The organism is Marinobacter algicola DG893 (genome assembly GCF_000170835.1).
GTDB lineage: Bacteria > Pseudomonadota > Gammaproteobacteria > Pseudomonadales > Oleiphilaceae > Marinobacter > Marinobacter algicola.
The window spans coordinates 1-42,855 of the sequence record NZ_ABCP01000031.1 but is presented as its reverse complement, the minus strand read 5'-3'; the positions used below and the strand labels follow the sequence as shown (position 1 = coordinate 42,855).

33 protein-coding genes, 2 tRNA genes and 3 rRNA genes are annotated in these 42,855 nt (G+C 56.6%); 25 read left to right on the top strand and 13 right to left on the bottom strand.

The window, feature by feature from the left end; translation table 11 throughout:
• The first annotated feature begins 80 nt into the window (after positions 1-80).
• From MDG893_RS15715 to rrf, 11 genes are all read left to right on the top strand, one after another.
• Positions 81-1,409 carry a cobyrinic acid a,c-diamide synthase CobB gene (locus tag MDG893_RS15715; protein ID WP_040474676.1) on the top strand — a complete coding sequence of 443 codons (1,329 nt, stop codon included), beginning with the start codon at positions 81-83 and terminating at the stop codon, positions 1,407-1,409.
• On the top strand, positions 1,402-2,013 hold the full coding sequence (cobO, locus tag MDG893_RS15710; protein ID WP_007154796.1) for a cob(I)yrinic acid a,c-diamide adenosyltransferase: 612 nt from the start codon (positions 1,402-1,404) through the stop codon (positions 2,011-2,013). The genes MDG893_RS15715 and cobO overlap by 8 nt, the downstream gene beginning before the upstream one ends.
• A 15-nt stretch (positions 2,014-2,028) precedes the next feature.
• Positions 2,029-3,534: a cobyric acid synthase gene (locus MDG893_RS15705; RefSeq protein WP_007154795.1), complete on the top strand. Its 1,506-nt coding sequence runs from the start codon at positions 2,029-2,031 to the stop codon at positions 3,532-3,534.
• Complete coding sequence (gene bluB / locus MDG893_RS15700) at positions 3,506-4,228, top strand: 5,6-dimethylbenzimidazole synthase (RefSeq protein ID WP_007154794.1); 723 nt, start codon at positions 3,506-3,508, stop codon at positions 4,226-4,228. The genes MDG893_RS15705 and bluB overlap by 29 nt, the downstream gene beginning before the upstream one ends.
• A gap of 33 nt (positions 4,229-4,261) precedes the next feature.
• On the top strand, positions 4,262-4,444 hold the full coding sequence (locus MDG893_RS15695; protein ID WP_007154793.1) for a DUF1289 domain-containing protein: 183 nt from the start codon (positions 4,262-4,264) through the stop codon (positions 4,442-4,444).
• A gap of 37 nt (positions 4,445-4,481) precedes the next feature.
• Complete coding sequence (gene purT / locus MDG893_RS15690) at positions 4,482-5,672, top strand: formate-dependent phosphoribosylglycinamide formyltransferase (protein WP_007154792.1); 1,191 nt, start codon at positions 4,482-4,484, stop codon at positions 5,670-5,672.
• 369 nt (positions 5,673-6,041) lie between these two features.
• A 16S ribosomal RNA gene (locus MDG893_RS15685) occupies positions 6,042-7,581 on the top strand.
• Positions 7,582-7,692: 111 nt separating this feature from the next.
• Positions 7,693-7,769 (top strand) — tRNA-Ile (locus MDG893_RS15680).
• 96 nt (positions 7,770-7,865) lie between these two features.
• Positions 7,866-7,941 (top strand) — tRNA-Ala (locus tag MDG893_RS15675).
• Positions 7,942-8,302: 361 nt separating this feature from the next.
• Positions 8,303-11,198 (top strand): 23S ribosomal RNA (locus MDG893_RS15670).
• Positions 11,199-11,306: 108 nt separating this feature from the next.
• Positions 11,307-11,422: ribosomal RNA gene (gene rrf, locus MDG893_RS15665) — 5S ribosomal RNA — on the top strand.
• Together the 16S, 23S and 5S rRNA genes with 2 tRNA genes alongside form the textbook arrangement of a ribosomal RNA operon.
• Before the next feature lie 42 nt (positions 11,423-11,464).
• On the opposite strand, the gene MDG893_RS15660 is transcribed toward rrf, so the two are convergent.
• The 9 genes from MDG893_RS15660 to MDG893_RS15620 form a co-directional block, all read right to left on the bottom strand.
• Positions 11,465-12,208: a response regulator gene (locus MDG893_RS15660; RefSeq protein ID WP_007154791.1), complete on the bottom strand. Its 744-nt coding sequence runs from the start codon at positions 12,206-12,208 to the stop codon at positions 11,465-11,467.
• Positions 12,209-12,241: 33 nt separating this feature from the next.
• Complete coding sequence (locus MDG893_RS15655; protein WP_007154790.1) at positions 12,242-12,958, bottom strand: sensor histidine kinase; 717 nt, start codon at positions 12,956-12,958, stop codon at positions 12,242-12,244.
• Positions 12,955-14,595: a tetratricopeptide repeat-containing response regulator gene (locus tag MDG893_RS15650; RefSeq protein ID WP_007154789.1), complete on the bottom strand. Its 1,641-nt coding sequence runs from the start codon at positions 14,593-14,595 to the stop codon at positions 12,955-12,957. The genes MDG893_RS15655 and MDG893_RS15650 overlap by 4 nt, the downstream gene beginning before the upstream one ends.
• Positions 14,592-18,110, bottom strand: a complete 3,519-nt coding sequence (locus MDG893_RS15645) for a hybrid sensor histidine kinase/response regulator (protein WP_007154788.1) — start codon at positions 18,108-18,110, stop codon at positions 14,592-14,594. Before MDG893_RS15645 ends, MDG893_RS15650 begins: the two co-directional genes overlap by 4 nt.
• A gap of 52 nt (positions 18,111-18,162) precedes the next feature.
• Positions 18,163-18,669, bottom strand: coding sequence for a hypothetical protein (locus MDG893_RS15640; RefSeq protein WP_007154787.1), 507 nt, complete (start codon positions 18,667-18,669; stop codon positions 18,163-18,165).
• Positions 18,670-18,767: 98 nt separating this feature from the next.
• Positions 18,768-20,534 carry a sodium:solute symporter family protein gene (locus MDG893_RS15635; RefSeq protein ID WP_007154786.1) on the bottom strand — a complete coding sequence of 589 codons (1,767 nt, stop codon included), beginning with the start codon at positions 20,532-20,534 and terminating at the stop codon, positions 18,768-18,770.
• Between the two features lie 6 nt (positions 20,535-20,540).
• On the bottom strand, positions 20,541-20,804 hold the full coding sequence (locus tag MDG893_RS15630; protein ID WP_007154785.1) for a DUF4212 domain-containing protein: 264 nt from the start codon (positions 20,802-20,804) through the stop codon (positions 20,541-20,543).
• Positions 20,805-21,013: 209 nt separating this feature from the next.
• A complete protein-coding gene (locus tag MDG893_RS15625) occupies positions 21,014-21,724 on the bottom strand; it encodes a 3'-5' exonuclease (protein ID WP_007154784.1) in 711 nt (236 codons plus the stop codon).
• 17 nt (positions 21,725-21,741) lie between these two features.
• Positions 21,742-23,658 carry a putative nucleotidyltransferase substrate binding domain-containing protein gene (locus MDG893_RS15620; RefSeq protein WP_007154783.1) on the bottom strand — a complete coding sequence of 639 codons (1,917 nt, stop codon included), beginning with the start codon at positions 23,656-23,658 and terminating at the stop codon, positions 21,742-21,744.
• A gap of 185 nt (positions 23,659-23,843) precedes the next feature.
• Between MDG893_RS15620 and smrA the strand changes: the two genes are divergently transcribed.
• The 8 genes from smrA to MDG893_RS15580 all read left to right on the top strand — a co-directional run bounded on the left by smrA (position 23,844) and on the right by MDG893_RS15580 (position 30,460).
• Positions 23,844-24,422 (top strand): DNA endonuclease SmrA, encoded by a 579-nt coding sequence (gene smrA / locus MDG893_RS15615; protein ID WP_040474678.1) that lies wholly within the window; start codon positions 23,844-23,846, stop codon positions 24,420-24,422.
• Positions 24,423-24,461: 39 nt separating this feature from the next.
• Positions 24,462-24,653, top strand: a complete 192-nt coding sequence (locus MDG893_RS15610; RefSeq protein ID WP_040474675.1) for a hypothetical protein — start codon at positions 24,462-24,464, stop codon at positions 24,651-24,653.
• Positions 24,654-24,724: 71 nt separating this feature from the next.
• Complete coding sequence (locus tag MDG893_RS15605) at positions 24,725-25,210, top strand: (2Fe-2S)-binding protein (RefSeq protein ID WP_007154780.1); 486 nt, start codon at positions 24,725-24,727, stop codon at positions 25,208-25,210.
• A gap of 1 nt (position 25,211) precedes the next feature.
• Complete coding sequence (locus MDG893_RS15600) at positions 25,212-27,416, top strand: xanthine dehydrogenase family protein molybdopterin-binding subunit (RefSeq protein WP_007154779.1); 2,205 nt, start codon at positions 25,212-25,214, stop codon at positions 27,414-27,416.
• Between the two features lie 115 nt (positions 27,417-27,531).
• Positions 27,532-28,158 carry a methylthioribulose 1-phosphate dehydratase gene (locus MDG893_RS15595; protein WP_007154778.1) on the top strand — a complete coding sequence of 209 codons (627 nt, stop codon included), beginning with the start codon at positions 27,532-27,534 and terminating at the stop codon, positions 28,156-28,158.
• Entirely contained in the window at positions 28,155-28,715 is a 561-nt protein-coding gene (locus MDG893_RS15590; RefSeq protein ID WP_007154777.1) for a 1,2-dihydroxy-3-keto-5-methylthiopentene dioxygenase, read from the top strand. Before MDG893_RS15595 ends, MDG893_RS15590 begins: the two co-directional genes overlap by 4 nt.
• The gene (mtnC, locus tag MDG893_RS15585) at positions 28,712-29,404 is read left to right on the top strand and encodes an acireductone synthase (protein WP_007154776.1); all 693 of its coding nucleotides are present in this window, start codon (positions 28,712-28,714) and stop codon (positions 29,402-29,404) included. The genes MDG893_RS15590 and mtnC overlap by 4 nt, the downstream gene beginning before the upstream one ends.
• A 6-nt stretch (positions 29,405-29,410) precedes the next feature.
• Positions 29,411-30,460 (top strand): DUF3080 family protein, encoded by a 1,050-nt coding sequence (locus MDG893_RS15580; RefSeq protein ID WP_040474674.1) that lies wholly within the window; start codon positions 29,411-29,413, stop codon positions 30,458-30,460.
• A 36-nt stretch (positions 30,461-30,496) separates the two neighbouring features.
• Here MDG893_RS15580 and tfpB read toward each other — a convergent pair whose 3' ends face one another.
• Genes tfpB through arsC form a run of 4 tightly spaced genes read right to left on the bottom strand, consistent with a single transcriptional unit; the run spans position 30,497 to position 33,684 of the window.
• Positions 30,497-32,299, bottom strand: a complete 1,803-nt coding sequence (gene tfpB, locus MDG893_RS15575) for a type IV pilus assembly ATPase TfpB (protein ID WP_007154774.1) — start codon at positions 32,297-32,299, stop codon at positions 30,497-30,499.
• 13 nt (positions 32,300-32,312) lie between these two features.
• Complete coding sequence (locus MDG893_RS15570; protein ID WP_007154773.1) at positions 32,313-32,681, bottom strand: DUF2069 domain-containing protein; 369 nt, start codon at positions 32,679-32,681, stop codon at positions 32,313-32,315.
• Between the two features lie 33 nt (positions 32,682-32,714).
• Positions 32,715-33,317: an NAD(P)H:quinone oxidoreductase gene (gene wrbA / locus MDG893_RS15565; protein WP_007154772.1), complete on the bottom strand. Its 603-nt coding sequence runs from the start codon at positions 33,315-33,317 to the stop codon at positions 32,715-32,717.
• A gap of 13 nt (positions 33,318-33,330) precedes the next feature.
• The gene (gene arsC, locus MDG893_RS15560) at positions 33,331-33,684 is read right to left on the bottom strand and encodes an arsenate reductase (glutaredoxin) (RefSeq protein WP_007154771.1); all 354 of its coding nucleotides are present in this window, start codon (positions 33,682-33,684) and stop codon (positions 33,331-33,333) included.
• Between the two features lie 153 nt (positions 33,685-33,837).
• Here arsC and MDG893_RS15555 point away from each other — a divergent pair, with 153 nt between their 5' ends.
• From MDG893_RS15555 to kdsA, 6 genes are all read left to right on the top strand, one after another.
• Positions 33,838-34,248, top strand: a complete 411-nt coding sequence (locus tag MDG893_RS15555) for a TlpA family protein disulfide reductase (RefSeq protein ID WP_007154770.1) — start codon at positions 33,838-33,840, stop codon at positions 34,246-34,248.
• Positions 34,249-34,291: 43 nt separating this feature from the next.
• A complete protein-coding gene (gene dnaE / locus MDG893_RS15550) occupies positions 34,292-37,774 on the top strand; it encodes a DNA polymerase III subunit alpha (protein ID WP_007154769.1) in 3,483 nt (1,160 codons plus the stop codon).
• Positions 37,775-37,950: 176 nt separating this feature from the next.
• Positions 37,951-38,904, top strand: coding sequence for an acetyl-CoA carboxylase carboxyl transferase subunit alpha (accA, locus tag MDG893_RS15545; protein ID WP_007154768.1), 954 nt, complete (start codon positions 37,951-37,953; stop codon positions 38,902-38,904).
• Positions 38,888-40,249: a tRNA lysidine(34) synthetase TilS gene (gene tilS, locus MDG893_RS15540; RefSeq protein ID WP_040474673.1), complete on the top strand. Its 1,362-nt coding sequence runs from the start codon at positions 38,888-38,890 to the stop codon at positions 40,247-40,249. Before accA ends, tilS begins: the two co-directional genes overlap by 17 nt.
• Before the next feature lie 88 nt (positions 40,250-40,337).
• Complete coding sequence (locus MDG893_RS15535) at positions 40,338-41,966, top strand: CTP synthase (RefSeq protein ID WP_007154765.1); 1,629 nt, start codon at positions 40,338-40,340, stop codon at positions 41,964-41,966.
• A gap of 2 nt (positions 41,967-41,968) precedes the next feature.
• Positions 41,969-42,814, top strand: a complete 846-nt coding sequence (kdsA, locus tag MDG893_RS15530; protein WP_007154764.1) for a 3-deoxy-8-phosphooctulonate synthase — start codon at positions 41,969-41,971, stop codon at positions 42,812-42,814.
• Positions 42,815-42,855 lie beyond the last annotated feature (41 nt).

Below are 42,855 nucleotides of genomic sequence, written 5' to 3'. Positions count from 1 at the left end.
CAGGGATGTATTTACAGCGTGTCCCGGACGGGATGGCCCCACCACTGCGTACTCCCATATTTCCCGACAAGGTGGCATTGATGAAAGCAACCGTACCAGCCGCAATGATTACCGCACCAGGTTCTGGCCAGGGGAAATCCATGGTGACTGCAGCACTGGCGAGATTGCATAGAAATGCCGGACGAAAGGTACGGGTGTTCAAGCACGGCCCGGATTACCTGGATCCGATGGTGCTGGAAGTCGCATCCGGACAGCCGGTGTACCAGTTACATCCGTGGATGACGGGCGAGGACGAGTGTCGCTGGCGTCTGGTGGAAGCCGCGCAGGATGCCGACCTTATTCTGGTGGAAGGATCAATGGGATTGTTTGATGGTGACCCTTCCAGTGCGGACCTCGCCAAGCTGATGGGTATTCCCGCTCTGCCGGTCATTGATGCCCGCGGAATGGCTCAGACCTTTGGAGCGGTGGCTCTGGGGTTATCGAAATTCGACTCCGCGCTTCCGATTTATCAGGTGATTGCCAACCGCATCGGCAGCCCCCGCCATGGGGCTATGCTGCGGGAGAGCCTGCCTGAAGGCATCAGTCTGCTAGGGGCAATTCCCCGAAACGAGGCCATGAGTCTCCCAAACCGGCATCTTGGGTTGGTTCAGGCCGGCGAGTTGGGCGATCTGGAGCAGCGCCTGGACTCCGCTGCTGGCGTCCTTGCCGAAGCTGGGCTGGACGGCCTGCCGCTTCCCGTGACGCTGGAGGCTGCCCCCCCGGAGTCCCCGCCACCGTTGCTTGAGGGCGTTCGCATCGCCATTGCCCGGGACGCAGCGCTGAGTTTTATTTACCGCGCCAATCTGGACCTGTTGCAGGCGATGGGGGCAAAACTGTCTTTTTTCTCCCCGCTGACAGATTCAGCATTGCCAGACGCCGACGCCCTCTGGTTACCAGGCGGGTACCCGGAACTTCATGGTGCCACTCTGGCCGGTAACCGTCCGATGCTGGAGGCTATTCGCAACCACTACAGCGCCGGTAAACCCATGCTGGCCGAGTGTGGCGGGTTAATGACCTGTGTGGATGAACTGGCGGACCACGACGGAGAGATCCACAACCTGCTCGGAATTATCCCGGGTCGAGCCAGTATGGCCGGCCGCCTGCAGGCGCTGGGTCTGCAGAGCCTTAATGCCGAGCAAGGGCAGTTGCGGGGCCATACCTATCATCACTCGCGACTGGAAACTGACTGGCACCCGCTGGCCCGAACCCGCAAGGTTGCGGGTGCAGAGGCCGAGCCGGTGTATTGCCGGAACGGTCTGGTGGCCAGCTATTTCCACGGTTATTTTCCCTCCGCCCCGGAACTGGTGGCCGAAATTTTTCGCGGGCAAGCCATTCGCCCGCTTACTGACAAGGAGCCTGATCATGCGTGAACGCGCCAAAGACCCAGAACGCCATGCTCGCCGCATGGACGCAAAGCAGAAAATTATGCAGGAGCGCATCGCCCGAGCCCAGAAGGAGCAGGGTGTGTTGCTGGTGCTGACCGGCCCCGGCAAGGGCAAGAGCAGTTCCGGGTTTGGCATGGTGGCCCGGGCACTCGGCCATGGCATGAAGGTTGGCATTGTGCAATTCATCAAAGGCGCATTCAGCACCGGTGAAGAAGCGTTCTTCCGCGAATTGCCCAACGTGAGTTATCACGTGATGGGCCAGGGCTATACCTGGGATACCAAGAACCGGGAGCAGGACGTGGAGGCAGCCAATGCCGCCTGGGATGTGGCCGCCAACATGTTGAAAGACGACAGCTACGACCTGGTCCTGCTGGACGAACTCAACATCGCCCTGAAGTACGACTATATTGATCTCGACCGTGTTCTGGACGACCTCCAGGGCCGCCCGGAGATGCAGCATGTGGTAGTGACCGGTCGGTCGGCACCACAGGAACTGGTGGACCTGGCGGACACTGTCACGGAAATGGGCGTGGTGAAGCATGCCTTCAAGGACCAGGGTGTGAAAGCCCAGAAAGGTGTCGAGCTGTAACAGAGGCGGCTACCCATGACCACGTTGATGATACAGGGAACGACTTCCGATGCCGGCAAAACGACGGTCGTCGCCGCCCTGTGTCGGTGGCTGGCGCGGCAGGGTGTTTCCGTAGCGCCTTTCAAACCCCAGAACATGGCCCTGAACAGTGCGGTTACCGTCGACGGCGGTGAAATAGGCCGTTCCACGGCACTTCAGGCACTGGCCTGCGGGCTCGCCCCGCATAGCGATATGAATCCGGTGTTGCTCAAGCCCCAGAGTGACTGCGGTGCCCAGGTAATCCTGCGAGGCAAGGTTCACGGCAATATGGACGCTCTGGATTACCATGCCTACAAGGCCGAGGCGATGGCCTCTGTGATGGAGGCATGGCGTGACCTGAGTGCCCGCTATGACGTAATCATTGCCGAAGGGGCTGGTAGCCCCGCCGAGATCAACTTGCGTGCGAATGATATTGCCAACATGGGCTTCGCCGAAGCGGCCGATTGCCCAGTGCTCCTCGTCGGCGATATTGACAAGGGTGGTGTATTTGCCCAACTGGTGGGCACGCTTGAACTCATCACCGAGAGCGAACGAGCGCGCACGAAAGGCTTCGTTATCAACCGTTTTCGGGGCGATATTGCCTTGTTGAAGCCAGGCCTTGATTGGTTGGTCGAACGCACTGATAAAACCGTAGCTGGCGTATTGCCGTATTTGCACGGTCTGGTGATTGATGCAGAAGACAGCGTCGGCACCAGTGGCACCAGCGAGCCTGGTGCATTGAATGTGATCGTCCCGGTGTTGCCCCGCATCAGCAACCACAATGATTTCGACCCACTGCGTCTTCATCCTGGTGTCAATCTCCAGTTTATCGGTCCTGACCAGCCGATTCCGCCGGCGGATCTGATCCTGTTGCCGGGCAGCAAGAGCACCCGGCATGATCTTCAATGGCTGAGATCCCAGGGTTGGCCGGAGGCCATCCGGAAACACCTCCGTTACGGCGGCAAAGTGTTTGGCATCTGCGGCGGCTTCCAGATGATGGGCCGGGAGGTATCGGACCCGGACGGCCTGGAAGGAGATGCCGGCACCACGCTGGGCCTTGAATTGCTGAATATGACGACACGGATGGTTTCCGGAAAAACGCTGAAGGATGTTTCCGGAGAGTTAATACTTGGAATTGGAAGGGCGAGGTTCACGGGCTATGAGATGCACAACGGTGTTTCCCGCGGCCCCGCACTTGAGCGCCCAATGGCGACGCTGAATGGACAGCCTGAAGGCGCAGTGAGTGAAGACGATCAGATAATAGGTACCTATGTCCACGGTATTTTCGATCAGCCAGAAGCGGCCAGCGAAATACTGGAATGGGCGGGCTTGGGAACCCAACATCAGGCCGTAGACTACAAGGCACACCGTCTGGAGCAGCTGGATCGTCTGGCGGATCTCGTTGAAGAGTGTCTGGACACAGAGTTCCTGAAGCATCTGCTGGGACTCAATGGGCGGCATTTAGAGGCAAAGAATGACAGACAACAAAACTCACCAACCTGACCAGAATCGCCCCTTCAGTGATGAAGAAACGAGTGGGCTTTATCGTGCTATCCACGAGCGCCGTGACGTACGCTCGCAGTTTCTTCCTGATCCGATTCCCCCGGAGGTCCTTGCCCGACTGCTTGACGCAGCCCACCATGCGCCGTCCGTCGGTTTTATGCAGCCGTGGGATTTTCTCGTGATTGATAGCAAGGCTGTGCGCCGCGCGGTACTTGGCATTTTTGAGGAAGAGAACAAGAAAGCTGCGGAAAATTATGAAGGCGAGCGGAATGCGCAGTATAAAAACCTGAAGCTTCAGGGCATTCTGGAAAGCCCTGTCAATCTATGCATCACCTGCGACCGAAGCCGTGGAGGAACTCATGTGCTGGGGCGTAACTCAATTGTCGAAACGGACCTGTTCAGTACCTGCCTGGCTGTGCAGAACTTCTGGCTGGCAGCCAGGGCAGAGGGAATTGGTGTGGGCTGGGTCAGTATCCTGGATCAGGAAAAACTGGCGAAGACACTGAAACTTCCCGAACACGTGTATCCGTTGGCCTATCTGTGCCTGGGCTTCGTTAGTGAGTTTCTCGCCCAGCCTGAGCTTGAGAAGAAAGGGTGGCGCTCGCGTTTGCCCCTGTCCGACCTGGTGCATGGGAGCACCTGGGGAGCTCCCCTGACAGAGCAGGCGTTAGAAGCTGAGATCAGGAAAGGTTAAAGTAATGGTCAAGACGTCAGGTGAGGTTGTGTGATGAAAGTGGCTGATAAGGTGCGCTCGCCCTGTGTGAGTATTTGCGCCCTTGATGACAACGACATGTGTGTTGGGTGCCATCGCAGTGGTGATGAAATCACGCGGTGGTCCCAGATGAGCAATGAAGAGCGCCAGGAAGTGCTGCGCAAAGTGGCCGAGCGTGAAAGCAAATTTTTGATCTAGGTCGTTGACCTCCGATACCAGCAAGGCAGAAGCTTCCATGACTGACACAGTTCGTATTGGTACTCCGCTGAAAGACAATGCTTTCAGGGTTCTCTTTTGTGGCTCGGGAGAGCTGGGTAAGGAAGTTGTGATTGAACTCCAGCGCTTTGGTGTGGAGGTTATCGCAGTTGACCGTTACGCCAACGCTCCGGCCATGCAGGTTGCCCACCGGAGTCACGTTGTCGATATGCTCGATGGTGCTGCCTTACGCAGCATTATTGAAGCGGAAAAGCCGAACCTCATCGTGCCCGAGATTGAGGCGATTGCTACCCCGGAGTTGGTGAAGCTCGAGCAGGAAGGCTATCGGGTGATTCCCACCGCAAGAGCCGTCAATCTAACCATGAACCGGGAAGGTATCCGTCGCCTGGCCGCCGAAGAGCTCGGGCTTGCAACGTCGCCCTATCGATTTGCCGAGTCGAAAGAAGAGTATCTTGCGGCCGTCGAAGCCATCGGAATGCCTCTGGTGGTGAAGCCCGTTATGAGTTCCTCAGGAAAAGGGCAGAGCACGGTCAAGTCCGCCGATGATATTGAGGCCGCCTGGGATTATGCCCAGACCGGTGGTCGAGCCGGCAAGGGCAGGGTGATTGTCGAAGGGTTTGTGGATTTTGACTACGAAATTACCTTGCTAACCGTGAAACACCGCGACGGTATTTCATTCTGTGATCCTATTGGGCACCATCAGGAAGACGGTGATTACCGTGAGTCCTGGCAGCCGCAACCAATGAGTGACAAGGCGCTGGCCCGTTCAAAGGAAATTGCGGAAGCGGTTGCCAGTAACCTGGGTGGCTATGGAGTGTATGGTGTGGAGCTGTTCGTGAAAGGCGACGACGTATGGTTTTCCGAAGTGTCGCCACGTCCTCACGACACGGGGTTGGTGACCCTGGTTTCCCAGGATCTGTCGGAGTTTGCCTTGCACGCGCGCGCCATCCTCGGGTTGCCGATACCAGCGATCCGTCAACAGGGCCCGTCAGCCTCCGCAGTGATATTGCCAGAGGGCGATTCGGATGCGGTCGCCTATTCAGGGCTTGAAAAAGCGTTGGCTCAACCTGACATATTTCTTAGGCTCTTTGGGAAACCTGAATTGAAGGGGCGGCGGAGAATGGGTGTCGCCCTTGCGTCCGGCAGCTCAATAGCCGAGGCCAGGGAGAAAGCAGCCCAGGCAGCGGCCGCCGTGAAAACCGAGCTTTGACGATAAATCGTCAGGTTTCCTGAAAAAGTTATAACGAACCGTTGACAGTCCGAGTGAGCTCTGTAGAATACGCATCTCTTTCGAGGGGCACGCCGCTAAGGCGGGCCAGAAATTGAAAGACAACCGTTTGAATTAATTGAAGATTTCGAGTTTTAAAATTCTTCAGAAAGCGGTTGACAAGGCAGCGATTCGATGTAGAATACGCCACCTTGATCGGGCAAGCCCCGAACGCTCTTTAAAAAGTTAACCAAGTAATTCGTGTGGGCGCTGGCCGAGGTATTTCGGACACGAAATATCAGGACAGTGACTCGTCGAAATTGAGTTTTGTCTTGAGCAAGAATAGAGGATCTTCGGATTCTTGTATGATTTAAACTGAAGAGTTTGATCATGGCTCAGATTGAACGCTGGCGGCAGGCTTAACACATGCAAGTCGAGCGGTAACAGGGGGAGCTTGCTCCCCGCTGACGAGCGGCGGACGGGTGAGTAATGCATAGGAAACTGCCCAGTAGTGGGGGATAGCCCGGGGAAACCCGGATTAATACCGCATACGCCCTTTGGGGGAAAGCAGGGGATCTTCGGACCTTGCGCTATTGGATGTGCCTATGTCGGATTAGCTAGTTGGTGGGGTAAGAGCCTACCAAGGCGACGATCCGTAGCTGGTCTGAGAGGATGATCAGCCACATCGGGACTGAGACACGGCCCGAACTCCTACGGGAGGCAGCAGTGGGGAATATTGGACAATGGGGGCAACCCTGATCCAGCCATGCCGCGTGTGTGAAGAAGGCTTTCGGGTTGTAAAGCACTTTCAGTGAGGAGGAAAACCTTACGACTAATACTCGTGAGGCTTGACGTTACTCACAGAAGAAGCACCGGCTAACTCCGTGCCAGCAGCCGCGGTAATACGGAGGGTGCAAGCGTTAATCGGAATTACTGGGCGTAAAGCGCGCGTAGGTGGTTTGATAAGCGAGATGTGAAAGCCCCGGGCTCAACCTGGGAACGGCATTTCGAACTGTCAGGCTAGAGTATGGTAGAGGAGTGTGGAATTTCCTGTGTAGCGGTGAAATGCGTAGATATAGGAAGGAACACCAGTGGCGAAGGCGGCACTCTGGACCAATACTGACACTGAGGTGCGAAAGCGTGGGGAGCAAACAGGATTAGATACCCTGGTAGTCCACGCTGTAAACGATGTCTACTAGCCGTTGGGACTCTTGAAGTCTTAGTGGCGCAGCTAACGCACTAAGTAGACCGCCTGGGGAGTACGGCCGCAAGGTTAAAACTCAAATGAATTGACGGGGGCCCGCACAAGCGGTGGAGCATGTGGTTTAATTCGACGCAACGCGAAGAACCTTACCTGGCCTTGACATGCAGAGAACTTTCCAGAGATGGATTGGTGCCTTCGGGAACTCTGACACAGGTGCTGCATGGCCGTCGTCAGCTCGTGTCGTGAGATGTTGGGTTAAGTCCCGTAACGAGCGCAACCCCTATCCCTAGTTGCTAGCAGTTCGGCTGAGAACTCTAGGGAGACTGCCGGTGACAAACCGGAGGAAGGTGGGGATGACGTCAGGTCATCATGGCCCTTACGGCCAGGGCTACACACGTGCTACAATGGTGCGTACAGAGGGCTGCAAACCCGCGAGGGGGAGCTAATCTCACAAAACGCATCGTAGTCCGGATCGGAGTCTGCAACTCGACTCCGTGAAGTCGGAATCGCTAGTAATCGCGAATCAGAATGTCGCGGTGAATACGTTCCCGGGCCTTGTACACACCGCCCGTCACACCATGGGAGTGGATTGCACCAGAAGTGGTTAGTCTAACCTTCGGGAGGACGATCACCACGGTGTGGTTCATGACTGGGGTGAAGTCGTAACAAGGTAGCCGTAGGGGAACCTGCGGCTGGATCACCTCCTTAAACGAAGCCGAATGCTTCGGTCAGAGTCCACACGAATTACTTGGTTGGCTTAAGAAGAGAGCAAAGGGTCTATGCAGGCCCGACTTGGCTTGTTTGAGGACAAGCAAAACCGGGTCTGTAGCTCAGGTGGTTAGAGCGCACCCCTGATAAGGGTGAGGTCGGTGGTTCAAGTCCACCCAGACCCACCAGAATTTCGCTGCTCGTCGTTGTGTCCGGACTTGCATAGCAGGCTATGCGGCGCCCGAACACGCCTAGATCAGCAAAATTCTTGTAGATGGCTTTTAGGGGCTGTAGCTCAGTTGGGAGAGCGCCTGCCTTGCACGCAGGAGGTCAGCGGTTCGATCCCGCTCAGCTCCACCAATACCTGGACCGATCGATGAATGCCTGGCTTCGGTCAGTGTACAGAAACAAGTTTTTCAGTGTTATGACTCGAATAAGGGTTGTGGCTGAAGGCCTTCTTTCTGATCACTGGGTCAGATTTGCTCTTTAACAAATTGGACGAGATAGAACACGAGTGTATTTCTCTCATTATCTCCGAGAGGAATAGATTCAATGTGATAGCGATTTCAAGCGTTATCCGGTGTTGTCGTTGAAGTGGTTGTATATGACTTCGAGCGACTGTCTCTGAATCTCATCTCTGAATGAGAGGGTTGTGTTCACTTCGGTGGGGACGATGTTCTTGTTGAGTGTGAGGCACAGATCAGTTGTCTTGGGGTTATATAGTCAAGCAACTAAGCGCATACGGTGGATGCCTTGGCAGTCAGAGGCGATGAAAGACGTGGAAGCCTGCGATAAGGCTCGGGGAGCTGGCAAACAAGCTGTGATCCGGGCATCTCTGAATGGGGAAACCCACCGGTCTTCGGACCGGTACCGTACAGTGAATACATAGCTGTGCGGGGCGAACTCGGGGAACTGAAACATCTAAGTACCCGAAGGAAAAGAAATCAACCGAGATTCCCTCAGTAGCGGCGAGCGAACGGGGACCAGCCCTTAAGCTGGACAACTGGTAGGAGAAGGCCCTGGAAAGAGCCGCCATAGTGGGTGATAGCCCCGTATCCGAAACCTGAGTCCAGTGAAATCGAGTAGGACGGGACACGAGACATCCTGTCTGAACATGGGGGGACCATCCTCCAAGGCTAAATACTCCTGACTGACCGATAGTGAACCAGTACCGTGAGGGAAAGGCGAAAAGAACCCCTGTGAGGGGAGTGAAATAGATCCTGAAACCGTATGCGTACAAGCAGTCGGAGCGGACTTGTTCCGTGACGGCGTACCTTTTGTATAATGGGTCAGCGACTTATGTTCAGTGGCGAGGTTAACCGTTTAGGGGAGCCGTAGGGAAACCGAGTCTGAATAGGGCGATTTAGTCGCTGGGCATAGACCCGAAACCGGGCGATCTATCCATGAGCAGGTTGAAGGTTGAGTAACATCAACTGGAGGACCGAACCCACTGTCGTTGAAAAGCCAGGGGATGACTTGTGGATCGGAGTGAAAGGCTAATCAAGCCCGGAGATAGCTGGTTCTCCCCGAAAGCTATTTAGGTAGCGCCTCGGACGAATACCACAGGGGGTAGAGCACTGTTTCGGCTAGGGGGTCATCCCGACTTACCAACCCGATGCAAACTCCGAATACCTGTGAGTACTATCCGGGAGACACACGGTGGGTGCTAACGTCCATCGTGAAGAGGGAAACAACCCAGACCGCCAGCTAAGGTCCCCAAATACCAGTTAAGTGGGAAACGATGTGGGAAGGCTCAGACAGCTAGGAGGTTGGCTTAGAAGCAGCCATCCTTTAAAGAAAGCGTAATAGCTCACTAGTCGAGTCGGCCTGCGCGGAAGATGTAACGGGGCTCAAACTGGTTACCGAAGCTGCGGCTGTGCACGCAAGTGCACGGGGTAGGGGAGCGTTCTGTAAGCCTGCGAAGGTGTGTCGAGAGGCATGCTGGAGGTATCAGAAGTGCGAATGCTGACATGAGTAACGACAATGGGGGTGAAAAACCCCCACGCCGGAAGACCAAGGGTTCCTGCGCAACGCTAATCGGCGCAGGGTGAGTCGGCCCCTAAGGCGAGACCGAAAGGTGTAGTCGATGGGAAACGGATTAATATTTCCGTACCTTGGATAGCTGCGATGGAGAGACGGAGAAGGCTAGGTGAGCCGGGCGACGGTTGTCCCGGTTTAAGCATGTAGGCAGTGGGATTAGGCAAATCCGGTCCCACAATGCCGAGACGCGACGACGACTGCCCTTTAAGGGCGGGAAGTCATTGATGCCCTGCTTCCAGGAAAATCTTCTAAGCTTCAGGCTATTCGAGACCGTACCCCAAACCGACACAGGTGGTCAGGTAGAGAATACCAAGGCGCTTGAGAGAACTCGGGTAAAGGAACTAGGCAAAATGGTGCCGTAACTTCGGGAGAAGGCACGCCGGTGGTATGTGACGCCCTTCGCGGGTTGAGCAGAAGCCGGTCGAAGATACCAGGCCCCTGCGACTGTTTATTAAAAACACAGCACTGTGCAAACACGAAAGTGGACGTATACGGTGTGACGCCTGCCCGGTGCCGGAAGGTTAATTGATGGGGTTAGCGCTTGCGCGAAGCTCTTGATCGAAGCCCCGGTAAACGGCGGCCGTAACTATAACGGTCCTAAGGTAGCGAAATTCCTTGTCGGGTAAGTTCCGACCTGCACGAATGGCGTAACGATGGGGGCGCTGTCTCTACCCGAGACTCAGTGAAATTGAAATCGCCGTGAAGATGCGGTGTATCCGCGGCTAGACGGAAAGACCCCGTGAACCTTTACTATAGCTTCACAGTGAACTTTGAGCATGTTTGTGTAGGATAGCTGGGAGGCTTTGAAACCATCACGCCAGTGATGGTGGAGCCAACCTTGAAATACCAGCCTGACCTGTTTGAGGTTCTAACTTCGTCCCCTTATCGGGGATAAGGACACTGTGTGGTGGGTAGTTTGACTGGGGCGGTCTCCTCCCAAAGCGTAACGGAGGAGCACAAAGGTGGGCTAAGCATGGTCGGACATCATGCGGTTAGTGTAATGGCACAAGCCCGCTTAACTGCGAGACAGACACGTCGAGCAGGTACGAAAGTAGGTCATAGTGATCCGGTGGTTCTGTATGGAAGGGCCATCGCTCAACGGATAAAAGGTACTCCGGGGATAACAGGCTGATACCGCCCAAGAGTTCACATCGACGGCGGTGTTTGGCACCTCGATGTCGGCTCATCACATCCTGGGGCTGAAGCCGGTCCCAAGGGTATGGCTGTTCGCCATTTAAAGTGGTACGCGAGCTGGGTTTAGAACGTCGTGAGACAGTTCGGTCCCTATCTGCCGTGGACGTTGGAGATTTGAGGAAAGCTGCTCCTAGTACGAGAGGACCGGAGTGGACGAACCGCTGGTGTTCGGGTTGTGTCGCCAGACGCATTGCCCGGTAGCTATGTTCGGACAGGATAACCGCTGAAAGCATCTAAGCGGGAAGCCCCTTCCAAGATGAGATCTCCCTGGACCCTTGAGGTCCCTGAAGAGCCGTTCAAGACCAGGACGTTGATAGGTCGGGTGTGTAAGCGCTGCGAGGCGTTGAGCTAACCGATACTAATTGCTCGTGCGGCTTGACTATATAACACCCAAGACAATTGCGGATGACGCAAGAGCAGGCGAGAGCCACGCTCAAACGAAATCACCATCACACCGTTCTACCTCGTCCACCCAGTGATCAACCGTTTTGCCTGACGACCATAGCGGTCTGGAACCACCTGATCCCATCCCGAACTCAGCCGTGAAACAGACCAGCGCCGATGGTAGTGTGGCTTCTGCCCATGTGAGAGTAGGTCATCGTCAGGCTCTTAATACCAAAACCCCCGCGGCTTCGCCGACGGGGGTTTTTTATTGCCTGCTCACTTCCTCGAGTTCGACCAGACTACCCACGATTTCCTGCATAACGGCCAGTTGTCCGTTCAGGCTTTCAAGCAAGATCGACAGGTCTCTCAATTCCAGACTAAAGAAGAGAACGATACCTGCAAGGCCTGCGATACTGCCAATCGCCAGCCACTTCAGTCGGTTGCGCTGCCTATCAAGGCCTTCCTGATGCATGGCTTCCAATAGGGCAACACTTTTGCGCAGCTGCCTAAGTTCGTCGTGGGTTTCTTCATAGGCGATCTCCAGGGTGGCGAGCCGTCCTGTCAGTCGTCTTGTGTAGCTTTGTTCGAGAAGTTCGCCGGTGTTGTTTTCGATTGGTGACAGACTAGGGAAGGTGGAGGCATCAGTCAGGATAGCCTCGATAGTGGTAAGGAGTTGCTCCCGATCAACTTGTTTTCCAATCACACCGGCGGCACCACGGGCTTTGGCATCCTGACGATAACGCTCCGCGCTTTGCGATGTGTACATGAAAACCGGGATATGCCGTAGCTCAGAGTCTGCCTTGATCACGTCCAAGGCTTCCAAGCCGTTCATTCCGGGCAAGAGGTGGTCCAGGAAAACCAGATCGAAGGCCTCTTCACGTAACTGTGTGAGGCCTTCCTCGGCGCTGGCGACGCCTCTTGTGGTCAGGTCGGCGCGTTCCAGCAGGCGGGCCAGGATGATACGTGCCGTCGACGAATCATCGACAATTAATGCGTGACCTCGAGCCATTGTTTCCCTTCCTGAAGTATTGGCTGTGTTCCATCATGGCAGCCAGATCTCGAATACGCCACCGCTCAGCCGGCCATCATTGTGGAGCTTGATATATCCGTGGCGGTCACCGTTGCTATGAAGCTGGGCAACCGATGATGCGAAGAACAACCCAAGACCGGTGCTTCCATTGTTGAAGTTCAGGGATTTGAAGCTGGGAGTTCCATTGTGCTGCATGTTTTCCGGGTATCCGTTGCCGTCATCTTCCACGCCAATCACCAGAAACTCATCGTGCATCGCTGCTGTCAGTTTGATCATACTCTTGGTGTACCGGATGGCGTTGTTGATGGTGTTATTGAGTACGCCGGTCAGCAGGTCCTCATCGAAGAAGCCATTGATTTCATCGGATTCGATTGCCAGCTTGATCCCCATCCCCTCAAGAAGCGGTGTATGGCGAGCCATTTGCTGAGCCAGGAAGTCCGGAACGAAGTGTTCCTCAACATGGGCGGACAGGTTGTTTTCGCCAAGCCTGTAGATGCCCAGTAACTGCACCAGATCGTTGTGCATGCGTTCGGCTTCATATTGCAAGGTGTTGAAACGTGCAGAGTCGCCGACGGTCTCTGCCTGCTCCTGACGAAGTTCATCCAGGGAGTTCAGCAACATGCCCAGCGAATTTTTCATGTCGTGGACGGCAGACGCCAACACCATTGAAAAGTCGATGCTCTGTGTACTTTGGGGGTGGCTCAACTGCTCATGATCATTGGTGGTCATGACATCATTCCCTCCAGTTTCTTGCGCAAAGAGATCAGGCGTCGGTGTTGGCGATGCTGCTCTGGCAGATCAACGAGTTTTTCCAGGCATCTTTCACAGCGTTTCAAGAGCTCACGATCACCCGTCGTATCCTGATGTTGCTTCATCAATACCTGTACCAGGTTCAAGTTGAGAGCCGCGTGGGAGGGCACGATATCCAGTGCCCGGTTGAATGTGGTCACGGCCTCTTCCAGATTGCCTGCTTCGAACGCCTTGATGCCATCACGGTTCAGCGACCGGGCTTGAAGCTTTTGTCGGAAGCCCACCGGTTCATCGAGCAAACTCTCGATTTTCTGCAATAGCAGAGGGTTGTCACTGCAACGAATGGCAAGGGCATTGAGCAGGCCCTTGGCGTCTTTCTCCCGGCCCAGGCGGAACAGCGTCTTGGCGTAGTCAAGGCAGGCGTCGGGATGCATCAGATCAGGATCGAGTTCGTCCGCAATGCTGTCCAGAGCGCTTTGGGCTTCATTCATTCGGTCCTGGCCGGCATGAACCCGGGACTGGATAATTCGGCTCCTCAGCTTGATATCCTCTTGCCCGGCAAACCGCTTTTCCATGCGTCGGAGTATGGTCAGAGCTTCGTCCGCGTGGGCAGCGGCCTCACTTGACGAATCCCCTTCGCTGAGATCAGACAGTGACTGGCCCAATGCAAGATAGTGTTCGGAGTTGTCGTGTATTGAGTAGGTGCCAAGGCTGACGGTTTGTCGCCAGGCTTTGGACGCTGTTGGCATGTCCTGATTGGACGAGGCAAGGGTGGCCAGGTGTTTGTGTCGTAGCAGCGCGTTGGGGGAGTGCTCTGCCGCCTTCTCAAGAATCTGTTGGGCCTGGGTGGGCCGGCCCTGTTTTTCGAGAGCCTCGGCAAGAAGGTCATACGCTTCCATGTAATCCGGATGTTGTGACACCAGCTCTTTCAGGGTTGCTGCCGCGTCATCGTAGTTCTGGTTGGCGATCAGGATTTTGCCACGACCAAGCCTTGCCCAGGAAAGATCGCGCTGGCTCAGTACGTCGTCATGGATCTTCAGGGCGTGGCTGAAGTCTCCAACCTGGTAATAGAGGTCGGCCAGCGTTTTCATCAGCCAGGTCTTGTAGCGGGGCTGTGAGGGTAGCGTCTGCAGGCAGAGAGAAATGGCTTCGGGGAAATTTTCCCGATCGATCTCCCGGTTGATGGGGAGCAGGGCATTGCGTTGTGCGATAAGGCCACCCAATCGCTTTTCAAGCATGGCGCGGTTGATAGGCTTGGTGAGGTAGCCGTCAGGTTGGTATTCCCGGGCGCCCATTACCATTTCCTTGGAGGTTTCGGCGGTCACCATCAGAAACAGCGAAGAACGTTTCAGGAGCTTCTTGTGCCGGAGCTCCTCGAGTATATGTTGGCCGTTCTTGCCTTCACCCAGGTTGTAGTCGCAAAGCACCACGTCTACATGGTTATAGGCACAGTATTGGACGGCAGCGGAGGCGTTGGCGACCGATTCAATCTTGTCGGCGCCGCAATTCCGCAATATTTGCCGCATGGACAATCTAAAATTCTCGAAGTCGTCGACGACCAGGTAACTGAGTTTCCCGAAGCTGGCACCGATGGCGTTGGTAGTGGGTTCGGTCATGACCGTTTCTGTTTCAGCAACTTGTTAACCAGTGCTCGTAATGCCGCTGGCTTTACCGGCTTATAAAGGATCTGATATCCCCTGCTGATCGCATCCTCCCTGACGTCGGGAGCCATATAGCCGGTAATGAGTATGCCAGGTATATCATTGCTGATCTCGTCCCTCAATGAATCCATGGCATCGAGCCCATTCCGGTTATCGTCCAGTTGGTAGTCGGCCAATATGATGTCCGGTTTCGTGCCGTTCAGCTTGTCCCGAGCATCCTCCAGGCTTTCCGCGGTCGTCACGTCACAGTGCCAGTTGTCCAGCAGGGCACTCATGCCATGGAGGATGGCCGGATCATTGTCGATACAGACCACGTGAAGGCCTCCCAGGCTTGATACGCGCCGCGAGGCGGGTGCATGTTTGGTGGTGTTCTGATCGCTGCGCTCGGCCGGCGCAACTGGCACGGTGATGCTGAATACGCTGCCGAGTCCCTGAACCGACTGCACGTTCACCGGGTGATTCAGCATGCCACAGATGCGGTCGACAATCGCGAGCCCGAGACCAAGGCCCTTTTTGTCCCGGCCCTGCTGAAAACGACGGAATTCCTCGAAGATGTGAGTAAGCTGGTCTTCCGGAATACCCGGCCCGGTATCCCATACCTCAATGCGGATATACCCCTTCAGGCGCCGACAGCCCAGCAGGATTTTCCCGCTTGGGGTGTAACGAATGGCGTTGGAAAGAAAATTCTGGATCACGCGCCGCAGCAGTTTCGAGTCTGACCGCACCCAGGCGCTGCTTGGGACGACATGAAGATCCAGGCCCTGGTCTTTTGCGATGGCTGAGAAGTCGGTTGCCAGGTGCCGCATGATTTCGTTGACCGGAAACACACCGATATCCGGTTCCAGTGCACCGGCGTCCAGCTTCGAGATGTCCAATAGGGTGCTGATGATTTCTTCGGCGGCGCCCAGCGAGCTGTCAATGTGGTCCACCAGTTCGGTCATTTCAGGGTCCCTGGCTTTTCCCGCCAGAGCGGACGTGAACAGCCGCGCGGCATTCAGGGGTTGGAGAAGGTCATGGCTTGCTGACGCCAGAAAGCGGGTTTTGCTCTGGTTGGCCTGTTCAGCCACGGATTTTGCCTTGAGCATCTGCTCGTTAATCACCTGAAGCTCCTGGGTGCGTTCCTTGACGCGCTGCTCCAGGTAGATATTGGTTTCTTTCAGAGCCTGCTCGGTCCTCCGCATTGCGGTGATGTCCTGGAAGGTGGTTACGTAACCACCACCGGGAATCGGGCTGCCGTCAATCCTCAGTACAGTGCCGTCCGGGCGTTGACGCTCGTAGGACATCGGCCGACCCTCGCGCATGCTGGCGCAGCGATCAGCAATGACCTCGTCGATTCGTCTCGCTGGCAGATTGGCACTGGTCAGGTTGTACCGCATCAGGTCCTCCACCGGCCGGCCGACCCTGACGAAGCCTTTCGGGTAGCTGAATTGCTCCAGGTAGCGATGGTTCCACACCACCAACTGTTGTTGATGGTTGACGACGGAAACGCCCAGGCTGATGTTCTCTATTGCCGATTGCAGCAATTCCCGGCTGAAGGTCATGGCTTGCGAGGCTTCGTCGACGATGCTGACAACGTCCTCTATCTGCATGTCCCGCCCGGTAAGCGTGGACTCCAGTACCACACGAGCCGTGGACGCCCCGATCACTGACGCCAGTTGCCGCTCAATGAATTTCATCAGGTGTGACGAAGCCGGCCTATGAGGGTGCAGGCGAATGGCATTGCGCCGCTCGTAGTTGCGGAAGATGGCTTCGGCCCGCTCTTCCCCCATGAAACGGTCGGAGATTGCCTGCAGGTCAGAGGTCATGATCTCGCCCTGCCAGCTCTGTTGCTGCGGCGTCTCCGCTCTCGGTTGGGGATCGTGGAAGAACGAGGCGATCTGGATCTTTTCCCGCACCCGTTGTCGGGTCAGCATGGAGAGAACGATGTAGGTAACGGTGTTGATGCCCAGGCTCCAGATAATACCGTGGCTGGTCTGATCAAGTTCAGAACCGAAAAGTGCCGTGGGCCTTGTCCAGCTAATACCCCAAACGCCATGATCAATCAGGGTATCGCTCAACCAGCCGGTGGATGCCAGGGCGGGCAACAGCAGGGTATAGCACCACATCAGGAAACCGAGGCCAAGGCCCCAGACAGCGCCGGTATGGTTGCCCTTGCGCCAGAGAATACCGCCGACCAGTGCCGGCCCGAACTGGGCCGCTGCGGCGAATGAGAGCAGCCCAAAGGCTGTGAGACTGTAATCTGCACCTGCCATGCGATAGAAACCGTAGGCAGTGAGCAACACCACGAAGATAGCAACCCGTCGAATGCTGAGTAGCAGGTAGCTGAGATCCGAGCGTTTGTTCATGCGTGGGCGGAAGAACTTCAGCAGCGCCGGCATGATGATTTCGTTGCTGACCATGGTTGCGATGGCGACTGAACAGACGATGACCATTGCTGCAGCCGCTGATCCACCGCCCAGAAATGCCAGGATGGCGAGCCATTGCTCCCCGGCCAGAATTGGCAGGTTCAGGATCAGAATGTCGGGATCGGATGCGCTGGCCTCCGGGGATAACAAGCCAGCGGCTGCAATAGGTAGGACAAAGGCGCTGGCGATAATCAGGTAAATCGGCATCGCCCAGCGGGCGGTTTCAAAATCCCGGTGGTCGGTGTTCTCCACCACCATGACGTGAAATTGTCGCGGCAGGCAGATGATGGCCAGCATCGCCACCAGGGTCTGAGTAATGAAGGCCGGAGCCTCAATACTGTCGGTGGTCAGGGTGCCAACCAGTCCAGCATCGCGGACGTTGCTCCAAAGATCTCCGAACCCGCCGTAAAGCCCCCAACCTACGAACAGCCCAACCGCCACGAACGCGACGATCTTTATGAGCGATTCAAAAGCAATAGCCTGGATCATGCCCCGGTGGTGCTCGGTGGATTCGAGATGGCGGGTACCGAAGAGCACGGTAAACACGGCAAGCACAAGAGTAATGTACCAGGCGGAATCGTTCCATGCGGCGGGGCTTAGTTCGGTATACGACGTGCCTGAATCGGAAAGTACATTGAAACCCATGGAGATTGCTTTGAGCTGAAGCGCTATGTAGGGAACGCTGCCAACAAGCGCAAACACAGCAACCATTGCGGCAAGGGACTGAGACTTGCCATAGCGGGAGGCAATAAAGTCTGCAATGGAGGTGCTGTTATTGCGTTTGCTGATAAAAATAATTCGGCGAAGAAGAGGCGCGCCAAACACGAAAACCAGCAGTGGGCCCAAGTAGATGGGCAGGAACCCCAGACCCTCCTGGGTTGCGCGGCCTACGGCGCCATAGAAGGTCCAGGACGTGAAATAAACCGCGAGGGATAGAGCATAGATATGGGTTCTGGCCCATCGCCGCCGGTACAGCCCGGGATGCCTGTCGCCGGCCCAGGCAATAATAAAAAGAATCGAAATGTAGGTGATGGAAATTAAAACCAGCAACCAGGCACTAATCATAATTCGCTCTTTTTATTCTACCCGGGGTTCTCGGGGGCGGTTGGGGTTATCGTCACTCGCCGCAAACGGTATTCAACAGTTTGTCCTGCAGGCCCAATTTTTTCATGTTATCAAGCCTTGGGGTTCCGTCTGAACCCAGCGGTACAAGTTCGCGGGTATTACAGTTAAGTATATGAACCCGATGGGAGACAGCGTCGGTCATTTTTTGTTCGAACCGATACAGGGTGAATCGCACTACATTTGAGTTTGAGGCAGTTTCACTGATGCTTTTGGTATCCACTGTCGAGAAAGCGTTGATGTAAGGGAAGAAAAACGTCCATGGGCGCCAGAGTATGCCGTTACTCTCCGTATCCACAATGACAGCCTCTTCGGGCATCAGGGACTGTTTCTGTTCAAACCAGGTGTACTCGGTATAAATGAGATACCCCAGCATGCCGGCTCCGGCAAATACCGGGATGATCCACTTTGGCGCCAGGTTACGGGTCGCGGCCCGAATACCAAGTGCAATACCTGCGGCGCCCAGGCCGCAAAAGGCGGTAGCGACAAACGTCCAGAACATAAAAAGGGTTTCCTTAAAAAAGAACGGGCTCCCTCTCAGAGGAAGCCCGTTCATCATCAACCTTCTAATTCATTCAATGAATCAGGCTGATTCGTTGCTTAGTGGTCGTGAGCCTGACTCGCACCACGTGGGTAGCGGACGCTTTCAACCAGTTCCTGAATCTCAACGGGCGGTTCTTCAGTTGCGTTGGACACAATGAAGGCTACCGCAAAGTTGACGATAGCACCAATGGCACCGATAGACAGCGGCGAAATGCCCAGAACCCAGTTTTCCGGAGTGTCTGCCAGATTATTGGTGCCTGGAATGAACAGCCAGCCTTTGTACACAAAAATGTACGAGAGGGTAAAGGCCAGGCCGGTCAGCATACCGGCGATCGCGCCAACATTGTTAACCCGCTTTGAGAAGATACCCATCATCAGTGCCGGGAACAGCGAGGCTGCCGCAATACCGAACGCCAATGCCACTACCTGTGCTGCGAACCCCGGGGGATTGGCGCCAAGATAGGTGGCTACCACTATGGCAACGGCCATGGAAATACGGGCGGCCATCAACTCGCCTTTCTCCGTGATATTGGGGTTAATCGAGCCTTTGATCAGGTCGTGACTGACTGCCGACGATATCGCTAGCAACAGACCGGCCGCCGTCGACAGGGCTGCTGCCAGACCACCGGCAGCGATCAGGCCGATAACCCATCCTGGCAGGTTGGCGATTTCCGGGTTGGCCAGTACCAGGATATCCCGGTTAACGACAAGCTCGTTGCCTTCCCAGCCACGAGACTGAGCCGTGCTTTCAAATTCTGGCGAGTCGTTGTACAGCTGGATACGACCGTCTTCGTTCTTGTCGGTGAACTGAATCAGTCCGGTTACTTCCCACTCTCTGATCCAGTTAGGACGCTCATCGTACTGGATCGGCTCTGCTTGTGTGCCTTCCGGGTAGATGGTCGTCATCAGGTTCAAACGAGCCATAGAAGCAACGGCAGGCGCAGTCAGGTAAAGCAGGGCGATGAAAACAAGCGCCCAGCCTGCAGACCAGCGTGCATCAGCCACTTTTGGCACAGTGAAGAACCGGATAATAACGTGGGGCAGGCCAGCGGTACCGATCATCAGGGTCAGGGTGAACAGAACCATGTTCAGTTTGTTGTCCACATCAGCAGTGTACTCGTTGAAGCCGAGATCCGTGATGACCTGATTCAGTTTGTCCAGAATTGGCATGCCGGAATCCACGTGAGTGGAAAACAGACCAAGTGGAGGCAGGGCGTTACCGGTCAACTGCAGGGAGATGAAGACAGCAGGAATGGTGTACGCAGTAATCAGTACGCAGTACTGAGCAACCTGAGTGTAGGTAATACCTTTCATGCCGCCGAGCACGGCGTAAACAAATACCACGATGGCAGCGATAATCAGACCCATGGTGGCGTCTACTTCCAGGAAGCGAGAGAAGGCTACGCCGGCACCAGCCATTTGACCGATAACGTAGGTCACGGACGCTACAATCAGACAGATAACCGCTACAAGGCGGGCATTCTTGCTGTAGAAGCGGTCACCGATAAACTCGGGAACCGTAAACTTGCCGAACTTACGCAGGTAAGGTGCAAGAAGCATGGCCAGCAGAACGTAGCCGCCAGTCCAGCCCATAAGGAACGTAGAGTTGGCATAACCACCGGCGGCAATCAGGCCCGCCATGGAAATGAAGGATGCCGCAGACATCCAGTCAGCACCGATCGCCGCACCGTTGGTGATCGGGTGAACACCGCCGCCGGCAACGTAGAAGTCACTGGTGCTACCGGCCTTCGCCCAAATGGCGATACCGATATAGAGGGCGAATGAGCCGCCCACAAATAATAGGTTAATGGCAAATTGACTCATTCGAACTTACTCCTCATGCACGTCAAATTTTTCATCGAGCTTGTTCATCCGCCAGGCGTAATGGAAGATCAACGCGATGAAAGTAAGGATCGAACCCTGCTGGGCAAACCAGAAGCCCAGGTCGGTTCCGCCAATGGGAATTCCGGCAAGCATGGGGCGAAGCAGTATCGCAAACCCATAAGACACGAGGGCCCAGACAATGAGGCTCCCGAATATAAGGCGTAAGTTTGCCTTCCAGTAGTTCACAGCATCGTAGTCATGACCTGACATAGGATCACTCCTGTGTTGTTGTTGTGGAGGTTGGGTGGGTTTTCTGTGAAGTGTTGGTTGTAGAGAAATTATTATTCATATAGTTCTTCTCCGACGTGATGTCCTAATCGACTTTACCCGTCAAGGGATAGATAGATATTGGCAAAAGGTCTAATTCTCAGTGATTTGTGGAATAAAACGTCAGCAAACGCGACACAGTTCCGGGGGCTTTAGCCTTGCCGATGGATGTTCTTCAGTTGTCGGTAGTACTTCAGTTTGTCATTGAAGTCACGCAAGCTGACGACACCGTTTTTTTGTGCCTTATTGATGACTGCGAGGGTTAACTCAGCGGTCACCATGGCATCGGCAGCGGCATGATGGCGGGCGCTGACTTCGAGGTCGAAAAAATCGGCCCAGTTGTCCAGTCCTTTGCCACCGGTTTTGGAGTTGGGGTAGTAGGCAGGAAGCATTTCGGCGACATCGAGCCAGGTGTGGGGCTGGGTGTATCCCAGTGTTTGCTTTAGGGCCTTTTCGAGGAATTTCTGGTCAAAGGCCGAATGGTAGGCAAGGATAGGGTCGCCGTTCATCCATTCCAGCAGATGGAGCAATGCGTCTTCCGTCTCATGCCCCTGGGTTAGGGCTTCCGGTCCGATACCGTGGATGAGTACTGTCTCGCTGATATCCAGCTCCGGGCGGCGCAGGATCAGATCAAACTGGTCGCTCAGATCAATGGCGTTGTGTCGGATGGCGACCGCGCCAATGGCGATGACATTGTCTTTTGCCGGGTTAAGACCCGTGGTTTCCAGATCAAGTACGATCAGCCGGCAGTCTGACAAGCGCTGGTCTCCAGCGGTTTTTGGCGTTGGCAAGTGTTCACGGTCGTGACCACCGGTGCTGCCGGCCTTGCGCCGTTCGATCCAGTCTTTGATCTGCTCCAGCATAACAGTTGACCCGGTTTTCAGAGTTGGTAGGTGATTTCCAGTTTCTGTTGCAGGCGTTGTGCCTGGCGGAAGGATTCGCGAAGAATCCGGCGGTCCAGCGGGTTAAGGTCGTCCGGGTTTATATAATTGGACAGGGGGTCGCCCCGGTCCAGCATCTCCTGGTGGGCCCTCATCCGAATAGCCTGTATCAGGCTGTAGGCCTCCTGCCAGGCGTTGGCGTCTTTGGTGTCAAAGACACCTTTTATAGCTAGTTGTTGCATGCGCTCCAATGTGTTGGCGGTGCCAACACTATTGGCGAGAGCAAACACCCGCACGGCTTCCACAAAAGGAGCAAGTCCCTGGCGCTTCAGGTCCAGTGTGTTTTTCTTACCATCCGGGGCATAACGGAAGTTGCGGAACATGGTCAGGGGAGGTTTGCGGGTAATGGCGTTGCCCGCCAGCATCTTCTGGAACAGGTCATTCTTGCGTATGCGTGTGAGCACTTTATCCAGCAACGCTTCCAGTGGTTCCATCGGCCCGAATACCGCTCGCATGTCGAGGAAAATGGATGAGTACACCAGATTCTGAGGGGTTGAGGCATCAATAAAACGGGCAAACCAGTCATCCCACTCCCTGCCGCTAAGGCACAGTTTGGGATTGCTGGCCATGATATTACCCTTGCAGAGGGTAAAGCCGCATTCGGCCAGTTCCTCGTTGACGGTTTCTGCAAAGGGCAACAGTTTCTCCCTGACCTGTTGTTCGGTCATCCCCTCAGGTGTCTGGAACAGAATGCCGTTATCCTGATCCGTTAGCAGGGTTTGTTCCTGCCGGCCTTCACTTCCAAATGTCAGCCAGGTGAAAGGGATGCCAGGATCGTTCTTCTTGATGTTCAGTTCCAGGACCCGTCTTACGGTGACATCATTCAAGGTGGTAATGATTTTTACCACCTGGCCGGAATCGGCGCCATGAGCGAGCATGGCGTCCACCAGCCGGGACACATCCTTGCGGAGGCTCACCAGGGTGCGGAGATGGCTGGCAGTACCAATGGTCCTGGCAAGGTTGACCAGATCAACCCGCTGAAGTGAAAACAGATCACGCTCGGATACCATGCCAATCAGTCGGTGGTCGTCATCCACCACGCAGATGTGGGCGAAGTGATGCTCTGCCATCAGCATGGCGGCTTCAAATGCATCTGCGTTGGCCGTCAGGCAGCAGGGGTTCCTGGTCATGACCTGGCCGATGGGCGTATCAAGGGGGCCTTTCTCCTCAGCCACCATGGTGCGCAGGTCCCTAAGGGTGAATATGCCCGTGGGATGCCGTTTGTCATCGGTAATCACGATGCTACCGACACTGTTCTCGTGCATGCGCGCAACCGCTTTGCGGACCGGCAGGTCTGGTGAACAGACGATAGGGTTACGAATCGCATAGCGTTCCAGTGGGGTATCCAGCGAGTTACTGGAACCAATGGAGGCCATGGCGCCGGTTTGTATGCGCTGGTTCACCTGATCGAGCAGGCTACTGACACCGCGCAGGCAGAAATCGCGAAAGGGGTCACTCTGCGAGAACAGCATGACAAAGGTATCGTGTTCAATGCTCAGGCAGAAGGTGTCTCCGGAGGCACGATGCAGAGTGCGGGTGGGGCGTTCACCAATCAGTGCGGCCAATGGAAAACATTCGCCCTGGCTTATTTCAAACGTGGTTTCGGTTTCTCCGTCCTTGTCTCGCTCCCGTTCGCCGCGAATGCGGCCCTGTTTGACCACGTAGAACCGTTGAACCGGGCCATCATCAGGTGACAGTACCACATCGCCATCGGCGTAGAATCTCAGCGAGGCGTGCTCGGCATAATGGGCCAGATGTGCATCGTCCATGTTTGAAAAAGGCGAATGCTCCCGCAGAAATGCCATGATGGCACGGGTATTCTGAGGACGGGCACTGTCTTGCGATGAGGCAGTCATAATCGCGGTCCGTTGTCGTGCTTATGAGCCTGAAGTGTAGACCAACGGTCTATCTACCGGCCCTGCGATGTTTGTCTGAGCGCGGGCCAGCCCCAGCCCGGCGGTGGGTAGGGCGAGGGGCCTCCTTTATGATGGGTGAGCCGGGTGGTAAAGTCCATGCAACTTCGACCGTAAATGATATCGCCATGACAACCAAAGATGAGCGCCTGAGCTTCCTGGAGGAAATGAAGGATGTCCGCCGTATCCGGAAGCCGAACAAAGCCGATGTTAAAGCCCCAAAGGATCTGACCCCAGGGCACCTTGAGCGTCAGCGGTCCGCCATAGATCAGCCGCACAGAGACTGCAATCCACTGACGGCGGATATGGTTGAGCCTCTGACAGCGCACGATGTTCTCTGTTGGCAACGGCCCGGAATACAGCATGGCGTATTCCGTAAGCTCCGTCTTGGGCAATACCCGATCGAAGCGCGCCTGGATCTGCACCGGATGACCGTTGAAGAAGCGCGTCGGGATGTATTCGGCTTCATTAATGATTGCGTGCGCTATGGACTTCGATCCGTCATTATTCTCCACGGCAAGGGAGAGCGTAACCCCGACGGTATCGCCCAGCTCAAGAGCCATCTGGCCAAATGGCTGCCAGAGTTGGAAGATGTGCTGGCGTTTCATTCGGCCCAGAAGCGCCATGGCGGCACCGGCGCCGTCTATGTCATGGTCCGCAAGGGCGACCGCGACAAACAGCGTAACCGTGAGATTCACGGATCCTGACTATTCACCAACGCCGATAAGATCGGTTTGGAGGTAAGTGTGAAGCAACTGATGTTGGTACTTTTTGTAGTAGCGGCACTGGCCGGATGTAAAGACCGGGTTATGTGGAATGACAACGGCAAGGTGGAAGAGGCAACAACCGACCGCGAGGTCTGGGACTCCCAGGGTAAAATGGAAACCGGCGAACGGAAGATCTGGACGGATAAGGACGGCAACGACGTCATCAAATAAGAACGCTCAGCGTTCATAATAATAAAACTCAGCCGGGGCCAGTGCTCTGGGCAGCAGGGGAGAGTACAACCATGGCCGTGAGCCTTACCGTTAATGGCCGGGAGCGGATGCTCGACATAGACAGCGATACTCCGCTGTTGTGGGTGATCCGTGATGAACTCGGACTGAAAGGTACCAAATTTGGATGCGGCATGGGGCTCTGCGGCGCCTGTACCGTGCACCTGAACGGGCATCCGGTGCGTTCCTGTTCCACCCCGGTAGAATTGGCCGATGGTGGGGATGTGAAGACCATCGAAGGTCTGTCGCAGGATGGAAATCTGCATCCCTTGCAAAAGGCATGGGTCGAACATGGTGTGCCCCAGTGCGGCTACTGCCAGTCCGGCCAGATCATGAGCGCTGCGCACCTGTTGCAGCACAACGACGCGCCCTCTCGCGATGATATCGTCGCAGCCTTGAGTGGAAACCTTTGCCGCTGCGGTACCTATTCCCGCATTGTCGCGGCGGTTGAGTCGGTTGTGGGTGATGACGCTGCCCGACCGGATCGGGAGGAGGCGTGATATGTCCATGAATCGACGCGATTTCCTTAAGGTAACAGCAGGCTCCTCTGGCGGATTGGTCCTGTCCCTGTCGCTTCCGGGCTGCGCTGGTATCCAGACCGGTTATGATGAACTGGATGGTAGCTGGACACCGGATGCCTGGCTGGAGCTGACTACCGATGATCAGGTCTACTTCACCCTGGCGCGTGTTGAAATGGGGCAGGGAACCTACACTGGCCTGACCACCCTCATTGCGGAAGAACTCGGGGTGACGCCAGCCTCCATCAAACCGCGATTTGCCCCTGCGGCCCCGAAGTACCGAAACCCTCTCTACAACCTGCAATTGACCGGCGGCAGCACCAGTCTGGCGACCAGTTGGCAACCGTTACGGGTGGCGGGAGCCTCTGCCCGCATGATGCTGATTGCCGCTGCAGCCAGTGTCTGGGAAATCAGCCCCACTGAGTGCCGGGCGGTCGAAGGCAGGGTGGTGCATCCGAACGGACGCGACAACCTGGCTTACGGTCGATTGGTGGAGCTGGCGGCAAAGCAGCCGGTGCCGAAGGCTCCGTCACTCAAACCCCGTGAAGAGTGGAAGTACATCGGCAAGGAACGGGGGCGTCTGGATGCTGAAGCCAAGTCCACTGGCGCGCCAGTCTACGGCATTGATGTCGAACTGGACGGCATGGTGTATGCGGTTGTATCCCGCCCTGCGCGTTATGGCGCCAGGGTAAAATCCTACGATGACACCGCTGCTCGCCAGTTACCGGGCGTGCTGGACGTGTTTGAAATTGATCGTGGCGTGGCGGTTGTGGCGGATAAATACTGGCGGGCCCGTAAGGCCCAGGATGCCCTGACGATCGAATGGGATAACGACGGCGCGTTGGATGCGTCCTCCGATCAGGTGTTCTCCTCTTACCACAAAGCCGCCGATGAAGATCCGGGGGAAAGCGAGCGCAGCGAAGGTGATTTTGATGACGCACAGCAAGGTGCGGAACGCGTGCTGGAGGCCAGTTACGAGCAGCCTTACCTTGCACACGCGACGCTGGAGCCGATGAATGCCACGGCGTGGTATCGGGACGGCGCCATTGACGTCTGGGCACCGACTCAGGCACCCGATCTTGGTCGGATCGCGGCTGCGAGGGTGACGGACCTCTCGCCCGACGAGGTGACCATTCATACCACCTTCCTCGGCGGCGGTTTTGGGCGACGCCTGACCAATGATTACATCGAGGAAGCGGCGTCTGTCGCGTACCGTATCCGCAAGCCGGTCAAGTTGATCTGGTCGCGGGAAGAGGATACCCGTCACGATGTTTATCGGCCGGCCATGCTGCACCGGATGCGGGCCAGTGTCAGCGGCGATCGCCTCACTGGCTGGCATCATCAGATTGTTGGCCCGCAGATACTGGACTGGTACGTGCGCAATGCTGCACCGGCCCAGTATCCCTGGGCTCCGAAATTCCTGTACGGCACTCTGGGGCGCGTTGGGCTGATGGCCGAGGGTATCGCGACTCCGAAGGATCATTCCGCCATCGAAGGTGCCATAGAATATCCGTATCGGGTGCCGAATCTCGACATACGTCATACCCACACAGATCCAGGGGTGCCGGTGTCCTGGTGGCGGTCCGTGGGCTTCTCTCACAACGGCTTTGCCGTTGAAACCTTTATGGATGAGTTGGCCCATGAAGTCGATCAGGACCCGTACCGGTTCCGGCGTTCATTGATTGATCACGAACCAAGACATCTGGGCGTGCTGGACAGGGTTGCCCAACTTGCCCAATGGGACAGCGCGGCACTCGAAGGACGGGCCCGTGGCGTTGCCCTGTTCCGCAGTTTTGGTACCTACGTGGCCCAGGTGGTTGAGGCCAGTGTTGAGTTTGGGGAAATCCGGGTGCACAGGGTGTTCTGTGCTGTGGATTGCGGCCAGGTGGTCAATCCGGACATTGTTCGCGACCAGATTGAGGGCGGCATCATATTTGGCCTTACGGCGGCCCTGTACGGCAACATTACCCTGGAAGACGGACAGGTCCAGCAAAGCAATTTCCACGATTACTCGCTGATGCGTCATGATCAGCGGCCCGAGGTGGTGGTGGACATCATCGACAGCAATGAGTCGCCCACCGGTGTGGGGGAGCCCGGCGTACCTCCGGTGATACCTGCTTTGGGTAATGCGTTGTTTGCCCTGACCGGCAAACGCCAGCGCAGCCTTCCCCTGAAAGCCACGGTATAACCCGTGGCTTTTAAAGCCGACCGGTGAACGTTCGTCGGCCTTTGCGGGCGACACGCTGATCCTTATAATAGAAACCATCAAGCGCTGATCCGGCGTGTCTGTTCCGAGGTGACTTTTGTTTGATGTAACCCGCTACGCCATTGCCGCGCAGTCCATCATTGATGCCGGCCAGTTTCTCTATGGCCAGGGCTGGTCGCCGGCCACCAGCAGCAACTATTCGGCGCGGATCGATGATGAGCATATTGCCGTCACGGTGTCCGGTCGACACAAAGGCAAGCTGGTGGCGGGTGATGTCATGGTGGTGGATCTTGCCGGCAACCCCATTCAGAGCGATGCCCGCTCGTCGGCTGAAACACGTTTGCATACAGTTCTTTACCAGGCCTTTCCGGACGTTGGTGCGGTGTTGCATACCCACTCCGTCAAAGCAACGGTGCTGAGCCGGCTGCTGCCCGCCGGAGAACCGCTGACATTACAGGGGTACGAGTTACAGAAGGCGTTTTCAGGGGTTGATACCCACGAGTCGCAACTGACCGTGCCGGTGTTCGACAATACCCAGGATATTCCGGCGTTGGCGGACCAAACCAGAGATTGGTTTCGTCAGCACCCCGATCAACCGGGTTACCTGATCCGCGGGCATGGCCTTTATACCTGGGGCCGGACCATGTCAGACTGCCTGCGCCACGTCGAAGCCTTTGAATTCCTTTTCGAATGTGAGCTTGAAACCATGAGGGTCCGCCGATGACAACCTTGAGCATTTTTGACCAGAGTGTGCCCGAATCCCCCCGCGTCGTGACCGAAGACTCGGGCAAAATTGCCAACCTGCTGGCTGAGCACGGTGTACGTTTTGAGCAATGGAGTACCCGGGAACTGCCAGCGGATGCGTCATCCGACGACATTCTTCAGGCCTATTCCGGTGAGATCCAGGCGCTGAAGGCGGAATGCGGCTTCCAGGCAGCGGATGTCATCAGCCTGAACCCGGACAACCCCCAGAAAGAGGCCTTCCGCCAGAAGTTCCTGGATGAGCATGTGCACAGCGAAGACGAGGTGCGTTTTTTTGTGCGCGGGCAGGGCCTGTTTTACCTGCATTTCGGTGACCAGGTGTACGCCATTATGTGCCAGAAAAATGATCTTATCAGTGTGCCGGATGGCACGCGCCACTGGTTTGATATGGGGCCGGAGCCTGCGTTTACCTGTATTCGCCTGTTTACCAACCCGGAAGGCTGGGTGGCAGACTTCACAGGTGAAGACATTGCCAGCCGATTGCCCCGCTACGAGCGGCTGGCGGGAGTGGCGGGATGATCCGCGTAATTTTGACGGATATCGAGGGAACCACCAGTTCGATCTCCTTTGTACATGAGGTTTTGTTTCCCTACTCGGCGGAGCATATGGCCGAGTTTGTGCGAGAAGGCGCGGCAGACAGTACTGAAATCCGTGAGCAGCTGGATGCCGTTGCCGACACCTCTGGGGTTGCCAGGGAGGATATCGACGGGCTTATTGAGGTGCTGGACACCTGGATTCGGGAAGATCGCAAGGAAACGCCTTTGAAGGCCTTGCAGGGAATGCTCTGGGAGCAGGGTTACCAGCAGGGTGCGTTCCGGGGGCACATCTACGACGATGCCGCCGAGTATCTGCAGCGCTGGCATGATCGAGGTCTGCGCCTGTTCGTCTACTCGTCCGGTTCTGTGAAGGCACAGAAGCTGATTTTCGGTTTCAGCGAAGCTGGGGATTTAACGCCGTTCTTTTCCGGTTACTTTGATACCTGTATCGGCAGTAAGAAGGAATCAACTTCCTACAGCAACATCATCGACGAATTGGGGGTCGAACCCCGAACTGTGCTGTTTCTCTCCGATGTTGAGGCCGAACTGAAGGCTGCTGAGGACGCTGGCATGCGCACGGTCTGGCTTGTACGTGAGGGAGATTTGCCGGTCACGAAGCGGGCGGTGACCACGGACTTTTCAGGAGTCGACAGGTTTCTGCAGCAGGGTTGACCCTCCATGGTGCCTGACGTTCGATGCCTGATAATGCCTTTGGTGTGCCTATACCTTGCCGGCTGCGCGCCGGATTCCGGTGTTCCAGATATGATGGATGGGTACGTTGTGAGCGTAGCCGATGCTCTGGAACTGCGCCCCGAACTCTCCGATATAGCCCCTGTTCCTCAGATCCCGCGCCGACGGGAGCGCGTTCTCGACATGCCGGATCTGGATATGGGAATGCTCGATTTCCTGTCTCTTTACGGGTGTGAGTTGCAGTACGTGGTCGGCGAAAAAAACTCGATCATGGGGCGGGTGATGCAACCGTTGAATCGATTGCGTTATGAAACGCGGTTTATCCGTGCCGCTGAGACCTGTATTTCGGACACCGATGGTGAGGGTATACAGGAAGAACTCGAAGAGGCCATCGCCCATAAAACCGAAGCGCTCCCCGTTGCGGTATGGAACGCCACTTGGGGTGTGGAAGAGATTGAACGGCTGTTTACCCTGTCGCAGGGATATTATCCCGGGAGCGACGATGACAAGGTTCTGGCGGAGTTGTCCTCGGGCGTAAAGCGAGTCAACCAGACGGTCAGAGGCCTGCTGGACGGCAACACAAGTGAGCCGTTGGATTATGTGGGTGGTGTGCATCAACTCTGGCAGGCAGAACATCGTGCGGGTCAGCTATTGAACAGCGCACGATTGATGACAGCGCGGCTTGACGATGCAACGGCCCTGCTGGTCAAGAGAGTGGAAGGGGTGCCACTTTGCTCGGGGTCGGAGTCTGAAGAGCCGCCTGGCGAGCTCGTGGAAATCTATACCGACGGATACGTCGGTGGCATCAAGGACTATCTCGACCGTATTGAACACGCGAAGGAGGCGCTGATCAAGCCGCTGGATACGCTCGCCGCCCAACAGACAGAGACCATGCCGTCTGCTTTTCGTGATTGGTATCGGCTTTATCTGGATACGGGCAATACCGACAGCGTTTGGGGGCAACTGGGCAGCGCGGTTACGGCCCATAAAGAGCGTTGGCGGCAGTTGCTCTCTCAGTGCGGAACGTCTCTCCAGTAGAACTCAACCATTTCGGGCGTGATGACCGGGAGCGTATCAACGTTGGCTTTCGGGGGTCACCCGCAGGATTTCCTCGACCGTGGTAGAGCCCGCGGCCACTTTCTGCGCGCCGCTGAGCCGCAGGGATTTCATGCCATCCTTGTACGCATCCACTCTCAGTTGGTCCAGTTCGCACTGCTCGGTAATCTGCCGGATCAGGTTGCCAGACAGTTGCATGATTTCGTAAACGCCGGCCCGACCATAGTAACCGGTGTTCCGGCACTCCAGGCAGCCAACCGGGTGGTAGACCTGCTTGGGCATGGTGGCTTTCCAGGGTCGGGTCAGGCTTTGCCAGGCCTGCGCGTCCACCGGCCCTGGCGCCTTGCAGTGGGGGCACAGGGTTCTGGTTAGCCGTTGTGCCATTACGCCCAGCACCGTGGCACGAATCAGGTAGGGGGGGATGCCCAGTTCCATCAATCGGGTGATGGCGCTGGGGGCATCGTTGGTGTGCAGGGTGGACAGCACGAGGTGCCCGGTCAGAGCGGCCTGCACTGCCATTTCCGCAGTTTCCAGGTCACGGATCTCACCAATCATGATGATGTCCGGGTCCTGTCGCAGCAGCGCCCGCACGCCCGAAGCAAACGTCAGTTCGATATTGGTCTGAACCTGCATCTGGTTAAAGGCTGGCTCCACCATCTCAATCGGGTCCTCGATGGTGCAGATATTCACCTCGGGAGTGGCCAGTTGCTTGAGGGTTGAGTACAGAGTGGTGGTTTTACCAGAGCCAGTGGGCCCGGTGACCAGAACGATGCCGTGGGGGTGATCGGTAATAGCCTGCCAGCGTTCCCGGTCTTCCTTGGAAAACCCCAGTTGTTCGTAGGACTTCAGCAGCACTTCCGGATCAAATATCCGCAACACCATTTTCTCGCCAAACGCGGTTGGCATGGTGGCCAGCCGCAGTTCCACCTCGCTGTTGTCCGGCTTTCGGGTTTTTATGCGGCCATCCTGGGGGCGACGCTTTTCCGCCACATTCAGCCTGCCGAGAATCTTCAGACGGCTGGTGACCGCCACGCCGACCTGGTCCGGGAATTCGTAGACGTTGTGCAGCACTCCGTCGATGCGAAAGCGAACCTGGGTGACATTGCGCCGTGGTTCAATGTGGATATCCGATGCGCGTTGGTCGAACGCGTACTGCAGCAACCAGTCAACAATCTTGACCACGTGCTGGTCGTTGGCATCCGGGTGTTCGCTGGCCCCAAGGTCCAGCAGTTGCTCGAAATTCTGGGCCCCGGCGGGGTTAGTTGCATTGTTGCCGCCGGCCTTGCTGACCGAGCTCGCCAGTTGATAGAACTCAACGGTGTAACGGCGGATATCCTCTGGATTAGCCACCACACGGCGGATGTCTTTTCTGACCGCCTGGCGCAGGTTGCCTTCCCAGTCATTCTTGAAGGGTTCGGTGCTGGCAATGAGAACTTCATCCTCACCGATTTCAACCGCGAGAATGCCGTGTCGCTGGGCGAAAGCGTAGGACATCACCCGGGCGATCGCGGGTGTATCTATCTTCAACGGGTCGATGTGGTAGTACGGCTGTTCCGCCCACTCCGCCAGCCATTGGGTCAGCCTGTCCAGATCCAGCGTGCGGCCTGTTTTCTGGCTCTCCAACCCGCCCTTGGCGACCAGTTCCAATGGATGGCGCTGGCTGGCGGGCCCGTTGCCGCCCGTCTGGATACCAATGTTCGCCGAGAGAACCCGTTCGGCATCCTCCTGCGTAATCTCACCACCGGTGACCAGCGCTGTGCAGATATCCCTAAGGGTCAAGGTACTTCTATGCGGCGCGGGTGGGTGAGTGCTGTCGGCCATAATGCGTTCCCTGTCAGGTTTCTGTAACGGGTTGCGGACGGTTCACCTTAAGGTGGACCATGGCCACAGTAAACAGCAGGAACGTCAGTACAGCGAGGATCAGAGGGACGATAGCGCCTTCGCTCAGCCAAGACGATACGACGTACTGGGTAAAATAGAAAATCACCACGAAACTGAGCCAGATATAACCGCGATTGTGGCCTCGGAACACCGGTACGGCAAAGGCCAGCAGCGGGACCAGTTTTACGCTGAGCATCAGCGTGACGGAGACGCCCTCGACCTGCACGGGGTAGAAAGTGCTTACAAGCAGGGCCGCCAGGGTGGCCAGATAAAGCAGGATGGTCAGCCGGGCGGTTATTCGGGCTTTGGGGTTGTGAAGCATTCGGTGATCCGTTGTGGTTGAGTGGCGCCGGGGTTAGCGCAATTTCATGGCAAGCCGCGCGAGGCGCTCGCCAAACGTCTGGCATATGGCTTTTTCGTGGTCGTTCACGGACTGTGGCTCTCCGGTGCCAGCCCAGTGGGAAGGGCCGTAGGGCGTTCCCCCGGCGGAGGTCTCGTTGAGCGCGTTTTCCGAATAGGGCACACCGCAGAGCACCATTCCATGATGCAGCAGGGGCACCATCATCGTCAGCAGGGTGCTCTCCTGACCGCCATGCAGGCTACCGGTGGACGTAAATGCGCCCGCGGGCTTTCCGCTGAGAGTTCCGTTCAGCCACAGGTCGCCGGTGCTGTCGAGGAAATATTTCAGCGGTGCTGCCATGTTGCCAAACCGGGTGGGACTGCCGATGGCCAGACCGGAGCAGTTAGCCAGGTCATCCTTGCTGGCATAGGGCGCGCCGTCATCCGGCACTGCTGGCAGGGACGCCTCGGTATCCGGCGACACGCTGGGCACAGTACGAATTCTGGCATCCATACCCTGCACCCGGGATACGCCCCGGGCAATCTGAGCGGCCAGTTCGGCCGTTTGCCCAGTGCGACTGTAATACAACACCAGGATGTAGGGCGAGTTGGTCGCCATTGGTTGTCTCCGGTTAGAGAATGCTCAGGACGTTTTCGGGCGGTCGGCCCAAAGCCACCTTGTTACCCTTGATCACGATAGGACGCTCGATCAGCTTCGGAGTTTCGACCATGGCTTTGATCAGGATCTCACGACCAAGCTCGGGGTTGTCCAGGCCCTGTTCCTTGTATTCCTTTTCCCCGGTTCTCATCAGTTCCCTGGGAGTGATGCCGAGGGCTTCAAGGATCTGTTCCAGGATCTGCTCTGTCGGTGGCGTTTCCAGGTAACGTATAATGTCCGGTTCAACGCCTTGTTCGCGAAGGAGTTCAAGGGTTTGCCGGGATTTTGAGCAGCGCGGATTGTGGAAAATTCGGGTTGGTTCTGTCATGGTTCTCCCTCTTCCCAGGTCAGGTTAACCGCAAGTTTGTCTGAGCGCCGTAGTCTAACAGGAGGGCACCCTTTGCAATACCCTGCGCGATATCCTGCAAAGTACCCTGCACAGGTGGGTTATTCCACCAGGTTGTGCAGGATCGGTATACTATTGGCCTTGTTATCGTTGGCAGGTTGCCAGAACCACGAGTTCGAAAAGCCGGACGGAACCGTGCTGGAGTGGGAGAGCCTGCGGGGACATTGGGTACTGGTCAATTACTGGGCCGAGTGGTGCAAGCCCTGCCTGGAGGAAATTCCCGAGCTGAACAGTATTGACCGCGCCGGTGCCGTGGTGGTGCTTGGCGTGAATTTTGATGAAATTCGTGGCCAGGAACTGATCGACCTTGGGCGAAGAATGGGTATTGAATACAGCATGTTGTCGGAGGACCCAGGGCCGCAGTTTGGCTGGAAAACACCCGTAGCCCTGCCTGCAACGTTTATTGTGGATCCGGATGGAGACCTCGTCGAGGCCCGCTTCGGCCCGCAAACTGAAGAAGACATCAAAGAATTGATTGGTCGCTGACCTGGCCCGAACCGCCATTAACCTGCAGGAAGTATCCGACGCTATGTCACAGACCTTTGTCCACCTCCGCGTGCATTCCGAATACTCCATGGTAGACGGCCTGGTGCGCGTGAAACCGCTGATCGGCCGGGTTGCGGAATTGGGTATGCCGGCCGTCGGGCTTACGGAGCAGTCCAATATGTGCTCGCTGGTGCGCTTCTACAAAGCGGCCATGGGCGCAGGTGTGAAGCCCATAATCGGCGCGGATCTTTGGGTTGAAAACCCGGATGAGCCCGACAATCCGTTTCGCATCACTCTGCTGGCCCGCAACAACGATGGCTACCTGAACCTGACCGAAGTGGTCTCGCTGGGGTACACAGAAGGGCAACGTTTCGGTAAGCCAATTATCCAGCGCCAGTGGCTGGAAAACCGCACTGAAGGGCTGATTGCCCTATCTGGGGCGCGCCTGGGGGATGTTGGCAAGGCGTTAATGTCGGGTAAGCTGGACCTTGCCAGACAGCGCGCCGAATACTGGATGAGTCTCTATCCTGGGTCGTTCTACCTGGAGCTGCAACGCACGGGGCGACCGGGGGATGAAGACTGTCTGCACCTGAATGTAGAGCTGGCGGAGGCGCTGGGCTGCCCGGTGGTGGCGACAAACGATGTCCACTTCCTCCATGCCGAAGATTTCGAAGCCCATGAGGCAAGGGTCTGCATTGGCGAGAGCCGCACCCTGGATGACCCGAGGCGGGATCGTCGTTTCAGCGACCAGCAGTATCTGCGCAGCGCCGATGAAATGATTGAATTGTTCTCTGATATCCCCGAGGCGGTTGAGAATACGGTGGAAATTGCCCGACGCTGCTCAGTCCCGGTGCGTATGGGAGAGTATTTCCTGCCGAACTACCCCATCCCTGATGGCATGACCATGGATGAGTACTTCCGCAAGGTGTCGGAAGAGGGCCTGGAAGAGCGGCTGGCGAAAACCCTCAGCAAGGACGACCCGGAATACGACAGCAAGCGCGAGGCCTACTACAAGCGCCTGAACTTCGAGTTGGATATCATTATCCAGATGGGGTTCCCGGGGTACTTCCTGATCGTTATGGACTTCATCAAGTGGGCCAAGAATAACGGCGTGCCGGTAGGCCCGGGCCGGGGTTCTGGTGCAGGCTCCCTGGTGGCCTACGCCCAGTTGATTACCGATCTTGACCCTCTGGAATACGATCTGCTGTTCGAGCGCTTCCTGAACCCCGAACGGGTTTCGATGCCCGACTTTGACGTCGACTTCTGCATGGAAGGCCGTGACCGTGTCATCGCCTATGTGGCGGAAAAGTACGGCCGCGAAGCCGTGTCCCAGATCATTACCTTCGGCACCATGGCTGCCAAGGCGGTTGTGCGGGACGTTGCCCGGGTTCAGGGCAAGTCCTACGGGCTGGCGGACAAACTCTCCAAGATGATCCCTTTCGAGCCGGGCATGACCCTGGAGAAGGCCCTGGAGCAGGAACCACAGCTGGTAGAGTTCCTGGAGAATGACGAGGAAGCCCAGGAAATCTGGGAGATGGCCCTGAAGCTCGAGGGTGTGTGCCGAAACGCCGGTAAGCACGCCGGTGGCGTGGTGATTGCGCCCACCAAGATTACCGATTTCTCGCCGCTGTACTGCGATGACGAGGGCGGCAGCCTGGTGACCCAGTTCGACAAGGGCGATGTGGAAGACGCCGGCCTGGTGAAGTTTGACTTCCTGGGGCTGCGGACCCTGACGATCATCGACTGGGCCCTGAAGATGATTAACCCGCGTCTTGAGAAGCAGGGCAAGCCGGCGCTGGATATTAACGAGATTCCGCTGGACGACGTGCCATCGTTCGACATGCTCAAGAAGGCGGAAACCACGGCGGTGTTCCAGCTCGAATCGCGAGGCATGAAAGACCTGATCCGACGTCTGCAGCCGGACTCCCTGGAGGATATGATCGCCCTGGTTGCCTTGTTCCGTCCGGGGCCGCTGCAGTCGGGCATGGTGGATGACTTCATCGACCGGAAGCATGGCAGGCAGCCCATGTCATTCCCGCATCCTGATTATCAGTATGAAGGGTTGAAGCCCGTTCTTGAGCCCACCTATGGCGTTATCCTGTATCAGGAACAGGTCATGCAGATTGCCCAGGTCATGGCTGGCTACAGTCTCGGCAACGCCGACATGTTGCGCCGGGCCATGGGTAAGAAAAAGCCCGAGGAAATGGCCAAGCAGAAGCAGTTCTTTCTCGACGGCTGTGAGAACAATGACATCAACAAAACCCTGGCGGAGAACATTTTCGACCTGGTTGAAAAGTTTGCCGGCTATGGCTTCAATAAATCCCACTCGGCTGCCTACGCGCTGGTTTCCTATCAGACACTGTGGCTGAAGGCCCATTATCCCGCTGAGTTTATGGCTGCGGTACTCACGGCGGATATGCAGAACACCGACAAGGTGGTCACGCTGGTGGAGGAATGCCGCAGCATGGGACTGGAGCTGCTGGTGCCCGACGTCAGCCGCTCTGAATACACCTTTACCGTCAACGATGATGGCGCCATCGTATACGGCCTGGGCGCGATCAAGGGGCTTGGTGAGGGGCCGATTGGCAGCATTCAGGCCGGCCGCGCCGACGGTGAGCCCTACCAGGATATTTTTGATTTTTGCCGCCGGGTGGATCTGAAAAAAGTGAACAAGAGGGCCATGGAAGCCCTGATCCGTTCCGGTGCCATGGATAAGCTGGGGGCAGGGCGCGCCCAGTTGATGGCCAGTATCGACAAAGCCATTCAGCAGGCCGGCCAGCAGTCCCGCAACGAGACCGTGGGCATGACTGATATGTTTGGCGATATGCTGATGGGCGGTGAAGACGGAGACCCTTATTCCGATGTGGCGAATGTGCGGGAATGGCCCAAGAAAGAGCGCCTCAAGGGCGAGAAGGATACCCTGGGCCTTTATCTGACCGGTCACCCGTTCGATGAATACGAGAAAGAAGTGCGGCGGTTTGTGCGCTCATCCATTGCCGATCTCAAGCCGGCTCGCCAGCCCCAGCGTGTGGCCGGTCTTGTCGTCGCGCAGCGCTCCATGAAAACCCGCACAGGGTCGACCATGGCGTTTATCACCCTGGATGATCGCAGTGCCCGCATCGAGGCTACGTTGTTTTCAGAGGCCTTTTTCGAGAATCGGGAGCTGCTTCAGTCCGACCAGGTCATTGTGGTGGAGGGCCAGGTCAGCCATGATGACTATTCTGGCCAGATGAAGATGCGCGTCAGCTCGGTGATGGACGTTGGTACGGCCCGGCAACAGTTCAGTCGTGGTCTCAAGCTTGCTATTCACGCGGATCAGCTTCAGAACGGCCTGCTGGATAAACTGGACTCCACGCTCAGGCCCTTCCGTTGTGAGGGCAGCCCGGTATGGATTGAATACAGTAGCGATAATGCCAGTACCCGTATCGAACTGGGTGAATCGTGGCGCGTACAGCCCGATGATGACCTGTTATTGGAGTTGAAATACCTCGTAGGCGACCAGTCGGTAGAACTGGTCTATGATTGATACTATCCGGCAAGGTTCATCCCGGGTATGGCGGGCACGTTGAAAAATTACGTTTTTGTCAGAAAGTGGACTCATACGAAGGTCCGCTTTAGCCAATGCTCAGGCGCTGCTATCTTTGTCCAAAATTCTGGTTTGGCGACTCACATTCTCGCCTTGCAAGCAAATGATGGAACATCATGAACCCTAATTATCTGGATTTCGAACAACCGATTGCCGACCTTGAAGCCAAGATTGAAGAGCTTCGCATGGTGGGAAATGACACCGATATCAATATTACCGACGAAATCAGCAGGCTGCGCAAGAAAAGTGTCAGCCTGACTGAAAGCATCTTCTCGAACCTCAAACCCTGGGACGTGGCCCGCCTGGCGCGTCATCCCCGCCGGCCCTACACCCTCGACTACGTTGACATGATTTTTGACGACTTCGACGAGTTGCACGGAGACCGTCGTTATGCGGACGATCAGGCCATCGTTGGTGGCACAGCCCGCCTGGACGGCAAGCCAGTCATGGTGATTGGGCATCAGAAAGGCCGGGAAGTACGGGACAAGGTAAAGCGAAATTTCGGCATGCCGCGCCCGGAAGGGTACCGCAAGGCCCTGCGGTTGATGGAGATGGCTGAGCGTTTTCGTATGCCAATCCTGACCTTTATTGATACTCCGGGTGCCTATCCCGGTATCGGGGCCGAAGAGCGCGGTCAGAGTGAAGCCATTGCCTTCAACCTTGCCGTCATGTCCCGCCTGAAGACGCCAATTATTTCCACGGTGGTGGGCGAGGGCGGTTCCGGCGGCGCTTTGGCCATCGGGGTATGCGATCAGTTGAATATGCTTCAATATTCCACCTATGCCGTCATTTCGCCCGAGGGGTGCGCGTCGATCCTGTGGAAGAGTGCGGAATACGCGTCCCAGGCGGCAGAGGCGATGGGCGTGACCGCCGACCGACTTAAGGATCTTGGATTGGCGGACAACGTTATTACAGAACCGCTGGGCGGGGCGCATCGCAGCCCGGAAGAAATGGCAGAATCCCTGCGTGAGACTCTGAGCAAGGGCATTGCCGAACTCAGTCGCCTGCCGGAAGACGAACTGGTGTCCCGCCGCTACGAGCGGTTGACCCGATATGACACCGGCCGGTAACCCCGGCTCCGGACGAGACTGGCCGGAGGCGCTATGTGCTCCGGTCAGGCACCTGCCTACGCATTCACACCTTCGCATTGCCCTCAGCGGTGGCATGGATTCGGTTCTGCTTCTCCATGTTACGGCGTATCTGTATGCCCACAGCGGCCAGGTATCCGCCATACACATAAATCATCAATTGCAGCCGAATGCCGATGACGCAGAGCGTTTCTGCGAGGACATTTGTCGGGAGCTTGGTGTCCCCCTCGACATCCGTCGAGTGATCGTCAGCAGCCGCGAGACTCCCGAAATCGACACCAGCGGTGGTGTTGAGGAGGCCGCACGGAATGCTCGTTATCAGGTGTTCGAGGAGATTCTGGCGCCGGGTGAGTTGCTGTTGATGGCCCATCATGGTGATGATCAGGCTGAAACAGTGCTGTTTCGGTTGTTGCGCGGGACTGGTGTGGTGGGGTTGGGCGGTATGCCGATAACCCGTCCTCTGGGTGCTGGTCGGCTATATCGACCACTGCTTGACTTCAGTCGCGCAGAGCTTCACGCATGGGCGGCTGAGCACGGTATCGAGTGGATGGAAGATCCCAGTAATATCGATGAGCGCTTTGATCGTAACTTCCTCCGGGCCTCGATTTTTCCTCTCCTGAAGTCACGCTGGCCGTCGCTGATCAGCCGCATGGGCCATACCGCCCATTCGTGCCGCGAGGCGGACGAGTTGGCTGGAAAGCTCGCGGAAATCCACTTCCAGCAATGTGCTGGGCCTTCTGGTGAGCTTTGTTTGAGTGCGGTCGGTGCGCTGTCTCTGGCGGAGCAGAAAAACTTGCTGCGCTGGTGGGTTGGGCACTTTCACTACCAGTCTCCCACCATGGCAGACTGGTCACAGGTCCTGCAGGATTTTCTGGACTCGCCGGCGGATAGGGAGCCGGAGCTTCGGGGAGCGGGGTTCGTGATCCGACGTTTTCGGGGGTGCCTGTACCTGGTTCCCGAGTTCACGGAATTGCCCGCAGGAAAGCCTGTCCTGATTCCGGATCGGGCGCTGTGGTGGGGGGAGTGGCGATTGACGCTGGCGGCGTCAGGTAAGCCTAAAACACCGGCGCCGGAAATAAGGGTATCTACGAGGGCAGGGGGCGAGCGTATCCGACCGGCCCCTGGCGGCCCGTCGAAATCGTTGAAGAACTGGCTTCAGGAAAAAAATGTCCCACCCTGGGAAAGAGCCCGGCTACCGCTGCTTCTTGAGGTGGTGGGTGGCCATGAAGAAGTGGTCGGAGCTGGCGACTTGTGGGTTTCCGGCAAATACTGTGGAGAGGCCCCGGCCAGTGGCTGGCGGATTGTTGTGGAGCGGGAATGTAATTGAGAAGGTGAGGCCTTTCTGGTAGTCTGGCGTCCCATCTTGAGATGACAATCTCCCTCCTTCACCGAACCAGACAAATCACGGAATCTGCATGACGCGTTATATTTTCGTCACCGGCGGTGTCGTGTCCTCCTTGGGGAAAGGTATCGCATCGGCCTCTCTGGCTGCGATCCTAGAGGCACGCGGCCTGAAGGTCACTATTCTCAAGCTGGACCCGTACATCAACGTGGACCCCGGCACCATGAGTCCGTTCCAGCACGGTGAAGTTTTTGTCACCGAAGATGGCGCGGAAACCGATCTGGACCTGGGGCACTACGAGCGGTTTATCCGCACGCCGATGTCACGCCGGAACAATTTCACCACCGGTCGCGTCTACGAGGAAGTGATTCGTAAGGAACGCCGGGGTGATTACCTCGGTGGTACGGTTCAGGTGATTCCCCACATCACAGACGAGATCAAGCGTCGTGTGGTTGAAGGCGCTTCCGGCGCCGATGTGGCACTGATCGAAATCGGTGGCACGGTGGGTGACATTGAATCGCTGCCATTCCTTGAGGCCTGCCGCCAGTTAAAGGTGGAAGTTGGCCCGCAGCGTGCGTTGTTCATGCACCTGACCCTGGTTCCCTACATCGCCACTGCCGGTGAGATCAAAACCAAGCCTACCCAGCACTCGGTGAAGGAAATGCGTTCCATCGGCCTGCAGCCGGATATTCTGCTTTGCCGTTCGGAACACGAAGTGGACGCCAGTTCCCGTCGCAAGATCGCGCTGTTCACCAACGTCGAAGAGCGGGCGGTCATTCCGCTGCAGGATGCCAAGTCGATTTACGCCATTCCGCGCATGCTGCACGAATTTGGTCTGGATCAGCTGGTTATAGAGCGTTTCAGCCTGGAGGCCAGCCCGGCCAATTTGGGCGAATGGGATGCGGTGGTTGAATCTCTGATGAATCCGGAGCATGAAATTACCATTGCCATGGTCGGCAAGTACATGGAGCTACTGGACGCCTATAAGTCCTTGATTGAGTCCCTGCTCCATGCCGGTATCAAGACTCGCACCAAGGTCCGGATGAACTACATCGACTCCGAAGACATTGAGCGCGATGGTACCGGTGCGCTGGCCAGTGCCGACGCCATTCTGGTTCCCGGTGGTTTTGGCGAGCGCGGTGTCGAAGGCAAGATTCGCACGGTGCAGTACGCCCGCGAAAACAAGGTCCCGTACCTGGGTATCTGCCTGGGTATGCAGGTGGCCGTTATTGAATACGCCCGCAACGTGGCTGGCCTGAAGGACGCCCACAGCACCGAATTCCGCGAACACACCCCGGAGCCGGTTGTGGGGCTGATCACGGAGTGGCTGGATGCCAGCGGTGAGAAGGAGGAGCGCACCGAAGAGTCCGATCTGGGCGGCACCATGCGCCTGGGCGCCCAGGACTGCGTGGTTGCTGAAGGATCCACCATCGCCAACTGTTACGGTCGTAAGACCATCCGTGAGCGCCACCGTCATCGTTTCGAGGTGAACAATCATTTCCTGCCGCAACTGGAAGGTGCCGGCCTGAGAATTTCCGGTCGCTCTACCGATGGCAAACTGGTTGAGGTTGTGGAAGTGCCTGATCACCCCTGGTTCGTGGCTTGCCAGTTCCACCCGGAATTTACTTCCACGCCTCGTGACGGCCACCCGCTGTTCAAGGGGTTTGTTGAGGCAGCTCTGGCCCGTAAAAAGGAATTCTGATTATGGCGCAGAGTACCGTGAACGTCTCGGGAATCGAGGTTGCCAACCATAAGCCGTTCGTGTTGTTTGGTGGCATGAACGTGCTGGAATCCCCTGAAATGGCGATGGAAGTGGCCGAGGCGTACGTCGAAGCCACCCGCAAACTCGGGATTCCCTACGTATTCAAAGCGTCGTTTGACAAGGCCAACCGCTCTTCCGTGCACTCCTTCCGTGGCCCCGGTCTTGAGAAAGGGCTGCAGATTCTGGCGGACATCAAAAGCAAGTTCGGTGTCCCTATTATCTCTGATGTTCACGAGCCTGAGCAGGCTGCACCCGCCGCAGAAGTTTGCGATATTATCCAATTGCCGGCTTTCCTGAGCCGGCAGACCGATCTCGTCGTCGCCATGGCGGAAACCGGTGCGGTCATCAATATCAAGAAGGCCCAGTTCCTGGCGCCACAGGAAATGAAGCACATCATTGCGAAGTGTGGAGAAGCCGGTAACGACAAGGTGATCCTGTGTGAGCGTGGCACCAGCTTCGGTTACAACAACCTTGTGGTGGATATGTTGGGCTTCGGCATTATGAAGTCCCTGGATGTGCCGGTGATGTTTGACGTCACTCACGCCCTGCAGATGCCCGGTGGTCGCGCGGATTCTGCCGGTGGCCGCCGCGCCCAGGTAACCGACCTGGCCCTGGCGGGTATGTCCCAGGGGCTTGCGGGTCTGTTCCTCGAGGCACATCCCGATCCGGATCAAGCCAAGTGCGACGGGCCCTGTGCTCTCCGCCTGAGCCAGCTTGAGCCGTTCCTTGCCCGGGTGAAGGCCGTTGATGACCTTGTGAAGAGTTTTAAACCTATTGATACCGCCTGATTGGCGGTTTTTTGCGTTCCAGAAGGACTATGGGAGTGAGC

Coding starts and splice junctions, on each gene's coding strand:
- arsC (WP_007154771.1), bottom strand. CDS start 33,684: ATGACAGAACCAACCCGAATTTTCCACAATCCGCGCTGCTCAAAATCC.
- MDG893_RS15645 (WP_007154788.1), bottom strand. CDS start 18,110: ATGATTAGTGCCTGGTTGCTGGTTTTAATTTCCATCACCTACATTTCG.
- MDG893_RS15535 (WP_007154765.1), top strand. CDS start 40,338: ATGACGCGTTATATTTTCGTCACCGGCGGTGTCGTGTCCTCCTTGGGG.
- MDG893_RS15630 (WP_007154785.1), bottom strand. CDS start 20,804: ATGTCAGGTCATGACTACGATGCTGTGAACTACTGGAAGGCAAACTTA.
- smrA (WP_040474678.1), top strand. CDS start 23,844: ATGACAACCAAAGATGAGCGCCTGAGCTTCCTGGAGGAAATGAAGGAT.
- MDG893_RS15655 (WP_007154790.1), bottom strand. CDS start 12,958: ATGACCACCAATGATCATGAGCAGTTGAGCCACCCCCAAAGTACACAG.
- bluB (WP_007154794.1), top strand. CDS start 3,506: ATGACAGACAACAAAACTCACCAACCTGACCAGAATCGCCCCTTCAGT.
- MDG893_RS15570 (WP_007154773.1), bottom strand. CDS start 32,681: ATGCTTCACAACCCCAAAGCCCGAATAACCGCCCGGCTGACCATCCTG.
- MDG893_RS15580 (WP_040474674.1), top strand. CDS start 29,411: ATGGTGCCTGACGTTCGATGCCTGATAATGCCTTTGGTGTGCCTATAC.
- MDG893_RS15625 (WP_007154784.1), bottom strand. CDS start 21,724: ATGCTGGAGCAGATCAAAGACTGGATCGAACGGCGCAAGGCCGGCAGC.
- MDG893_RS15640 (WP_007154787.1), bottom strand. CDS start 18,669: ATGTTCTGGACGTTTGTCGCTACCGCCTTTTGCGGCCTGGGCGCCGCA.
- mtnC (WP_007154776.1), top strand. CDS start 28,712: ATGATCCGCGTAATTTTGACGGATATCGAGGGAACCACCAGTTCGATC.
- kdsA (WP_007154764.1), top strand. CDS start 41,969: ATGGCGCAGAGTACCGTGAACGTCTCGGGAATCGAGGTTGCCAACCAT.
- tilS (WP_040474673.1), top strand. CDS start 38,888: ATGACACCGGCCGGTAACCCCGGCTCCGGACGAGACTGGCCGGAGGCG.
- MDG893_RS15715 (WP_040474676.1), top strand. CDS start 81: ATGAAAGCAACCGTACCAGCCGCAATGATTACCGCACCAGGTTCTGGC.
- MDG893_RS15705 (WP_007154795.1), top strand. CDS start 2,029: ATGACCACGTTGATGATACAGGGAACGACTTCCGATGCCGGCAAAACG.
- MDG893_RS15590 (WP_007154777.1), top strand. CDS start 28,155: ATGACAACCTTGAGCATTTTTGACCAGAGTGTGCCCGAATCCCCCCGC.
- MDG893_RS15635 (WP_007154786.1), bottom strand. CDS start 20,534: ATGAGTCAATTTGCCATTAACCTATTATTTGTGGGCGGCTCATTCGCC.
- wrbA (WP_007154772.1), bottom strand. CDS start 33,317: ATGGCGACCAACTCGCCCTACATCCTGGTGTTGTATTACAGTCGCACT.
- MDG893_RS15600 (WP_007154779.1), top strand. CDS start 25,212: ATGTCCATGAATCGACGCGATTTCCTTAAGGTAACAGCAGGCTCCTCT.
- purT (WP_007154792.1), top strand. CDS start 4,482: ATGACTGACACAGTTCGTATTGGTACTCCGCTGAAAGACAATGCTTTC.
- MDG893_RS15650 (WP_007154789.1), bottom strand. CDS start 14,595: ATGACCGAACCCACTACCAACGCCATCGGTGCCAGCTTCGGGAAACTC.
- dnaE (WP_007154769.1), top strand. CDS start 34,292: ATGTCACAGACCTTTGTCCACCTCCGCGTGCATTCCGAATACTCCATG.
- MDG893_RS15660 (WP_007154791.1), bottom strand. CDS start 12,208: ATGGCTCGAGGTCACGCATTAATTGTCGATGATTCGTCGACGGCACGT.
- MDG893_RS15695 (WP_007154793.1), top strand. CDS start 4,262: ATGAAAGTGGCTGATAAGGTGCGCTCGCCCTGTGTGAGTATTTGCGCC.
- cobO (WP_007154796.1), top strand. CDS start 1,402: ATGCGTGAACGCGCCAAAGACCCAGAACGCCATGCTCGCCGCATGGAC.
- tfpB (WP_007154774.1), bottom strand. CDS start 32,299: ATGGCCGACAGCACTCACCCACCCGCGCCGCATAGAAGTACCTTGACC.
- MDG893_RS15620 (WP_007154783.1), bottom strand. CDS start 23,658: ATGACTGCCTCATCGCAAGACAGTGCCCGTCCTCAGAATACCCGTGCC.
- MDG893_RS15605 (WP_007154780.1), top strand. CDS start 24,725: ATGGCCGTGAGCCTTACCGTTAATGGCCGGGAGCGGATGCTCGACATA.
- accA (WP_007154768.1), top strand. CDS start 37,951: ATGAACCCTAATTATCTGGATTTCGAACAACCGATTGCCGACCTTGAA.